This window comes from Natrialbaceae archaeon AArc-T1-2, from assembly GCF_030273315.1.
In the GTDB taxonomy this organism is placed as follows: domain Archaea; phylum Halobacteriota; class Halobacteria; order Halobacteriales; family Natrialbaceae; genus Tc-Br11-E2g1.
In genome coordinates, this window is the sequence record NZ_CP127174.1 from 620,862 (window position 1) to 676,635 (window position 55,774).

55 protein-coding genes, 2 tRNA genes and 2 pseudogenes (2 of these 59 only partly in view) are annotated in these 55,774 nt (G+C 61.9%); 36 read left to right on the forward strand and 23 right to left on the reverse strand.

The annotated features are described in order from the left end of the window. Positions 1-289, reverse strand: partial view of a cation:proton antiporter gene (locus tag QQ977_RS03130; RefSeq protein WP_285927478.1) — the 5' portion only. It extends 1,754 nt beyond the left edge of the window; only the first 289 of its 2,043 coding nucleotides appear in the window; its start codon is at positions 287-289; its stop codon lies off the left edge, out of view. Positions 290-515: 226 nt separating this feature from the next. Between QQ977_RS03130 and QQ977_RS03135 the strand changes: the two genes are divergently transcribed. Next, positions 516-2,585 carry a cation:proton antiporter gene (locus QQ977_RS03135; RefSeq protein ID WP_285927479.1) on the forward strand — a complete coding sequence of 690 codons (2,070 nt, stop codon included), beginning with the start codon at positions 516-518 and terminating at the stop codon, positions 2,583-2,585. A gap of 126 nt (positions 2,586-2,711) precedes the next feature. On the opposite strand, the gene QQ977_RS03140 is transcribed toward QQ977_RS03135, so the two are convergent. Both QQ977_RS03140 and QQ977_RS03145 read right to left on the reverse strand, forming a co-directional pair. Beyond that, on the reverse strand, positions 2,712-3,158 hold the full coding sequence (locus QQ977_RS03140) for a universal stress protein (protein WP_285927480.1): 447 nt from the start codon (positions 3,156-3,158) through the stop codon (positions 2,712-2,714). A 51-nt stretch (positions 3,159-3,209) separates the two neighbouring features. Next, the gene (locus tag QQ977_RS03145) at positions 3,210-3,647 is read right to left on the reverse strand and encodes a universal stress protein (RefSeq protein ID WP_285927481.1); all 438 of its coding nucleotides are present in this window, start codon (positions 3,645-3,647) and stop codon (positions 3,210-3,212) included. Between the two features lie 93 nt (positions 3,648-3,740). Here QQ977_RS03145 and aroC point away from each other — a divergent pair, with 93 nt between their 5' ends. The 3 genes from aroC (at position 3,741) to QQ977_RS03160 (ending at position 7,972) form a co-directional block, all read left to right on the forward strand. After that, positions 3,741-4,892 carry a chorismate synthase gene (gene aroC, locus QQ977_RS03150; RefSeq protein WP_285927482.1) on the forward strand — a complete coding sequence of 384 codons (1,152 nt, stop codon included), beginning with the start codon at positions 3,741-3,743 and terminating at the stop codon, positions 4,890-4,892. 228 nt (positions 4,893-5,120) lie between these two features. Continuing rightward, positions 5,121-7,028 (forward strand): 2-oxoacid:acceptor oxidoreductase subunit alpha, encoded by a 1,908-nt coding sequence (locus QQ977_RS03155; protein ID WP_285927483.1) that lies wholly within the window; start codon positions 5,121-5,123, stop codon positions 7,026-7,028. 2 nt (positions 7,029-7,030) lie between these two features. Next, complete coding sequence (locus tag QQ977_RS03160; RefSeq protein ID WP_285927484.1) at positions 7,031-7,972, forward strand: thiamine pyrophosphate-dependent enzyme; 942 nt, start codon at positions 7,031-7,033, stop codon at positions 7,970-7,972. 18 nt (positions 7,973-7,990) lie between these two features. Here QQ977_RS03160 and QQ977_RS03165 read toward each other — a convergent pair whose 3' ends face one another. After that, positions 7,991-8,302, reverse strand: coding sequence for a hypothetical protein (locus QQ977_RS03165; protein ID WP_285927485.1), 312 nt, complete (start codon positions 8,300-8,302; stop codon positions 7,991-7,993). A gap of 174 nt (positions 8,303-8,476) precedes the next feature. Here QQ977_RS03165 and lrpA1 point away from each other — a divergent pair, with 174 nt between their 5' ends. Beyond that, entirely contained in the window at positions 8,477-8,905 is a 429-nt protein-coding gene (gene lrpA1, locus QQ977_RS03170) for an HTH-type transcriptional regulator LrpA1 (protein WP_285927486.1), read from the forward strand. 76 nt (positions 8,906-8,981) lie between these two features. Further along, the gene (locus QQ977_RS03175; protein ID WP_285927487.1) at positions 8,982-9,464 is read left to right on the forward strand and encodes an SRPBCC family protein; all 483 of its coding nucleotides are present in this window, start codon (positions 8,982-8,984) and stop codon (positions 9,462-9,464) included. An 18-nt stretch (positions 9,465-9,482) separates the two neighbouring features. Here the strand turns inward: QQ977_RS03175 and QQ977_RS03180 are convergent, their stop codons facing one another. Then, on the reverse strand, positions 9,483-10,109 hold the full coding sequence (locus QQ977_RS03180) for a nitrous oxide reductase accessory protein NosL (protein ID WP_285927488.1): 627 nt from the start codon (positions 10,107-10,109) through the stop codon (positions 9,483-9,485). Between the two features lie 151 nt (positions 10,110-10,260). Between QQ977_RS03180 and QQ977_RS03185 the strand changes: the two genes are divergently transcribed. The 3 genes from QQ977_RS03185 to QQ977_RS03195 all read left to right on the forward strand — a co-directional run bounded on the left by QQ977_RS03185 (position 10,261) and on the right by QQ977_RS03195 (position 12,530). Continuing rightward, positions 10,261-10,908, forward strand: coding sequence for a nitrous oxide reductase accessory protein NosL (locus tag QQ977_RS03185; protein WP_285927489.1), 648 nt, complete (start codon positions 10,261-10,263; stop codon positions 10,906-10,908). Between the two features lie 213 nt (positions 10,909-11,121). Continuing rightward, on the forward strand, positions 11,122-11,661 hold the full coding sequence (locus QQ977_RS03190) for a DUF1684 domain-containing protein (RefSeq protein ID WP_285927490.1): 540 nt from the start codon (positions 11,122-11,124) through the stop codon (positions 11,659-11,661). A 71-nt stretch (positions 11,662-11,732) separates the two neighbouring features. Next, entirely contained in the window at positions 11,733-12,530 is a 798-nt protein-coding gene (locus QQ977_RS03195) for a ZIP family metal transporter (protein ID WP_285927491.1), read from the forward strand. A 174-nt stretch (positions 12,531-12,704) separates the two neighbouring features. Here the strand turns inward: QQ977_RS03195 and queC are convergent, their stop codons facing one another. Genes queC through QQ977_RS03210 form a run of 3 tightly spaced genes read right to left on the reverse strand, consistent with a single transcriptional unit; the run spans position 12,705 to position 14,705 of the window. Then, a complete protein-coding gene (gene queC / locus QQ977_RS03200) occupies positions 12,705-13,442 on the reverse strand; it encodes a 7-cyano-7-deazaguanine synthase QueC (RefSeq protein ID WP_285927492.1) in 738 nt (245 codons plus the stop codon). Between the two features lie 8 nt (positions 13,443-13,450). Next, the gene (locus tag QQ977_RS03205; RefSeq protein ID WP_285927493.1) at positions 13,451-14,233 is read right to left on the reverse strand and encodes a 7-carboxy-7-deazaguanine synthase QueE; all 783 of its coding nucleotides are present in this window, start codon (positions 14,231-14,233) and stop codon (positions 13,451-13,453) included. A 1-nt stretch (position 14,234) separates the two neighbouring features. Next, the gene (locus tag QQ977_RS03210; protein WP_285927494.1) at positions 14,235-14,705 is read right to left on the reverse strand and encodes a 6-pyruvoyl trahydropterin synthase family protein; all 471 of its coding nucleotides are present in this window, start codon (positions 14,703-14,705) and stop codon (positions 14,235-14,237) included. Positions 14,706-14,874: 169 nt separating this feature from the next. Here QQ977_RS03210 and QQ977_RS03215 point away from each other — a divergent pair, with 169 nt between their 5' ends. Together QQ977_RS03215 and QQ977_RS03220 are read left to right on the forward strand one after the other, a co-directional pair. Next, positions 14,875-15,036, forward strand: coding sequence for a DUF2080 family transposase-associated protein (locus QQ977_RS03215; RefSeq protein ID WP_285927495.1), 162 nt, complete (start codon positions 14,875-14,877; stop codon positions 15,034-15,036). A 4-nt stretch (positions 15,037-15,040) separates the two neighbouring features. After that, positions 15,041-15,391: a helix-turn-helix domain-containing protein gene (locus QQ977_RS03220; protein WP_285927496.1), complete on the forward strand. Its 351-nt coding sequence runs from the start codon at positions 15,041-15,043 to the stop codon at positions 15,389-15,391. Between the two features lie 14 nt (positions 15,392-15,405). Here the strand turns inward: QQ977_RS03220 and QQ977_RS03225 are convergent, their stop codons facing one another. After that, the gene (locus tag QQ977_RS03225; protein WP_285926176.1) at positions 15,406-16,230 is read right to left on the reverse strand and encodes an IS5 family transposase; all 825 of its coding nucleotides are present in this window, start codon (positions 16,228-16,230) and stop codon (positions 15,406-15,408) included. Positions 16,231-16,303: 73 nt separating this feature from the next. On the opposite strand from QQ977_RS03225, the pseudogene QQ977_RS03230 reads away from it, so the two are divergent. Then, positions 16,304-17,236: pseudogene (locus tag QQ977_RS03230) on the forward strand (RNA-guided endonuclease InsQ/TnpB family protein); the annotation flags it as partial. An 86-nt stretch (positions 17,237-17,322) separates the two neighbouring features. Here the strand turns inward: QQ977_RS03230 and QQ977_RS03235 are convergent. Together QQ977_RS03235 and QQ977_RS03240 are read right to left on the reverse strand one after the other, a co-directional pair. After that, positions 17,323-17,685, reverse strand: coding sequence for a winged helix-turn-helix domain-containing protein (locus QQ977_RS03235; RefSeq protein ID WP_285927498.1), 363 nt, complete (start codon positions 17,683-17,685; stop codon positions 17,323-17,325). A 252-nt stretch (positions 17,686-17,937) separates the two neighbouring features. Further along, positions 17,938-20,193 carry an NADP-dependent malic enzyme gene (locus QQ977_RS03240; protein WP_285927499.1) on the reverse strand — a complete coding sequence of 752 codons (2,256 nt, stop codon included), beginning with the start codon at positions 20,191-20,193 and terminating at the stop codon, positions 17,938-17,940. 256 nt (positions 20,194-20,449) lie between these two features. Here QQ977_RS03240 and QQ977_RS03245 point away from each other — a divergent pair, with 256 nt between their 5' ends. After that, the gene (locus QQ977_RS03245; RefSeq protein WP_285927500.1) at positions 20,450-21,358 is read left to right on the forward strand and encodes an AEC family transporter; all 909 of its coding nucleotides are present in this window, start codon (positions 20,450-20,452) and stop codon (positions 21,356-21,358) included. A 51-nt stretch (positions 21,359-21,409) separates the two neighbouring features. Then, positions 21,410-22,096, forward strand: a complete 687-nt coding sequence (locus tag QQ977_RS03250) for a competence/damage-inducible protein A (RefSeq protein WP_285927501.1) — start codon at positions 21,410-21,412, stop codon at positions 22,094-22,096. 33 nt (positions 22,097-22,129) lie between these two features. Here the strand turns inward: QQ977_RS03250 and QQ977_RS03255 are convergent. Continuing rightward, positions 22,130-23,130, reverse strand: a protein-coding gene (locus QQ977_RS03255; RefSeq protein ID WP_285926427.1) for an IS630 family transposase whose coding sequence is annotated in 2 segments (ribosomal slippage) — positions 22,130-22,638 and positions 22,638-23,130 — 1,002 coding nt in all. Because the reading frame shifts where the segments join, the coding sequence is not laid out codon by codon here. A gap of 50 nt (positions 23,131-23,180) precedes the next feature. Further along, positions 23,181-23,306 carry a hypothetical protein gene (locus tag QQ977_RS03260; RefSeq protein WP_285927502.1) on the reverse strand — a complete coding sequence of 42 codons (126 nt, stop codon included), beginning with the start codon at positions 23,304-23,306 and terminating at the stop codon, positions 23,181-23,183. Between the two features lie 124 nt (positions 23,307-23,430). Between QQ977_RS03260 and yqeC the strand changes: the two genes are divergently transcribed. The 6 genes from yqeC to QQ977_RS03290 all read left to right on the forward strand — a co-directional run bounded on the left by yqeC (position 23,431) and on the right by QQ977_RS03290 (position 28,908). Next, positions 23,431-24,156: a selenium cofactor biosynthesis protein YqeC gene (yqeC, locus tag QQ977_RS03265; protein WP_285927503.1), complete on the forward strand. Its 726-nt coding sequence runs from the start codon at positions 23,431-23,433 to the stop codon at positions 24,154-24,156. Positions 24,157-24,189: 33 nt separating this feature from the next. Next, a complete protein-coding gene (locus tag QQ977_RS03270; protein ID WP_285927504.1) occupies positions 24,190-25,278 on the forward strand; it encodes a succinylglutamate desuccinylase/aspartoacylase family protein in 1,089 nt (362 codons plus the stop codon). 112 nt (positions 25,279-25,390) lie between these two features. Continuing rightward, positions 25,391-25,822 carry a succinate dehydrogenase, cytochrome b556 subunit gene (gene sdhC, locus QQ977_RS03275; RefSeq protein WP_285927505.1) on the forward strand — a complete coding sequence of 144 codons (432 nt, stop codon included), beginning with the start codon at positions 25,391-25,393 and terminating at the stop codon, positions 25,820-25,822. Continuing rightward, a complete protein-coding gene (locus QQ977_RS03280; RefSeq protein ID WP_285927506.1) occupies positions 25,822-26,187 on the forward strand; it encodes a succinate dehydrogenase in 366 nt (121 codons plus the stop codon). The genes sdhC and QQ977_RS03280 overlap by 1 nt, the downstream gene beginning before the upstream one ends. Before the next feature lies 1 nt (position 26,188). Further along, positions 26,189-27,061 (forward strand): succinate dehydrogenase/fumarate reductase iron-sulfur subunit, encoded by an 873-nt coding sequence (locus tag QQ977_RS03285; RefSeq protein ID WP_285927507.1) that lies wholly within the window; start codon positions 26,189-26,191, stop codon positions 27,059-27,061. A 5-nt stretch (positions 27,062-27,066) separates the two neighbouring features. Beyond that, positions 27,067-28,908, forward strand: a complete 1,842-nt coding sequence (locus QQ977_RS03290; RefSeq protein ID WP_285927509.1) for an FAD-binding protein — start codon at positions 27,067-27,069, stop codon at positions 28,906-28,908. A gap of 16 nt (positions 28,909-28,924) precedes the next feature. Here QQ977_RS03290 and QQ977_RS03295 read toward each other — a convergent pair whose 3' ends face one another. Next, positions 28,925-29,119: a XapX domain-containing protein gene (locus tag QQ977_RS03295; protein ID WP_285927510.1), complete on the reverse strand. Its 195-nt coding sequence runs from the start codon at positions 29,117-29,119 to the stop codon at positions 28,925-28,927. Positions 29,120-29,353: 234 nt separating this feature from the next. Between QQ977_RS03295 and QQ977_RS03300 the strand changes: the two genes are divergently transcribed. After that, positions 29,354-29,587 (forward strand): helix-turn-helix domain-containing protein, encoded by a 234-nt coding sequence (locus tag QQ977_RS03300; RefSeq protein ID WP_285927511.1) that lies wholly within the window; start codon positions 29,354-29,356, stop codon positions 29,585-29,587. On the opposite strand, the gene QQ977_RS03305 is transcribed toward QQ977_RS03300, so the two are convergent. Beyond that, positions 29,582-30,394 (reverse strand): HD domain-containing protein, encoded by an 813-nt coding sequence (locus QQ977_RS03305; protein ID WP_285927512.1) that lies wholly within the window; start codon positions 30,392-30,394, stop codon positions 29,582-29,584. The two genes, QQ977_RS03300 and QQ977_RS03305, sit on opposite strands and share 6 nt — an antisense overlap. 99 nt (positions 30,395-30,493) lie before the next feature. Next, a complete protein-coding gene (locus QQ977_RS03310; RefSeq protein ID WP_285927514.1) occupies positions 30,494-30,973 on the reverse strand; it encodes a redoxin domain-containing protein in 480 nt (159 codons plus the stop codon). A gap of 826 nt (positions 30,974-31,799) precedes the next feature. Here QQ977_RS03310 and tatA point away from each other — a divergent pair. From tatA to QQ977_RS03355, 9 genes are all read left to right on the forward strand, one after another. Then, on the forward strand, positions 31,800-32,111 hold the full coding sequence (gene tatA, locus QQ977_RS03315; protein ID WP_285927515.1) for a twin-arginine translocase TatA/TatE family subunit: 312 nt from the start codon (positions 31,800-31,802) through the stop codon (positions 32,109-32,111). Positions 32,112-32,120: 9 nt separating this feature from the next. Then, positions 32,121-32,193: transfer RNA gene (locus QQ977_RS03320), tRNA-Arg, on the forward strand. 287 nt (positions 32,194-32,480) lie between these two features. After that, positions 32,481-36,089 carry an ATPase, T2SS/T4P/T4SS family gene (locus tag QQ977_RS03325; protein WP_285927516.1) on the forward strand — a complete coding sequence of 1,203 codons (3,609 nt, stop codon included), beginning with the start codon at positions 32,481-32,483 and terminating at the stop codon, positions 36,087-36,089. A 6-nt stretch (positions 36,090-36,095) separates the two neighbouring features. Further along, positions 36,096-38,135, forward strand: coding sequence for a type II secretion system F family protein (locus QQ977_RS03330; RefSeq protein ID WP_285927517.1), 2,040 nt, complete (start codon positions 36,096-36,098; stop codon positions 38,133-38,135). Between the two features lies 1 nt (position 38,136). Beyond that, positions 38,137-38,676: a DUF7287 family protein gene (locus QQ977_RS03335; protein ID WP_285927518.1), complete on the forward strand. Its 540-nt coding sequence runs from the start codon at positions 38,137-38,139 to the stop codon at positions 38,674-38,676. A 2-nt stretch (positions 38,677-38,678) separates the two neighbouring features. Beyond that, positions 38,679-39,347 carry a DUF7288 family protein gene (locus tag QQ977_RS03340; protein ID WP_285927519.1) on the forward strand — a complete coding sequence of 223 codons (669 nt, stop codon included), beginning with the start codon at positions 38,679-38,681 and terminating at the stop codon, positions 39,345-39,347. Then, a complete protein-coding gene (locus tag QQ977_RS03345; protein ID WP_285927521.1) occupies positions 39,341-40,195 on the forward strand; it encodes a hypothetical protein in 855 nt (284 codons plus the stop codon). Before QQ977_RS03340 ends, QQ977_RS03345 begins: the two co-directional genes overlap by 7 nt. Further along, complete coding sequence (locus tag QQ977_RS03350; protein WP_285927522.1) at positions 40,192-40,665, forward strand: DUF7266 family protein; 474 nt, start codon at positions 40,192-40,194, stop codon at positions 40,663-40,665. Before QQ977_RS03345 ends, QQ977_RS03350 begins: the two co-directional genes overlap by 4 nt. Continuing rightward, positions 40,662-41,399, forward strand: a complete 738-nt coding sequence (locus QQ977_RS03355) for a DUF7289 family protein (RefSeq protein ID WP_285927523.1) — start codon at positions 40,662-40,664, stop codon at positions 41,397-41,399. Before QQ977_RS03350 ends, QQ977_RS03355 begins: the two co-directional genes overlap by 4 nt. 6 nt (positions 41,400-41,405) lie before the next feature. Here QQ977_RS03355 and QQ977_RS03360 read toward each other — a convergent pair whose 3' ends face one another. Continuing rightward, the gene (locus QQ977_RS03360) at positions 41,406-42,527 is read right to left on the reverse strand and encodes a hypothetical protein (protein ID WP_285927524.1); all 1,122 of its coding nucleotides are present in this window, start codon (positions 42,525-42,527) and stop codon (positions 41,406-41,408) included. Positions 42,528-42,762: 235 nt separating this feature from the next. Here QQ977_RS03360 and QQ977_RS03365 point away from each other — a divergent pair, with 235 nt between their 5' ends. Further along, positions 42,763-45,429: a methyl-accepting chemotaxis protein gene (locus QQ977_RS03365; protein WP_285927525.1), complete on the forward strand. Its 2,667-nt coding sequence runs from the start codon at positions 42,763-42,765 to the stop codon at positions 45,427-45,429. A gap of 84 nt (positions 45,430-45,513) precedes the next feature. Here QQ977_RS03365 and QQ977_RS03370 read toward each other — a convergent pair whose 3' ends face one another. After that, positions 45,514-45,672 carry a hypothetical protein gene (locus tag QQ977_RS03370; RefSeq protein ID WP_285927526.1) on the reverse strand — a complete coding sequence of 53 codons (159 nt, stop codon included), beginning with the start codon at positions 45,670-45,672 and terminating at the stop codon, positions 45,514-45,516. Positions 45,673-45,758: 86 nt separating this feature from the next. Beyond that, entirely contained in the window at positions 45,759-46,712 is a 954-nt protein-coding gene (locus QQ977_RS03375) for an oxidoreductase (protein ID WP_285927527.1), read from the reverse strand. A 246-nt stretch (positions 46,713-46,958) separates the two neighbouring features. On the opposite strand from QQ977_RS03375, the gene QQ977_RS03380 reads away from it, so the two are divergent. Next, positions 46,959-47,714: a CPBP family intramembrane glutamic endopeptidase gene (locus tag QQ977_RS03380; RefSeq protein ID WP_285927528.1), complete on the forward strand. Its 756-nt coding sequence runs from the start codon at positions 46,959-46,961 to the stop codon at positions 47,712-47,714. A 102-nt stretch (positions 47,715-47,816) separates the two neighbouring features. Further along, a complete protein-coding gene (locus QQ977_RS03385) occupies positions 47,817-49,145 on the forward strand; it encodes an MFS transporter (RefSeq protein ID WP_285927529.1) in 1,329 nt (442 codons plus the stop codon). Positions 49,146-49,220: 75 nt separating this feature from the next. On the opposite strand, the pseudogene QQ977_RS03390 reads toward QQ977_RS03385, so the two are convergent. Beyond that, positions 49,221-49,390 (reverse strand): annotated as a pseudogene (locus QQ977_RS03390) (IS6 family transposase); the annotation flags it as partial. A 332-nt stretch (positions 49,391-49,722) separates the two neighbouring features. Between QQ977_RS03390 and QQ977_RS03395 the strand changes: the two are divergent. After that, on the forward strand, positions 49,723-52,635 hold the full coding sequence (locus tag QQ977_RS03395) for an N-6 DNA methylase (protein ID WP_285927531.1): 2,913 nt from the start codon (positions 49,723-49,725) through the stop codon (positions 52,633-52,635). Between the two features lie 331 nt (positions 52,636-52,966). Here QQ977_RS03395 and QQ977_RS03400 read toward each other — a convergent pair. Next, positions 52,967-53,039: transfer RNA gene (locus tag QQ977_RS03400), tRNA-Gln, on the reverse strand. Between the two features lie 137 nt (positions 53,040-53,176). Then, the gene (locus QQ977_RS03405; protein ID WP_285927532.1) at positions 53,177-53,590 is read right to left on the reverse strand and encodes an Lrp/AsnC family transcriptional regulator; all 414 of its coding nucleotides are present in this window, start codon (positions 53,588-53,590) and stop codon (positions 53,177-53,179) included. Between the two features lie 102 nt (positions 53,591-53,692). On the opposite strand from QQ977_RS03405, the gene carA reads away from it, so the two are divergent. Further along, entirely contained in the window at positions 53,693-54,763 is a 1,071-nt protein-coding gene (gene carA, locus QQ977_RS03410) for a glutamine-hydrolyzing carbamoyl-phosphate synthase small subunit (protein ID WP_285927534.1), read from the forward strand. Positions 54,764-54,947: 184 nt separating this feature from the next. On the opposite strand, the gene QQ977_RS03415 is transcribed toward carA, so the two are convergent. Continuing rightward, complete coding sequence (locus QQ977_RS03415; RefSeq protein WP_285927535.1) at positions 54,948-55,415, reverse strand: MGMT family protein; 468 nt, start codon at positions 55,413-55,415, stop codon at positions 54,948-54,950. A 94-nt stretch (positions 55,416-55,509) separates the two neighbouring features. Here QQ977_RS03415 and trpC point away from each other — a divergent pair, with 94 nt between their 5' ends. Beyond that, a protein-coding gene (trpC, locus tag QQ977_RS03420) for an indole-3-glycerol phosphate synthase (protein ID WP_285927536.1) crosses the window boundary here: on the forward strand, positions 55,510-55,774 show its 5' end (the start). The gene runs 506 nt beyond the window's last position; only the first 265 of its 771 coding nucleotides appear in the window; the start codon lies at positions 55,510-55,512; its stop codon lies beyond the right edge, outside the window.

Consider the following 55,774-nt stretch of genomic DNA (forward strand, 5'->3'; position numbering starts at 1 on the left):
ACACGACGCTCCGGTCGGCGGACTCGAGAAAGCGATCGAAGTCGATCTCGAGTCCCGCGACGAAAAGCAGGTAGATCAGCCCGACCTCGCCGAGTAACACGATGGTGTCGTCGCGTGCCAGCAGGCCGAGCCCGTTCGGGCCGACGACGGCCCCGGCGACGATGATTCCGACGATACCCGGCAGCCGATATCGCTGCAACACGAGCGGCGCGGTCAGAAAGACCACCATCGCGAGTCCGAAGACGAGCACCGGGTCCTCGACCGGAAGCGAAACGCTCGGGGGAACCATTCGTACTGATCGACGGCTGCGTGATCCGTACCACGCCACGATACATCAGTTTCGCCCCGGATCGAAACTGGCGCACGACGGTCGGATGCCGCGGCCGTTTTGAATGGGTTTATGTTTCCGTGTGAATTCACCATCGAATACGACTCGTAACTCCGAGCATGGTTGAATATATCACGAACAGGTGTGGGGCTCCGTAGCGAATGTACACGACGAAACCGAACGCGTCATGAGAGCCGAACCCGCTGTGCTCGTCCTCGGGGGACCGCTGTCGCTCCCGCTCGAGGAACCGGTGCTCGTCTTTGCGCTCGCACTCGCGGTGTTTCTCGTCGCGCCGCTTCTGATCAAGCGACTCGGACAGCCCGGTATTGTCGGGATCGTCCTGTTCGGGGTGGCGATCGGCCCCGGCGCACTCGGGCTGTTAGACGAGAGCGAGGCGATCGTCCTCTTAGGCGAGGTCGGACTCGTCTACCTGCTGTTTACCGTCGGCCTCGAGATCGATCTGCGGGGCTTTCTCAAGGCACCAGAAAACGCCGCGTTGTTCGGACTGACGAGTTTCTTCGTGCCGCTCGTCGTCGGGGTCGGAGCCGGCTACTACGTGCTCGGGCTCTCGGAGTGGGCAGCGCTTTTGCTTGCGGCCGTCTTCGCTTCCCACACGCTGCTCGCGTATCCGATCGCCAACCGGCTCGACATCACCGACAACCGTGCCGTGACCGCCGTCTTCGGTGGTATTCTCTTTACCGATACGCTCGCACTCGTCGTGCTCGCGATCGTGATTGGAGCGATCGACGGCGGCCTCACGCTGGCATTGTTCGTCGACATCGCCGTCTCGCTCGCGATTCTCTTCGCCAGTGTGTTGCTCGTCGTTCCGCCGATTGCTCGGTGGTTCTTCCAGAACCTCTCCGACGAGAGTTACTACGAGTTTCTGTTCGTCGTCGTGGCGCTGTTTGCCGCCGCCAGCCTCGCCGAGGTGCTCGACATCTCGGGTATCCTCGGTGCGTTCGTCGCCGGACTGGCGCTCAACCGCCAGATTCCTCGCGGCGGGACGCTGATGAACCGCGTCGAGTTCGTCGGCAACGCCTTCTTCATCCCGTTTTTCCTGCTATACGTCGGCATCCTCGTCAACCCCGCCGTCATCTTCGACGGACTGCGCACGCTCGAGGTCGCTGGCGTCGTCGTCGTCGTCATGCTCGCCACCAAGGCCGTGGCTGCCTGGATCGTGGCGACGATCCAGGGCTACGACCGAAACGAACTGGGCGTCATCTTCGGGCTCTCGACGGGTCAGGCCGCCGCGGCGCTTGCGATCACGTTGATCGGCTACGAGGCCGGTCTGTTCGGCGATCACGTGCTCAACGCCGTCGTGCTCATGTTGCTCGTGACCGCCGTCGTCAGTCCCTGGCTCACCGAACGGTTCGGCACGCGTCTCGCTCTCGATGCCGACGTCGACCCCGGCGGCGAGGACGCTCTCGATCCGCGCATCCTGCTGCCGCTGTCGACCGACGCCGATCGTCGCCGTCGGCTGCTCGAGCTCGCGTTCGTCCTCAAAGACCGGTACGGGACCGAACCGGTCCACCTGCTCACCGTGGTCCCGCCCCGCTCGGGCAAGACCGAAACCCGGGTCGCCGAGGTCGAACGCGACCTCGAGAACGCCGCCGAGTTCGGCGGAGCCGCCGAGATTCCCGTCGAGGTCGAAACGCGGGTCAACCACAACGTCGCCTCGGGGATCGTCCGCGGGAGCGTCGAGACGCGCGCCGACACGATCGTCATTGGATGGGATGCCAGTCGGACGTTCGGCCGCCGGATCTTCGGTTCGACCATCGACCAGGTGCTGCGCCGGACGACGGTTCCGGTCGTCGTCTCGCGACTCGGCCACCCGATCAACACGACCCAGAAGCTGTACGTCGTCGTTCCGCCCGGACTCGATCACCACGAGGGGTTCTACGAAGCCGTCCACACGGTCAAGCGGCTGGCGATCCAGCTCGGGACGCCGATGACCGTCCTGGTCGTCGAGGGAAGTCCCCGCCAGTACGAGCGACTGTTCGGACTCGTCGAGCAGGAACTCACTGCCGAGTTCGACGAGGTCGACTCCTGGGGGTCGCTGCTACCGGAGTTGTCCACCCGGACCGGCTCGGACGACCTGATCATCGTCATGTCGCCCCGGGAGGGAAGCGTCGGCTGGCACAGCGAACTCGGAGAACTTCCGGGACGGCTCGTGGAACTGCCGCCGGAGTCGTTCATCACGATCTACCCGCGGGAGGACGAACCCGAGTACGACGCGACGTTTCTCAAGATCGAGTGATCGTCACGACGCGATCGGAACTCACGCACGTGTCTTCACGGCGTCATACGGTCTGCTGGACCGACCCCCCGGCACAACCGAAGGACGGGTCGCGGTTGTGGCGGGGCTGACGCACAGCGGTCCGTATCAGTCCGCGTGACGAACGACGTAGACGTCGTACTGCTGGTCGCTCGCGACCGGACCACCGACGCTCGACAGCGGCGTCGTCACCGAGCCCGCGTTCTCGCTGCCGACGAACACCACGTCGGCGTCGACGTCGGCGGCGACGTCGCGGATCGTCCGGACCACGTTCGTCGTCGACGTCGCCGTCGGTTCGTCGGAGTCGACGATCTCGTGGCGAAACGTCGCCTCGGGGGCGACGCTGTCGACGATGTTTCGCATCTTCCTGACGACGACGTCCGGATCGAACTGCTCGTGGTCCTGGATCCAGCCCCGTTCCCGTGCGTAGTCACCGTCGTCCGGCACGATCGTCACCGCGACCACGTCTTCGTCCGTGAGTTCGGCGTGTTCGGACGCTTTCTCGAGTGCCGCGGTCGACAGCGTCGACCCGTCAAACGGAACGAGTAGTGTCATAACCCACTGTGAAACGACGGACGAGGTAAAGGTTCGGTCGGGACCGTCGCGTCACCGATCCCCGTCCGCCCCGACGACCAGGACCGGAATCGGCGAGAGGCGAACGACCGCGTCGACGGTGCTGCCGAGCAGGGTGCGCCTGAACGACGACCGTCCGCGTGCGCCGACGACGAGCACGCCGACGTCGTGATCCTCGCCGTACGCGATGATCTCCTCGTGGGGAATCCCTGTCCTGATCGCCGTCTCGAGCGGAACGTCCGCCGCCTCGGCCCGCGTCTCGATCTCCTCGAGTGTGGATGCCGCGCGCTCGCGCAGCCGCTTCTCGACGGTTTCGGGGTCGACAATCGCGTTGTCGTACTCCCGGCGCGTCTCTACGACGGCGACGCCGTACAGTGGAACCTCGAGTCGGTCGGCGAGCGCGACCGCGTGCTCGACCGCGACCGACGCGTCGTCGCTGCCGTCGGTGGCGACGAGGATCGAATCGTACATACCCGACGTACGGACTCGTGGCTCAAAGTCGTACGGTCTATCGCCGGTACGGATCCTTCATCGCTAAGTGGCCCCGTCACAGAGAGGCGGGTAATGAACGGCAACCGTTTCGGTCGCCTCTTCCAGGTGACCACGTTCGGCGAGAGTCACGGCGAGGCGATGGGCTGTACCGTCTCGGGCTGTCCCGCCGGCCTCGAACTCTCAGAAGAGGACATTCAAGAAGACCTCGACCGACGCAAACCCGGCCAGTCGATGATCACGACGAGTCGCGGCGAACCCGACGACGTCTCGATCAAGTCGGGGCTGCAAGACGGCTACACCACGGGCACCCCGATCGGGATGGTCATCCAGAACAAAGACGCCCGTTCGGGCAAGTACGAACCCTTTATCACCGCACCCCGACCCTCCCACGGCGACTTTACCTATTCGGCCAAGTTCGGCACCCGAAACTGGGGTGGCGGAGGGCGATCGTCGGCACGCGAGACAGTCAACTGGGTCGCCGCGGGCGCAATCGCAAAGAAACTCCTCGCACGGGAAGGGATCGAACTCAAGGCTCACGTCAATCAGATCGGCGAGGTCGAAGCGCCCGAGGTGAGCTTCGAGGAGATACTCGAACACAGCGAGGAAAACGACGTCCGCTGTGCCCACCCCGAGACCGCCGCGCGAATGCAGGAGCTGATCGAGGAGTACCAGGAGGAAGGCGACTCCATCGGCGGGAGCGTCTACTTCGAGACCCGCGGCATCCCCGTCGGGCTCGGTGCGCCCCGCTTCGACTCGCTGTCGGCGCGGCTCGGCCAGGCGATGATGGCGATCCCGGCCGTAACGGCCGTCGAGTTCGGCCTCGGACGGGAAGCCCGCGAGTGGACGGGCAAAGAACGAAACGACGACTGGGAGTTCGATTCGGAGGGGAATCCGACGCCCGTCGAGAACGACCACGGCGGCATCCAGGGCGGGATCTCGAGTGGCGAACCGATCTACGGCGAGGTCACCCTGCACGCACCCACCTCGATCCCGAAGACCCAACAGACCGCAGACTGGGAGACTGGCGAACTCAAAGAGGAGAAAGTCATCGGCCGTCACGACCCCGTGCTCCCGCCGCGGGGGGTGCCGGTCGTCGAGGCGATGCTCGCGCTCACCCTCGTGGATTTCATGTTACTCTCGGGGCGGATCAATCCCGACCGCGTCGACGACCAACCCGGCGAGTACGACACTGATTACCACCCGAACAGCCCCCGAAACGAGTAACGATCGCCGGACTATCGGCTCGCCGTTCGAGGTGTCGGCGGCGACGTTACGTTTGTTATCGAGAACGAACATGTTAGGGGACGTTCTCGGAATCCATCATTATCAAAAACGACGGACGGCGTCGAGATCGCAATCCTTCACGATTGATGCATGGTAATGTATAGCAAAGTCTTTAGGTCCGGTAGAGCAAACGACTAGGTACCGCTGGCTTATAGCCACGACCTCACCATGAGCGACAACGAACTCATCTGGCGAATCGCGGGCGGTTCCGGAGACGGGATCGACTCGACGAGCCAGAACTTTGCGACGGCGCTGATGCGCGCGGGTCTCGACGTCTTTACACATCGTCACTATCCGTCACGGATTCGTGGCGGTCACACGTACGTCGAGATCCGTGCCGCGGATCGGGAGGTACAGTCACGGGGGGACGGCTACAACTTCCTGCTCGCGCTTGGCGACTCGTTCGCCCGGAACCCGCAGGAAGATTCCGTCTACGACAACGAGGAGATCAAACCACTCTCGGAGAACGTAGACGAACTCCGCGAGGGCGGCGTCATCGTCTACGACGAGGGACTGCTTAGCGAGGAAGACGTCGAGGAACTGGACCTCGAGGCGCGTGCCGAGGAGAACGACTGGCACGTCTACCCGCTCGATCTGCGGGGACTCGCGAGGGAGTACGGCCGCGAAGTCATGCGAAACACCGCCGGCGTCGGCGCGACGGCCGCGTTGCTCGAGATGGACCTCGAGCACATCGAGGACCTGATGGAAGATGCCATGGGCGGCGAGGTCCTCGAGACGAACATTGAGATCCTCCACGAGGCCTACGAATCGGTCCGAGACGAGTACGAGTTTACCCACGACCTGCGCGTTCCGGAGGGCGACCACGACGAACAGCAGGCGCTTCTGTCGGGTTCGAACGCGATCGCCTACGGCGCGATCGACGCCGGCTGTCGGTTCATCGCCGGCTACCCGATGACGCCGTGGACGGACGTCTTCACGATCCTGACCCAGAACTTCCCCGATATGGGTGGGATCGCCGAACAGGTCGAAGACGAGATCGCCGCCGCGGCGCTTGCCCTCGGTGCGAGTCACGCCGGCGTGAAAGCGATGTCCGGCTCCTCCGGCGGCGGCTTCGCCCTGATGAGCGAACCGCTCGGCCTCGCGGAGATGACCGAAACTCCGATCGTCCTGATCGAGGCGATGCGGGCCGGTCCCTCCACCGGTATGCCGACCAAGCCCGAGCAAGGAGACTTAGAGCACGTCCTCTATACGAGCCAGGGCGATTCCTCGAGAGTCGTCTTTGCACCCGGCGACATCGAGGAGGCCTACGAGCAGACGCGACTGGCGTTTCACCTCGCCTACGAGTATCAGCTCCCGGCGATCGTCATCTACGACCAGAAGCTCAGTGGCGAGAACAAAAACGTCCCGGTCAGCTTCTTCGATCGCGAGCCCGAGCCGGCGCTCGGCTCGACGCTCACCGAGGAGGAACTGGCCGAAGCTGCCCACGACGCCTCCGGGAAGTTCCGACGGTTCCAGCACGACCCCGACAACGACGCGGGCGTCAGTCCACGGTCGCTGCCGGGACAGGAGGGCGGACGATACCTCGCGACGGGCAACGAGCACACGCCCGAGGGACACATCGAGGAAGACCCCGATAACCGCGTCGCCCAGATGGAACGTCGGATCGGGAAACTCGAGGCGATCCGCGAAGAACTCGACGAGGAACACCCCTCGAACCAGACCTACTACGGCGATGAGACGGCAGACTTCGGTATCATCACGTGGGGGTCGTCCCACGGTGCTGTCGCCGAGGCGGTCGACCGCCTGAACGCGCACGGTCACTCCGTAAAAGGCGTCACCGTCTCCGATATGATGCCCTTCCCCGAGACGGAGATGACCGAGTTCATAGAGAGCGTCGACGAGGCGATGGTCGTCGAGATGAACGCTACCGCCCAGTTCCGCGGGCTGCTCCAGAAGGAGCTGGGTCGGTTCGGCGAGAAACTGACGAGCCTGCTCAAGTACAACGGTAACCCGTTCGAACCCGCAGAGGTCGTCGAAGGCTACGAGGTCAACGTCGCCGACACCGACGAGGAACCGACCGCACAGGTACGAATCGAACCTGCAGCAGGTGACTGACAATGAGCGCATTCAACGCAATCGGAACGGGAACGGATCGAGAGGTAGACCGCGAGGAGTTCACGCCCGGTCTCGAGCCCCAACCGACCTGGTGTCCGGGCTGTGGTGACTTCGGCGTCCTCAAAGCGCTAAAACAGGCGCTACCGGAGGTCGGAAAGAGCCCCGACGAGGTGTTGACGGTCACCGGAATCGGCTGTTCGGGCAAGCTGAACAGCTACCTCGACACGTACGGCTTCCACACGATCCACGGCCGGTCGCTGCCCGTCGCACGCGCGGCGAAACTCGCCAACCCCGACCTCGAGGTGATCGCCGCGGGCGGGGACGGCGACGGCTACGGCATCGGGGGGAACCACTTCATCCACACGGCCCGGGAGAACCACGACATGACCTACATCGTGTTCAACAACGAGGTCTTCGGCCTGACGAAAGGCCAGACTTCGCCCACGAGCCCGAAAGGTCATAAGTCCAAAACGCAGCCATCCGGCAGCGCGAAGACGCCGCTGCGGCCGCTGTCGATGGCGCTGACCGCCGGGGCGACCTACATCGCTCGCACGGCCGCGGTCAACCCGAACCAGGCGAAAGAGATCCTCGTGGAGGCGATCGAACACGACGGCTTCGCCCACGTCGATTTCCTCACCCAGTGTCCGACCTGGAACAAGGACGCCCGCCAGTACGTCCCCTACGTCGACGTTCAGGACTCGGAGGACTACGAGTTCGACGTCACGGACCGCCGTGAGGCCGCCGAGATGATGATCGAGACCGAGGACGTCCTCCACGAGGGGACCGTCCTCACCGGTCGGTACTACATCGACGAGGACAGCCCCTCCTACGGGACGGAGAAACGAGCGCTCGGCGACGTGCCCGAAGAGCCACTCGCCGAACGCTACTTCGACGACGACTACGAGTGGGAACGCAGCTACGACCTGCTCGATCGACACACGTAAGCGAGAACGTCTCCGACGTCAATCAGCGCCCCAACCCTGCGCGAATCGTTTCGTGAGCGAACTCAATACGAGCAACGAGACGAGAAGCGCGCCGAATACGACGGTCGAGTAGCCGTATGCGAGCTGGTAGAGGCCGTAGGCGACGACGAGCAACCCCATAAGCAGGGCTGTGGTACCGGCCCACCGCGAGACGTACGCCGGGTCGACACTCTCGTCGTAGTTGACGTGGAAGTCGGCGCGGCCGCGAAATGCGATGAAGTACGCCGGGATCAGGATGATCACGCCGAAGACGATCCAGACGATACCCAAGACGAGCTCGAAGTCGACCATCGACGAAACTGGGCGTGGCGGACGAATAAGTTCGACGATCGATCGGGCAACGGCGTGGCGGTTCGGGTCGTTACCAGCGGTGAGAAACCCACGAATCGAGCCGGCTTTTATTCTGCAACGCTGTCGTTTTCGGATACAGAAGATCTTTTTTGCGTCCGGGTAAAATAGATCGACATGAGCAGCCGATCGACGGAAGATCGTATCCTCGAAGTTCTCGAGGAAGACGCCCAGGCCTCCTACGCCGAGATCGCGGACCGGGCGGACGTCTCGAAACCCACCGTTCGAAAGTACATCGACCAACTCGAGTCAGACGGCGTCATCGTCGGCTACTCGGCCGACGTCGACCCGAAGAAGCTCTCGAGTCAGACGATCGCGCTGGTCGGGGTCGACGTCGCAAGCGAACGCTACGTCGAAGCGACCAACGCGCTCAAATCGCTCGAAGAGATCGAGTCGCTGTACAGTTCAAGCGGCGATCACATGCTGATGGCGGAGGTGCGAGCCGAAGACGGCGACGAGCTCGGCGACATCATCGCCGAGGAGATCCTCGAGATCGAAGGCGTCACGGCCGCACATCCGTCGTTCTTGCAGGAACGACTCAAGTGACGGCTTCGGGTCGAACGTTCCGCCCGGCAGCGTACGTGGGCCCCGGCATTTTGTCGTTCGGACGCGTACTCCGCCCATGGCAACGTACGAACGCGAGACCCGCGTCGACGCGTCGCTCGAGGACGTCTGGACGTTTCACTCGCGAGTCGAGGGTCTCGAGGCGCTGACGCCCGACTGGATGGGACTTCGCGTCGAACGCGTGGTCGGCCCCGACGACGTCTCGTCTCCGACGGTGCTCGAGGCGGGAACGGAACTCTCGCTGTCGATGCGGCCGTTCGACGTGGGTCCGCGAACGTACTGGACGTCGCGTATCACCTCCCGCGAGCGAACCGAGGGGGCGGCCGTCTTTCGCGACGAGATGATCGACGGTCCCTTCGATCGGTGGCTCCATACGCACGCGTTCTACGCCGACGGGACGTCGACGATCGTCCGCGACCGGATCGAGTACGCGCTGCCGATGGGTGGGGTGGGCGCCGCTCTCGAGCCGTTCTCGCGGATCGGGTTCGAGCCCATGTTTCGATACCGCCACCGGCGGACGAAGGCGTTGCTCGAGGGGTAGCGACCGTTCCGACGACCGTCACTCCGCCCGCGCCCGTTCGACGTACGTCTCTCTGAACGCCATCGCGACGTCCGAGTCGAGTTCGTCCCCGGCGATGACGTCGTCTTCCTCGAGGTCGTCGTACTCGCCTGCGTACTCGAGGGCACCTTCCCGGTCGGCGAAGGGATACGGGTTCACCATCGGTCCGTGAGCCCGGTCCGGATTCGAATCGAGGACGTAGTACGTCTCGTGGCCGTCGACGGCCTCGCCCGTCGCGACGTCGGTGACCCACCAGTTGGCCAGCGATGCCTCGGGTGCATCGAAGACATCGGGATAGACCGTGTACGCGATCGCACAGCCGGGCGAACAGAAGAACGCCCGCGTCCCGTCCTCGTGTGCAGCCTGGGCGTTCCAGTCGGGGTACTCGGCCGGCGGCATCGGGCAGACGACACAGACCGCCTCGGCTGGCACCTCGGCGAGTTCGTCGACCGGCACCTCGTCGGACGGCCAGAACTCGCCCTCGTCGTCGTCCGCCGGATCGGCGTCGTCCGCTGGATCGTCGTCCGAGTCGTCGCCCAGACAGCCCGCAAGCGCCGCGGCCGCTCCGATCCCCACGGCCGCCAGCAGCTGCCGTCTACTGGGCGGAGACGATGCGAACTCACACATGACCGATCGGTAGTGCTCGAGCGACAAAACCGGCCCGCTCTCGGCTCCCGAACGAGTGGACAACTGGTACAAAGCGTCTGTGGCACGATTCTCGAAACCATTCGACGGATGGACCAGACGGACTTTGAGAGGTGCGCGGGTACGAACGAATATGCGCGAACCAGACAAACTCGCGGTCGACAGGCGACGAGTGCTCGGTGCGATCGGTATCGGGACGGCGGTCGGTCTCGCAGGCTGTCTCGGCGACGACGACGAGCCCGAAGAGACCGACGACGAAGAGGTCGACGACGAGGCAGGTGACGAAGAGGTCGACGACGAAGTGACAGACGACGAGGAAACCGACGACGAAGACGCAGAACCCGCGCTCGACGAGCCAGCCGAGTTCGACGGCACCGAGTGTGCGGTCTGTGGGATGGCACCTGCGGAACATCCCGACTGGAACGCCCAGCTCGTCCACGAGACCGGAACGCGGGCGTACTTCTGTTCGTCCGGCTGCATGGCGGCGTACTACCCCGACCCGCTCGAGTTCGGCGACTGCGAAGCGCCGATCGAGAACGTGTGGGTCACCTGCTTCGGCGGCGAACTCGTCGACGGCGCGGAGGCGTACTACGTCCGCGTGACCGATCCGGACCACGTCGACGACATCATGATGATCAATCCGACGCCGTTCGCAGAGCGTGAAGACGCCGAGGGCTTCGTCGACGACTTCGAGGAGTACGACGACGAGGACATCATCACCCTCGAGGACTTCGACGAAGACCTCGCGATGACCTACCGGGAGGATCACTTCGAAGACTGAGTGGCGTTCAAAGCCTGAACTGATGGGTGAAACCGAGTGCGGTTGACCGGTTTCACTCATCAGTCGACGCTTGGAACGGTACTGAAACGGATTGTTGTTCCTGATTCCCGGGACAACGCAAGACGAGTCACGGTTGCCCCCGGAACGACACAGCAGTCAGTGAGAGTCGTCGATCCCGGATGCCATTATCTGTCGATACGTCTTACACCCCATATGGGAGACGCGTGGCAACAGGCGATCGAGACGCGACGTGCGGAGAAAGACGAGTACTTCGCGACGCATCCACGCTCGCCGATCCCGCCGGACGAACGGGGGTCGTTCGAGGGGCTCGCGTACTATCCGATCGACGAGGACTACCGGTTCGAGCTCTCCTTACACGAGTACGACGAGCCCGAACGGGTCACCGTCGGGACGAGCACAGAGGGCGAACGGGAGTACCTGCGCTGGGGCGAGTTCCGCGTTACCGTCGACGGCGAGAACGTGACGCTGCAGGCGTACAAGTCCGAGCCAGACGACGACCGACTCTGGGTTCCGTTCCGGGACGCGACAAGCGGCGAGGAGACCTACGGCGCTGGCCGGTATCTCGACCTCGAGGAAGACGCTCATCGAACGGACGAGGGGAGCTGGATTCTCGATTTCAACGAGGCGTACAACCCGACGTGTGCGTACTCGGAGCAGTACGAGTGTCCGCTCCCGCCGATGGAGAACTGGCTCGAGGTGCGGATCGAGGCCGGCGAGAAGAACTATCGGTGACCGACTCTCTCGAGGACGGGAGTCCGGCTTCGCTGGCGATTTATACGACCCGTCCGAGAGTCGATTCGTAGATGGATCTGCTCGGAAACCTCACGCTGGTGTTCGTCGCGGGGTTTATCACGGCGCTTGCGACCGGCATCGGCGTGTTACCGTTTTTCTTCTTCGATGAGATCAGCGATCGTCGAAACGTCGTGCTCTGGGGACTGTCCTCGGGGATCATGGTCTCGGCGTCGGTGTTCGGGCTCATCGAGGAGGGACTCGCGGAAGGGACCGCGACAGAGATTGCCGCGGGGATGGCTGTCGGCGTCTTGCTCGTCGTCGTCGCACGCGACGTACTCATGGACGCCGACATCGATCCGCGGGAGTACGAGGAAGCGGACTTCAAGAAACTCGTGCTCATTCTCGGCATCCTGACCGTCCACAGCTTCCCCGAAGGGGTCGCCGTCGGCGTCTCGTTCGCCGACCTCGGTCTCGAAGACGGTGTCCAGCTGCTGGGCATTTCCGTCCCGCTGTTGGCGATTTTCATGACGATCGCGATCTCGATTCACAACATTCCGGAGGGGACCGCGATCTCGATCCCGCTGAAGTCGATGGGCGTCTCCGAGTGGAAGATGGTCTGGTGGGCCGTCTTCTCGAGTCTGCCACAGCCGATCGGGGCCGTCATCGCGTTCGCGTTCGTGCGGTTCGCCCGGGAGTTTCTTCCCTTCGGCTTCGGGTTCGCCGCCGGTGCGATGATCTATCTCGTACTCACCGAGTTCATCCCCGAAGCCCTAGAGATCGGCGAGAGGCTCCCGAACGGCGGGAAGCCGGAACTCGCGGGCGGGATCGTCGTCGGCGTGCTGGTGATGATTCCGCTCGCGTTCATCTGATCGCTCGAGATACGGACAACGGTCCGTACGAGTGCCGACGCACGAATTGCTGGTGATCCTGCGCCGGGCGCTTACAGGCTAGTACCGTTCCAAGCGTCGACTGATGAGTGAAACCGGTCAACCGCACTCGGTTTCACCCATCAGTTCAGGCTTTGAACGCCACTAGGGCGACGGTCACGTCGTCGCGTACCGGGGTCGCTCGAGGTAGTCGATGGGATCGCAGACGCCGAGACGCTGGAACGCTTGCAGCCGGTAGGCACAGGCGTCACAGGTGCCACAGGCGGGTTCGCTCTCGCGGTAACAGCTCCAGGTGTGCTCGAATGGGACCTCGAGGTCGAGGCCTCGCCGTGCGATGTCCGTTTTCGAGGCCTCGACGAACGGCGCTTCGACCGCGATCTCGGTTTCGGGGTGGGTTCCGACGTCGACGACCCGTTCGAACGCTTCGAAGAACGCCGGCCGGCAGTCGGGATAGCCGGAGAAGTCCTCGCTGTGGGCACCGACGAACACTGCCTCACAGCCGTTCGCCTCGGCATAGGAGACCGCCATCGCGAGCAGGTTCGCGTTTCGGAACGGGACGTAGGTGTCCGGAATCTCCTCGCGCTCTAACTCCGCGTCCTCGACGTCGAGTGCGTCGTCGGTCAGGCTCGAGGCGCCGATCGTGACGAGATGTTCTGTCTCGACGTGCAGGAACTCGCGGACGTCGAGTTCGTCGGCTACCCTGCGAGCACACGCGCGTTCTCGGTCTTCGGTACGCTGGCCGTAGGAGGTGTGCAGGGCGTCGAGGTCGTAGCCGCGGTCGCGGGCCTCGTAGGCGACGGTGGCGCTGTCCATGCCGCCGGAGAGCAAGACGACGGCACGTTTTTCTGTCGATTCATCGGGATCGGTCGAGTGAGGGTCGGACGTCTCTGTCATGGTCGAACTCAGGTCTCGGGGGCGTCGTTCCACAGGTCGACGTGCAGGCGGGGCGTGTACCGGAAGCCGTACTCCATCGCGAACTCGGCCACGCGAGATCGGGTCTCGGCGAGGCGACCACGGGTGGCTCCTTCGGGCATCAGGAGGACGTCGTCGTCCCGTACTGGAACCGACGCCATCTCGCGGATCGTCTCGACGAGTTCGCGTACCTCGCCTGCATCGTCCTCGTCCGTGACGACGAACTTCAGCTGGAACTCGTAGGCGTCGACCAGCCGGGCGAGCGTCTCGTGGTCGATCCGGTCTCGTTCGTGGCGGTCCGCCCAGGTGCCGTCGTCCGGGGCGTCTGCTGGTCGACGATCCGGTGTCGGCGTCGAACTCGACAGTTTCGGGCTGATCGAGACGAGGTCGATCGGTGCCTCGCGGTAGATCGTCCCGTTCGTCTCGACGGTGACGTGATACTCCCGGGCCGAGAGCTCCTCGAGCAGCTCGACGACGCCATCGTGCAACAGGGGTTCGCCGCCCGTGACGACGACGTGGTCGACGCTGTGGGCGTCGACCTCCGCGAGAACTGACTCCAGCTCGAGCCAGTCGTGGGTCGGCTCCCAGGAGGTGTGATAGGAGTCACAGAACCAACACCGGAGGTTACAGCCGCTCGTGCGAACGAACACCGAGGGAACACCCGCGAGCCGTCCCTCGCCCTGCAGCGAGTAAAACAACTCGTTGACCGGCAGTGCGTCCTCGCACCCGGCGTCGTCGGTGTCGCCTCGAGACGGCGCGTCGGAGACCGGCATCTCAGAACCGGCCCCCGCCACAGAGCTCGCTCGTCTCCCGAACTTCGACGGCGACGTCCGTGACGGTCTCGGGCAGCCGTCGCTCGAGCTTCGCCTCCAGGACGACGCTCATCACCTCCGCCGTTGGCGGCTGCTCGAGTACGACGACGGCGTCGCCGTCGCCTGCGGTCTCGAACGCCTCGATCAGCGGATCGCCCGCCTCGAGGAGGAACGTGTGATCCCACTCGGATACGACGTCGGTAATATCGCCCTTGTCGACGATCCACCCTTCTTCGGTGAGCTCGCCGGCGACGGTGACCGAGATCTCGTAGTTGTGTCCGTGAGGGCGAGCACACTTCCCGTCGTGGTGTCTTAGTCGGTGGCCGGCGCTGATCCGGAGCGGGCTGTCGCGGCCGACGTGGATGACGCGGCGAGTTCCAACGATGTCGCCGTCGGCATCGCAGCCATCATCCTCGAGTATTCTCTCGACCATATCTCAGTATTCTACTTCGGTTACTTAACTCCTACAGGCTAAGTCCCCGTCCTCAAGGAGCAACGTAGCGACCATCGGGAGCGAGTAGCGCAGTAGGGCGGGGATCAGCCGCAAGCCAGTGTCACTCTCAACCGAAACGCATGAATATATACTGAATATATAGTCGTGTATGGGCACGTTCGAACTGGAAGGCGAAGAAATCATCGACCGCGAAGCGAAGGAGTTCGGCGGGAGTGCCCACGCCACCGTACCCAAAGACTGGCGCGGCGCAGACGTGAAAGTCATCCGCGTTAGCGACCCCGACGAAACCGACGACGAAAACGAAGAGTAACACGATGAACTACAACTACAGGTATCGCATCGAACCTGACGAAGCCGTCGAAACCGCGTTAGAACGGCATATCGATACCTGTAGGCAACTGTACAACCACTACCTGTACGAACTCCGCAACACCGACGAGTACCTGTCGTACACCGCGATGCAGAACATGCTTCCCGACCTGAAAGACTGGTGGGGCGAATTGAATGACGTGTACTCGAAAGTGTTGCAGACGGTCGCTCGCCGCGTTAGCGACAACCTCGACCGCCTCAAAGAGAAGAAAGACAACGGACACAAGGTCGGGATGCTCAAGTGGAAGCCACCGCGAGAGTATCGAAGTCTCACATACAACTGCTTTGTTGAATAGCTGCTGAACGATGGTTAGAGTGGCTCACAGAGCTTTTCTATGTTGATGATGGCGAACATGAGGACAATTTCACGGAACTGTCGATACCAGCCCAGCGCTCGCACGGCATCGCCGAGCGAGCGCTTCGTTGTCGAGTACGACGTTTCGGCCATCCAGCGCTGAGCGTAGCCTTTTGTCCGGATAAGCGTGTTGTTCCCTGTCGTGAGTGGTTTCGATCCACGCTGTAAGATCAGTGGTTCGACACCGAGGGCGTAGAACTCGTATTTGGTGTGCCAGTTGTGGAAGGCTTTGTCAGCAGCGACGGAAAGCAGGTCGTCCGCGTTCCGGCGGACGACCTGCGGCCCTGTCTTCGTATCGTGTTTCCACCGGGCTGAGATATGAACGTCAAGAACTGCAAGAGACTCTACATCGGTTAATGTGGTCACTTTCAGCGTCTGCACGCTATTCCCGGATCGCTGACGGTAATACGATGATGCAGCGTGTCGGTCGAAGAACGTACTGTCGAGAGCGACGTGTCCAGACTGCGGGTGTTGCTGCGCTGAAACGCGCAGCAACGCCCGCCACACCCACATTTTCAGCCGATCGAACGACTTGTAGATCGTGCTGTAATCCGGCAACTCGTCCTGATCGAGGCCAAGTACGTCACGAACCTCAGACATGTACTTCAGCCGGTTCGGCGTTTCACGGTAGCTATGGCCCTCTTCGAGCCGAAAACAGTGCAAAACGACATGTACCCAGCGGGCGAACCCGCCGCTGGCGGGCTCGCCCGCGTGCTTCCCCAACGCTTGTTTGGCTAGGTCTCGACACTGCTCAACGAAGTCGAGGATATCGATTTCCATACCAACCTCGATTTCCTCGACTTCATCCTTCTAACCCGTGATATCAGCTGATTAGATCGCTCTTCAACAGAGCACATACAACCAGTCTGGTTTCGAACTCAAGAACACGAGTGACCAGACGCTCCTCTCATTGTCCAAGATTGGTGAGGTACCGATACATACCCACCGCGACATTCCCGACGACGCCCGCGTCAAACAGGTCACGGTCAAACAAGAGAAAACAGGCGAGTGGTACGCCATCTTCGGCATCGAAACCGAAGCTACTGCGCCCGAAAAGCCCGCTCTGGATAAGGTTGACCGCGAGGATATGGTTGGCATCGACGTGGGCATCATCAAGTACGCCCACGACACCGACAGCACGATGGTCGGCAGCCTCGACCTCGACGCCGAGTGCGAGAGACTCGAACGCGAGCAACGGGCGTTGAGTCGCAAACAGGAAGGCTCGCAGAACTGGCACGAGCAACGCCGACGTGTGGCCCGCATCCACGTCCGCATCGTACGGAAGCGACGTGACTTCCTACACAAGCTCTCGAACTACTACGCTCAGAAGTACGACCTTGTGGCCGTGGAAGACCTCGACGTTCACGGGATGATGCAACTGCCGTCGAACAGTCGAAACCGAGCGTCGGCGTCGTGGCGAACATTCATCGACTTCCTCGAATACAAGTGCGACCGCGAGGGAACGCACTTCGTGAAAGTCAAACCTGAGGGCACGACGCAAGAATGTGCCGAGTGTGGTGTCGAGGTCGAGAAGGAATTGTGGGTGCGCGAGCATTCCTGTCCGACCTGTGGGTTTGAGACTGACCGTGACGAGAACGCCGCTTACAACGTGCTACAACGCGGTCTTTCGGAGTTAGGTTTGGGGCACGCCGAAGTTACGCCTGCGGAGACTGCACTCCCTACGTCCACGACTGGTGGGTCTGCTACCGTCGTGGATGCAAAGTGCGTCGTTGAAACAGGAAGCCCCACCCTCAAGGAGCGAACCGCGCAAGCGGTGAGCGAGTAGGGTGGGGTAGTTCACCGGTAGCCGACTGGCTGTGCGGCGAGGTCACAAAAAACGACCGGTCGGTTTCGATCGAGACGTCCGAACGGTTACTGGGTCCCGCGTTGTTCTTCCAGCCGGTTTTTGGCTTCGGTACGAGGCTTTCGAGAGAACTGGGGCCGTTCACCGTTGAAGTCGATCTCGAGCTCGTCGAGGGTTCGCCGGTAGATGTTCGTCCGACGTCCCTCCTCGGAGAGTCGCCGCCCCTCACACTCGAGGAGTCCGGCGTCGACGAGTTCTTCGATGCGACGGTAACAGGTCGCGATCGGGATTTCGATGTCCTCGCTTAGCGTCTGTGCCGATTTGGGGGTACCTGCAGCACAGAGGATCTCGGCGCTGTATTTGTTTCCAAGCGCAGCGAGAAGCGCGTTCGATTCCGATTCCTGATCGTTCGCCCAACCACCACGTGACATTCCACTCTCCGTTTGCCGATTATCAGGATTGAATCTTCCGGTTATCCTGAATATCCGCCGCTTCAGTCACGAGCGGCGAACAACGTTATACCGCCGGACAGAACGGCCGATACATTCACCGGAGGACGTTCCCGGTGATAGTGTATCAAAGCATCTGTCCGACGGTATACAAGAGCGCAAACGGGTTCGCGACGTTCGGTCTTCGACCGGGCGGTACCGAGGCGTGAACGCTCGTCCGAGAGTCAACCAGTCCTAGTTCGTCGGTTGAGCTTCGACGGCCGCGACGGCTGCGAGGTTCACGATGTCTCTGACCTCGTCGTCTCGTTGCAGGACGTGGACCGGTTCGGCCATCCCGGCGAGCATCGGTCCCACTGTGTCTGCACCGCCGAGTCGTTGCAGGAGTTTATACGCGATGTTTCCAGCCTCGAGGTTGGGGAAGACGAGTACGTTTGCCGGCTCGTCGAGATCCGAAAACTCGTAGGTCTCCTGGACGATCTCCTCGACGACGGCCGTATCGGCTTGCATCTCGCCGTCGACCGGGAAGTCGACTGCGGGATCCGCCCGGAGCCGAGCGGCTGCCCGACGCGGTTTACGGGTCCCCTCGTTGTCGACGCTGCCGAAGTTCGAGTACGACAGCAACGCGGCACGCGGCTCGACGTCGAACCGACGAGCGATCTCCGCCGCGTGGCGGGTCACCTCCTCGAGGGTCTCCGCGTCGGGATCCTGATTGACCGTCGCGTCCGCCAGGAAGACGACGCGGTTTTTGAACGTGAGCATGTAGACGCCCGCAGCGTGGGTCACGTCCGCCGCGGTGCCGACGACCTGCAGGAGTGGTCGAAGCGCCGAGGGGTAGTGATACGTCAACCCAGTCAACATGGCGTCGGCGTCATCTTGTTCGACCATTACCGCGCCGAAGTAGTTGCTGTCTCGGGTCAGTTCGGCCGCTTCTTTTCGGGTGATTCCCTTGCGACGCCGACGTTCGTAGAGCGCGTCGACGTACGTCTCGTACTCCCCGGCCGCCGGATCGACGACGTCGGGATCGAACTCGAGGCCCACGTCGTCGACGATTCGGCGTATCTTGGCTTCGTTGCCGAGGAGGATCGGCCGGGCGATGTTCCGATCGGCGAGCTGGTACGCCGCGCGAACGATCTTTTCGTCGTCCCCCTCCGCGAGCGCGACGCGCTGGGGATCGCTTTTGGCTTTGTTACGGACGACGCGCATCATCTCGCGGGATTTACCCAGGCGGGCTTCGAGTCGCTCGAGATAGCGATCGGGATCGACCGTGGTGCGGGCAGCGCCGCTCTCGATCGCCGCTTGTGCAACCGCAGGTGCTACCTCGAACAGGATGCGGGGATCCACCGGCTTCGGAATGATGTACTCGGGGCCGAACTGGAGCGGCTGGTCTCCGTAGGCTTTTCGGACGGCGTCTGGGACGTCCGCCTTCGCAAGGTCGGCGATCGCTTCGGCCGCGGCGACTTTCATCGTTTCGTTGATCTCGGTCGCCCGGACGTCGAGCGCGCCGCGGAAGATGAAGGGGAACCCGAGGACGTTGTTCACCTGGTTCGGGTAATCGGAGCGCCCGGTCGCCATGATGACGGTGTCCTCCCGAGCCGTCTTGGCTTCCTCGTAGCCGATCTCCGGATCCGGGTTCGCCATCGCGAAGACGATCGGGTTCTCGGCCATCGAACGGACCATCTCTCGATCGACGATGCCGCCGGCCGAGAGGCCGACGAAGACGTCCGCATCCGCCATCGCATCGGACAGACCCCCGTCGGGAACGTCGCGGGCGAACTCGCGGTTGTGCGGGTTGAGATCGCCGGCTTCCGCCCGCTCGGTCGTGAGAATGCCGTCGATGTCGACCATGGTGATGTTCTCCGTTTGCACGCCGAGTGACACGTAAAAGCGAGCCGTCGCGACCGCCGCTGCACCGGCGCCGGCGAACGTCACCTCGAGGTCCTCGAGCGCCTTTCCGGAAATTTCTGTCGCGTTCAGGAGCGCTGCTCCCGAGATGATCGCCGTTCCGTGCTGGTCGTCGTGGAAGACGGGAATCGATAGCCGCTCGCGGAGCCGGGCCTCGATCTCGAAGCACTCGGGGGCTTTGATGTCCTCGAGGTTGATCCCGCCGAACGTCGGCTCCATTCCCGCAACGGACTCGACGAACGCGGTCGGATCGTCGTGATCGAGTTCGATGTCGAACACGTCGATGTCGGCGAACCGCTTGAAGAGCACGCCTTTGCCTTCCATAACCGGTTTCGACGCCTGCGGGCCGATGTCGCCGAGTCCGAGGACGGCGCTCCCGTTAGAGACCACGCCGACCAGATTCTCCTTGATCGTATACTGGTACGCCGCGTCGGAATCGTCCGCGATCTCGCGACACGGTCCGGCGACGCCCGGCGAGTACGCGAGGCTTAACTCGCGCTGGGTGGTCGTCGATTTCGTCGTCGTGACCTCGAGCTTTCCCGCCGGCTCTCGTCGGTGGTACTCGAGTGAGTCTTCTTCCAGTGACATACCCCACCTCCCAACCAAACGGGCAAAAATATTCGGATATAGGAGATAGGTACGGCACTAAATCGGAAGTAAATTATAAATTGTCCTTGACGGTTTTTCGTTACCGTCCGCTCGCAGTCCTGCTCGACATCGACCGCACTCGAGTCCGACAGTGCAGACGACGAGTCACGAGAGCTGATTCGGAGTCGATGCCTGCCGTCGGCGTGCCGTCATAGCCAGCCCTACAGCAGAAACGTCCGAGTCGTCTCGCGTCGGTATGGACGTCCTCGTCCGGTTGCTGGCGTTGCTCGTCGTCCTTCTGGTCGGGACGGGGCTCCGAGTGGTGGGTGTTCTCGATGCGAAACGGACCGATCGGCTGAACGCGGTCGCCTACTACGTCGCGCTTCCGGCGCTCATCTTCATCGCCACCTACGATCAGGCGATCGGCGAGTTGCTGTCGCCGGCACTGGTCGTGGGGCTTTTGGTCGTCCTGTTTACGACGGCAGGGATCGCGTGGGTCGTCCACCGAAACCAACACGGGAACGGTCGCCGGAGTGTCGCGATCGTCCAGTCCTATCACTCGAACCTCGGGTATCTCGGTCTCCCGCTGGTCGCGGCGACGTTCGGTGCCCCGGTGACTGCGATCGCGAGCGTCGTACTCGGTATCGTAACGCTCGTTCAGGTCCCGCTGACTATTTTCGTCCTCTCTACGTTCAACGGCGCTGATGCGGACCTCGCTGCCGAACTACGGGGTCTCGCGGTCAATCCAGTGTTGCTCTCGCTCGTCGTTGGCCTCACCATCGGATCGGTCGGTCTCACCATCCCCGGTGCCGTCGAACTCGGTCTCGATGGACTCGGCTCGCTCGCGCTCCCGCTTGCGTTACTCTGTGTCGGCGCGTCGCTCGAGGTCGACCGTCCGTCGATCGATTTCGGTGCGACTGGGACCGTCGTCGCGCTGAAGATCGTTTGTATGCCGGCACTCGCCTGGCTCGTCTTTTCATTCCTGGCAGTCGACACGTCGACGTTCGTCGCGTCGGTCGTGATGCTCGGGACCCCCACCGCCGTCTCGACGTACGTTTTCGCCGCCAAACTCGAGGGCGACGAGGAGTTCGCGTCGCTGAACGTGTTCACGACGACGCTCGGTTCGATTCTGACGCTGTTCGTGCTGATCACGCTCATGGCGTAGCACCTCCAGTCGGTCGAGACGCCTTTTACCCATCGCCTGCTACGACCGCTCATGGAAGTTGCGATCGTGACGGTCGGTGACGAACTGCTCGCCGGTCGAACGACGAACACGAACGCCACGTGGCTCTGTGAACGGCTGACCGAAAACGGCGTCCACGTCGAACGCGTCACGTCTCTTCCCGACCGAGTCGGGGACATCGCCCGCGTCGTCAACGAGTATCGAGCGGCGTACGACGCCGTCATCGTCACCGGCGGGCTCGGTCCCACCCACGACGACGTCACGATGGACGCCGTCGCCGCGGCGCTCGACCGTCCGCTCGAGGAACACGAGGAAGCACTCGCGTGGCTCACGGACGAGGGCGGGTACACGCGTCAGGACCTCGCTGACGGGACGGCACACCTCCCGGAGGGTGCGCGCGCGCTCCACAACGAGGCCGGCGTCGCGCCCGGTGCCGCCGTCGAGAACGTCTACGTCCTTCCCGGCGTGCCCACGGAGATGAAGGCGATGTTCGAGACGATCGCATCCGAGTTCAACGGCACGAGGCGATACCGTGAGGTCATCAGAGCCGACGAGCCGGAGAGTGCGCTGTTGGATCGGATCGAGAAACTCCGCGAGACGTTCGACGTCACCGTCGGCAGCTACCCTGGCGACGTGGTTCGGGTCTCGATCGAGAGCACGGACGAGTCGACCGTCGAGGCGGCCGCGGCGTGGCTTCGCGAGCGCGTCGAGAGGCCGTAGTTTCGAGACGGGGCCGAAACGCTATAGTAGGCGTTAGAAGTAATTGCTCACTTCTGGAAGCGAGAGTTGATCAATAGCGGTATCAATCGCTGTTGTGAGCTCGTTGAGTGAGTCAAAGAAGCGATTGCTGAGTGCTGCTTGGAGTTGTCTCCAGCACTCTTCGACCGGATTTAGCTCAGGTGAATACGCTGGCAACGTCACGAAGGCGAGGTCGTCACGGGCCGCCAGGTCCGTGACGGCCGACGCCCGAAAATATGGCGCTCCATCCAACACAATAATCAAGTCATCTTCGAACTCTTGGCATAACGCAAGAATGAAATGTTTTGCGTGATCGGCGGTAACGTACTCTTCAAATCGAGAGAAAAAGCGATCACCGTCCTCGGTGATCGCGCCTAAGAGACACGTCCAGTCGCGTTGTCCGGACAATTCAACAGACGGTCGCGTGCCGCGAGGAAACCACGCGGCACGCGGCTCAACTTGGACGGATTTCTTGGTTTGATCGATACAGACTACTGTGGCGTCCATTTCCCGCCGCTTTTTTTGAGTTCCTCGCGGAACGTTTCTTGGTCCTCAGCATCTGATTCGGCGGCTGTACGGCGTGGTTTTTGGAAGCTCAATCCCGCTTCTTTGAGCAACCGCCGGCAGCTTGGGATTGAGTACTCGACATCGTAGGTCTCGGCGAGATGCTGCTGGACAAGCGCCGGCGTCCACGCCGGCGCGTCAAAGCCAACTTCTTCAGGAGACCTGTGGACTGTTTCTTCGAACTCTTGTTGCTCTTTTTCTGAGAGTTTTCGCTTTCTTCCAGACCGATGAGCATCAGTAACGGCCTGCTCAAGCGACTCGTCAGTGTCGAGTCGCTTGAGCCAACTATAGATTGTTCGCCGGCCGGTGTTATGCCACTCGGCTAGTTCGGTCTGCGTAACGCCGTTTTTGTACGCAATTGCCGCTAACAGCCGTTGTGTCGGCTTCCTTCCCTCGACGTTGTCGAGTGCGTCGTGAAGTTCTTCGACGGAGATATCGTCGAGATGATCCATTAGAAGTAGCAACAATCTATGGGCAGAAAATTCTAACGGTTACTATAGAACTACCGGTACAGGTACGCGAGCCAGGCGAACGTAACGATCAGCGCGAGAAGTAGCGTTCCCCAGCCGGCGAGCTCCATCGGAAGTTCGGTTTCCGTCTCGAGAGCCACGTAGAGTAGTTCGTTCATGGTCGGCGGTGAGTGCCCGCCCCTCTTAACGTTTCAGAAACGCCGTCGCCGTGAGCTCGACGGTCGGTCCGACGTCGGCGTCGTTGTCCCTCAGTTTTAGGCCTTGCGGTGCGTATCGCCACCAATGAACGTCGTCGACGCGTTAGACGCCTCGGCCGGAACGCTCTGTGTCGTCGGCGCGGGCGGGAAGAAGACGACTCTCTACGCGCTCGCAGGTCGCCTCGAGCGGGCCGTGCTCACGGCGACGGTCCGGATCCCGATATTCGATCCCCACGTCTCGTCCGTCCGGGTGACGACGGAGCCGGCGACGACGCTCGAGAACCTCGAGGCGGGATCGTTCCCGCTCGGACTCGTTCCAGAACGAGAGGGCGAGGACCGCTATCGCGGCTACGACACCGGGACGATAGACGACATCACGGCCGCACACGACGGCCCCGTGCTCGTGAAAGCCGACGGCGCGCGAACGCGGGAGTTCAAGGCACCGAACGATCGCGAGCCACAGTTGCCGACGACGACGGACGTCGTCATCCCCATCGCGAGCGCTCACGCCGTCGGCCAGCCGCTGTCGGCGGCCGTCGTCCACCGCCCCGAACGTGTCGCCGCGATCACCGACCTCGAGGTCGGCGATCCGATTACGCCGACGGCGGTCGGGACGGTACTGGCGAGCGAGCGGGGCGGATTGAAACGCGTGCCGGCGGACGCGACGGCGATTCCGCTGATCAACAAGGTCGACGACGGCGACGACGAGGCCGTCGCACGCGAGATTGCAGCCGCGGTCCACGACCGGACCGACGTGCCACGGGTCGTGGTGGCCCGGATGGCAGACGCCGAGGTCGTCGGCGTGGTGTAACACGTTTATACCCTTCCCACCGGATACGGACGTATGAGCGACCCCTCCAGTTCCAGCACGGAGCCACCCGACGAGAGCGACGTCTTCACGTACAACGGCGGGCGAGTCGATCCGGGCGAGTCGGCGAACATCCGCTACGGCATCAGCGAGACGTACCTCGGCGATCCGGTTCGGATCCCGGTGACCGTCGTCAACGGCGAGCGTCCGGGACCGACGGTCTTTCTCTCCGCGGCGGCCCACGGCGACGAGCTAAACGGCATCGAGGTCGTCCGCGAGGTCGCTCACGACTGGGACCACTCGATCCTGCACGGAACCCTCGTCTGTCTTCCCGTCATGAACGTCCCCGGCTTTCTGGCCCAGGAGCGATACCTGCCGATATACGACCGGGACCTCAACCGCTCGTTTCCCGGCCGGGAGGGATCGACGAGCGCGCGTCGGATGGCCCACCGGATCTTCACGAACTTCATCGAACCCTGTGACTTCGGGCTCGACTTTCATACCTCCACACGTGGTCGAACGAACATGCTTCACGTCCGGGCGAACATGGACGACTCAGCGGTTGCTCGCGTCGCCAACGCGTTCAGTTCGAACGTCATCATCGGCGGCGAGGGCCCGTCGGGAACGCTCCGGCGCGAAGCGACCGACGCCGGAATTCCGACGATCACGATCGAGATGGGAAAGGCCCACCGCTTCCAGCGCGCGCTCATCGACCGCGCGCTCACCGGCGTCGCGAGCGTCCTCGCCGAGTTTGGCCTCCACCGCGATTCCGCGGTGTACTGGCCCGGCTGGCGGACCGTCATCGACGACGCGGACGAGAAGACGTGGCTGCGCGCGGACGCGGGGGGTATCGTCGACATGAAACGCGGCCGCGGCGAACTCGTCCGCGAGGGCGAGGTCATCTGTGCCATCACGAACCCGTTCAAGGAAGACGACGACATCGTCACCGTCGAGGCGCCGTTTACGGGGCTGATCGTCGGCGTCCTCGAGAACCCCGTCGTCTACCCCGGCAATCCGCTCTGTCACCTCGTCGGCCTCGAGGACGACACCTTACACGCACTCGAGCGCGAACTTCGGGACGACGAACCGGGCTCGAGATCGTTGAGCCGCCGAACTGGAGCGTAAATATACTCCTCATGCGCTCTCGAGACGGCTACGGCGACAATAGCGTCGATAGGCGCAGCGAGCGCCAAAAGTAACTTCTATACCCTCGCGGTCCAACCCTCGGGCTGAGAACATGAGCCAGTCTTACAATCGCGGTCTCATCGAGGACTTCGGCCGCTGGAAGGAGTTCTCGGCCGGGATGTGGGCGTGGATTTTCCACAAGTTTACCGGGTGGATGCTCATCGGCTACCTGTTCACCCACATCGCCGTGCTGAGCACTGCCATTCCGGCGGCTGCAGGCGAGACGATGATGCTCGCTGGAGAAGAGGTCAACGTCTACACCGGAACGATTCAGGGTCTCGAGAGCCTCTTTATCATCCGGGTGCTCGAGGTCGGACTGCTCGCGGTCGCAGTCTTTCATATCCTGAACGGGGTTCGCCTGCTGATGGTCGACCTCGGCATCGGTCTCGACTCACAGGACAGAAGCTTCTATGCGTCGTTGATCCTCACGGCCATCATTACGGTCGCGAGCGTGCCGACGTTCATGCACGGGGTGGGCCTGTAATGGCTGAACGCTACTCCTCGTTCGTGCCCGGCGGTACCGGCTGGTTGCTCCAGCGCGTCACAGCGGCGTTTCTCGTCGTCGTGCTCGCGTTTCACTTCTTCCAGCTACACTTCGTCAACCACGCGGCGGAGGTCACGTTCGCCGGCACGCAGGCCCGCATGGATAACCTCGGCTACTTCCTGACGATGGTGTTGTTCCTGATCGCTGGCGCGTTCCACGGGATAAACGGCGTCTACAACGCCCTCGTCAACCAGGGCCTGTCTGGAACCCCAAAGAAAGTCGTACTCGCAGTCCTTACTCTCGCAGGCATCGCGCTCGTCGTTCAAGGAACCTGGGTTGCACTCGTCATGGCGGGGATGATCTAACATGAGTACACAACAACAAGAGCCCGAAACGCAAGAGGCACCGACAGACCAGGAGATGAAAGGAGAGCGCTCTCCCCAGCAAGAACGGCTCAAGCGAAAGCAAGAAGACAAGGCCGAACGAGAGAAGACGGCCGACGCGGACGAACTCGAGGGCGACACCGTCCACCTGAAGGTCTTCCGGTACGACCCCGAGGTCGCAGAGAAACAGGAACCGCGTTTCGACGACTTTCACGTTCCGTTCGAGAAGGGGATGACGGTGCTCGACGCCGTCATGTACGCGCGGGACACCTACGATTCCTCGCTCACCTTCCGACACTCCTGTCGGCAGGCCGTCTGTGGCTCTGACGCCTTCTTCATCAACGGCAAGCAGCGACTGGCGTGTAAGACCCAGATCAGCGACTTAGCACAGCCGGTCCGGGTCGAGCCGCTGCCCCACCAAGAGGTCGTCAAAGACCTCGTCGTGGACATGGACCACTTCTACGACCAGATGCACGCCGTCGAGCCGTACTTCCAGTCCGAGGACTTCCCGGCAGACGAAGAACAACGCCAGAGTCGGGAGAACCGCGAGAAGATCAAGATGTCCTCGCGGTGTATCTGGTGTGGTGCGTGTATGTCCTCGTGTAACATCGCCGCGGGCGACAACCAGTATCTGGGTCCGGCGGCGATCAACAAGGCCTACAAGTTCGCGATGGACGATCGCGAAGAGGAGGAACTCAAAGAGCACCGACTCCGCATCTTAGAGCAGGAACACGGCGTCTGGCGCTGTCAGACTCAGTTCTCCTGTACCGAGGTGTGCCCGAAAGACATCCCGCTCACCGAGCACATCCAGGAGCTCAAGCGTGAAGCGGTCAAGAAGAACCTGAAATTCTGGTAACAACAATGTACGAACACGACGTCATCGTGGTCGGCGCAGGCGGCGCCGGCCTCCGGGCTGCTGTCGCAGCGCACGAAGCGGGAGCGGACGTAGGGATGGTCACGAAACTCCACCCGGTCCGCAGTCACACCGGGGCCGCCGAGGGTGGTATCAACGCCGCACTCCGGGAGGGCGACGAGTGGGAGCTACACGCCTACGACACCATGAAGGGGTCGGACTACCTCGGCGACGCGCCCGCGATCGAGACCCTCGCCCAGGACGCTCCCGAGGAAGTGATGAACCTCGAACACTGGGGAATGCCCTTCTCGCGCGAGGAGGACGGGAGAGTCTCCCAGCGGCCATTCGGCGGCCTCTCGTTCCCGCGGACTACCTACGCGGGTGCCGAGACCGGTCACCACCTGCTGCACACGATGTACGAGCAGGTCGTCAAACGCGGCATCGAGGTCTACGACGAGTGGTTCGTGACCCAACTCGCCGTCACCGACGAACCCGACCCGAACGACCGGGACTGTCACGGCGTCGTCGCCTACGACGTCCAGACCGGCCAGATCGAGGGCTTCAAGGCTCGCAACGGCGTCATCCTGGCGACCGGCCCTCTCGGACAGGCGTTCGATCACACCACAAACGCCGTCTCCTGTACCGGCGACGGGCAGGCGATGGCCTACCGGGCAGGCGTTCCGCTCGAGGACATGGAGTTCATCCAGTTCCACCCGACCTCGCTGCCCTCCACCGGTGTGCTGATCTCCGAGGGCGTCCGTGGCGAAGGTGGCATCCTCTACAACAACGACGGCGAGCGGTTCATGTTCGAGTACGGCTACGCGAACAACGAGGGTGAACTCGCCTCTCGTGACGTCGTCGCCCGTGCCGAACTCACCGAGGTCAACGAGGGACGCGGCGTCGACGACGAGTACGTCAACCTCGACATGCGCCACTTAGGCGAAGAACGTATCCTCGATCGGTTGGAGAACATCCTCCACCTCGCGGAGGACTTCGAGGGCGTCGACGGGCTCGTCGAGCCGATGCCGGTCAAGCCCGGCCAACACTACGCGATGGGCGGCATCGAGGTCGACGAGAACGGTCAGACCTGTATCGACGGCCTCTACGCCGCCGGTGAGTGCGCCTGCGTCTCCGTCCACGGCGCGAACCGGCTGGGCGGCAACGCGTTGCCCGAACTGATCGTCTTCGGCAAGCGCGCCGGCTACCACGCCGCCGGCGAGGACTTAGGCGAGCCCGAGATCGAGACGGGCTACACCGAGGGCGTCGACGAAGACGACACCGACCTCCCCGTCACACCCGGTGAAGCCGGCATCGACCCCGCAGCCGGCGACGTCGCCGCCGACGGCTCCGGACAGATCGCCGACGCCGACGCCGCCATCGAACGCGCCGTCGAAGCCGAACGCGACCGCGTCGAGTCCCTGCTCGCGAAAGACGACGGCGTCAAACACTCCGAAGTCCGAGCGAAGCTGCAGCAGGCGATGACCGACTACGTGAACGTCTTCCGGACGGGCGAGGGCATCGAGAAGGCCCTCGAAGCCATCCGTGAGTGTCGCGAGATGTACCAGGACGTCTACGTCAACGATCCGTCCCGGACGTTCAACACCGACCTCCAGCAGACGATCGAGACGCGCAACCTGATCGACGTCGCCGAGACAATCGCACTCGGCGCGCTGGTTCGCAACGAGTTCCGGGGCGCACACTGGCGACAGGAAAACCAGATCCGCGACGACGAGAACTGGCTCAAACACACCCTGATCTCCTGGAACGGCGGCAAGCCGTCGATCTGGTACCGCCCCGTCATCCTCGAGGGCGAAGAGAAGGCCTACGAGCCCAAAGTGCGCAGCTACTGATCGCGCGACCCCTTTTCTAGAGACCGAGCGCCTCGAGCAGGTCGACGCCCACGTCGAGGTAGTCGACGACTTTGTACCCCAGGTAGATGCCGACGATCCCCATGACTCCCGGCAGCTCCGGCGGCGCCGGGATCGGGATCTGGAGGAACCTGAACAGGGCACCGGTGAGCAGTCCGGTGAGGAGCGCGAGAACGGTAAGCTGTGTGGACATTGGTAGTGAGTGTCCGGTGTGAGTACAAAAACGATGTGACGCGGACCCTCACTATCGTTGCGCCTATTCGACGATCGACGCCACGGCTGTCGACGAAGCGTGAGAGCGCGTGCGGCGTCGACGCCGCCGAGACGCGGCCGTCGTCTCGGTAGCTAACCGCCGTCGCGTCGGTCGAATTTCGACGTTCGTTGAAAGATGATTTTATTATCGTCGAAACACTCTCGTCGAACGACTATGGCAACACGACAGGATACGACAGTATCGGTGCCGGATGCGATCGCGTCACCGCAGGCAAAGCTCGTGTACCTGTATCTCGCCGTTCGTGGCGAAGCGACCGCCGACGAGATCTGTGCCGACCTCGGGCTCAAGAAGGGGACAATGCTCTCGATTGCCAGGTCACTCCGAAGTCGTGGCTACGTCGAACGGCGGGACGGGTACACCGTCGTCGATGGGGCGTCGTCGTTATAACTCGATCCGTTCGACGAGCTGATCGCGGTTCTCGTTCGTGTTGACCGCGACGATCCGGATCAGATCCTCGAGCCCCGACCCCTTGAGCTTGGCCTTCAGCAGGTTGTCAACCTGGTAGACGCCCGCGGCGTTCGTCATCTCGATTTCGACCATGACGGGTCGGCTCTCGCCTTCGTGCAGCGAGACGCGAGAGATCGCCTGACTCGAGAGTGTATTAATGCCGCGACCACCCTGTTCGTAGGGGATCCGCGACCGACCGCGTTCCATGTCCAAGGCGTCGGCGACGCGGATGACGCCTGCCTCGGTCGTCAAGGGCGTCTCGGCGGTGTGATGACAGAGGATCGCGTGAAGCACCTCGCCTTTCACGCGAACCCTGTCGGCGACGTCGTAGAACTCGGGGAGGATGCGACCGAGGATATCCGCAGCGAGCGGGATCGAGTAGTAGGCGTGTTGGTCGCGGTGGACGACGTGGCCGACGTCGTGTAACACTGCAGCGAGTGCGACGATCACCGCCTCGTCTTCCTCGGCGAGGCCCTGCTGGCGAGCGCCGTTGAAATCGACATTGCCGGCTTTGAGCAGGTCGTAGAGACAGAGCGCTCGGTTGCGGACGATCTCGATGTGTTTCGGCCCGTGGTCGTTGTACCCCTTGCGATCGACCGCGTTGACGTTCTGGGCTTCGAGGTAGGCTGCGATCTCCTCGTCGGCGTCGAGGTACTCGAGGACCTCGTGGAGCTTCTCGTCGGGGAAATGGTGGTCGTCGTCGGGAGAGTAGACACGGCGCGCACCGCTCGTCTCGGAATCGCCCATACTCGATTCCTCGAGAGCAGGACCAAAAAGCGCTCCGCCGAACTCGTCCGAGGTCGCTGTCGTCCGTCGATCGTCGACAGTCGACGTCCGTATCCCGTATCAGGCGACGTCAGCGACGGCCTCCTCGACCTCGTCGTAGTCGGGTTCGACGCCGGGGTCGTCACTGACCCACGAGTAGGTGATCGTTCCGTCGTCGTCGACGACGAAGACGGATCGTTTCGCGACGCCGTAGACGCCGAGGCCGTCGAAGTCCATCCGGACGCCGTAGTCGTCGATGATCTCCTTTTCGAAGTCACTGACGAGGCCGAACTCGAGGTCGTTCTGATCACGGAACTCGTTGAGCGAGAACGGCGAGTCGACGCTGACGCCGTAGACGGTCGCCTCGAGGTTCCGGAACGAAGCGAGCCGATCTTGGAAGGTACACATCTCGTCCGTACAGACGCTCGTGAACGCGCCGGGGAAAAACGCGAGTACGATCGGACCCTCTTCTGCGAGTCGGTTCGACAGTGTCAGCTGTTCTACGTCGCCGTTTGCAAGCGGTGCGGTGAAGTCAGGCGCGGTGTCTCCGGTTGTGGGCATCGGGCGTCTCTTTCCGACACGGCAAAAAGACAGTTTCGCTCGCAAGGTGTTTGACCGAATACCGTTTCGCGATCAATGAACGAAGCGGTCCGTCGACAAATAGTCCTCGAGAGAGAACGTACGACATCTTTGTGGCGGAGTTTGAATATGCTTGGTCCGGTTTCTAATCTGGAGGTGGTTCACTTGGGAGACGAAAGCCGCGCGATGGCCGTCTGTGAGAACTGTAGCTCGGCGTACGCCGCGAAGATCGTAGGAGAGAATCGAATCCGCCCGATCGGGCGAGATACTTGCTCGTGCGGCTCTAGCGATTTTCGGGCCCTCGAGTGATCGGTGTCGTCCGCACGGTACCGACCCTTATGTATTGGGTCCAACATTCACGCTAGATATGATTTCATTCGTTCGTGCGTTTATTCGATGTACATATCAGAAATATATTTGTGTTTTCCCGAGCGTCTCCTCGTATGGCTCTACTGATCCGTAACGCAATCCCGTTTTTCATCGCCATCGCCATCGTGGCCGCGGGGGTTGTCGTATATCTCGAGCTAGTTGATCTCATCCTTGAGCTGTACCCGTAGTCTCCCGACACCTCGCTCGTCGACGCCAGCCACCGAGTAGGGTCGACGCCCGATCACGTTGATGCTCCCTGCTGGCACCCGAAACTGATGCGGATGGGTTCGAATCTTGGGACGGACGTCAATTCTCGGTGACACACTCCGCGCCGTTCACGGTGCGGTTCTCTCACTGTTGGGATAGACATTCGCGTGAACTTGAGTGGTTGAGCGGTCCAAAAAGGTTATAATTGCCAGCGGGTAAGCCACGCATAGAGATGGTAGCCGAAATCGCACCGCTGTTCATCCCCGGTGCACCCGGGGGTCCGGAACTCCTGATCATCCTCTTCATCGCCATTTTGCTCTTCGGGGCGAACAAGATCCCGAAGCTGGCTCGCTCGACCGGCGAGGCCATGGGCGAATTCCAGAAGGGGCGTGAGAAGGTCGAAACGGAACTCGAAGAAATGCGCGAGACGGGCGAGTACGACGAGGTCGACGACGAAGACGAAAGCGACTTCGTCGACACCGAACCCGTAACGAGTGACGACGAGGTCGAGACCGAGACCGACACCGAGACGGAATCGAACTGAATTTTTCCCGGGCGTGTGGCCTAGCGGAGAGGGCAGGAGGTTCCTAACCTTCTGATCGCGGGTTCGAATCCCGTCACGCCCGTTCACCCGCGAACGACAGTGAGCGGTGTGAACGGCACTGCGGGATTCGAACCAGGGAGTGGAGCAACGCGGAACGACCGTGGTTCGAATCCCGTCACGCCCTCGAGCACGTTGCCGGTCTCGTTCGAGACCACCGCCGACAAATGTAATTCAAATAATATATGATGTCGGTCTCACATCGTCACTCCTGGAATTGACGCGATAGCGGGACTCGAGCCGGGCACGAGATTATCAGATGTGGTAATAGCTGGATGAAGTTTTTGAGGTGTGGTCGACTGGTGGCACGCAATGGCTATTGATGAGGCCGACCAGACTGATGCCGGGCGGTTCTCCGACACCGTGGTGTCAGGTGCTGAGTCGGATGGACGGACCCACGAGCCGATACGCGGCTCCGACGTGCGCGTCGGCGACTACACGTGGGCAGATTTTATGGCGGAGCATGGGTACGACGACGACGTATCCGAACTCTATCCTCACGCTGACGACGATCCGGACGGTTCCGAGACCGGAAGCGACGACCCGACGGCGGACCCATCCAGTCCCGACTGGGACGGCGTCGAGTTCGATCCGACGGCGTATCTCGGCGTCCACCCCGACGAGCTCTCGGAGCTGCTCTCGAGCGTCGTCCGTGACGCGACCGATCTCCGGAACCGCGTCCGTGAGGTTGCCGGTCCCGAAGCGGTACCGGTTCGAAAGGGCGTCTACACCTGGGAAGACTACGAACGGGAGTACGTCGACGACGGGGCACTCGAGGAGTTAGACCGGGAAGCGGCGCTCGGTTTCGATCCGGACGCGATCGAAGACTACCTCGAACACGGCGACACCGCCGCGACGAAACTCGAGGCGATCGTCGAGGAACGGACCGTCGACGTCCGCGAGGAACTCGGCGAAGACGACTTCTTCTCGACCGTAGACGGCCACACGACGGTGACGAATCGGTACGACCTCGAGAAGGCTGTGCCGATGAAAAAGAAGCGCCACTTCCGCGAGGAGGAGCGATACTGGGTGAACAAACCCTACTCGTTCGTCATCATCTTCCACTCGGAGAAAGAAAACGAGAAGAAGTACTACCTGATCGAACCGACGTTGACCGAGATCGAAAGCGAGTTACAGGAGTTTCTGTCGGGCAAACTCCGGACGACGATCAAGTACTCGGACGAAGGGGTCAAAGAGAGTACCGACCAGGAGAGCAAACGGACGGTCATCGAGAACGAGACGCGCCGCCTGTTGAAACGGTACAGTCTGTTCGAGCAGCCGTCCGGACGTGACAGCGGGTTGTTCTCGAGCAACGACGACGGTGGGCTGTTCTCGAGAGGCGGGTCGGATGCCGCCGGTAGTGATGACGAGGGCGGACTGCTCTCGAGAAACAACTCGAGTACCGACGGTGGACTGCTCTCGCGCAGTGACGAGGGCGGACTGCTCGAGTCGCTGAAGACGTTGCTCGACGATGACGACGACACCGGGGACGACGACGGAGACGAGCCGGACGACACGAGCGAGACGGACCGCGAGCTCGATGGAATCGAGGCCCGTCCCGAGCCGGCCGTCCTCGAGGAGGACGCCGACACCCTGACCGAGTACCAGGTCGAGAAGCTGTTGTACTACCTCAAGCGGAATTTCATCGGCTACGAGCGGATCGACGGGATCAAACACGACATCAACGTCGAGGACATCTCGTGTGACGGGTACAACTCGCCGGTGTTCGTCTATCACTCGGAGTACGAACAGATCATCACCAACGTCTTCCACGGAAAAGAAGAACTCGACGACTTCGTCGTCAAACTCGCCCAGCGATCGGGCAAGGGAATCAGCAAACGGCTCCCGCAGGTTGACGCGACCCTTCCCGACGGTTCGCGTGCACAGCTTACGCTCGGTCCGGAGGTCTCGGACCACGGGACGAACTACACGATCCGTCAGTTCAAAGACGTCCCGTTCACGCCGGTCGATCTCATCAACTGGAACACGTTCAGCTTAGAGGAGATGGCGTTTCTCTGGCTCTGTATCGAGAACCACAAGAGCCTGATTTTCGCCGGCGGGACGGCCTCGGGAAAGACGACCAGCCTGAACGCCGTCTCGCTGTTCATCCCGAGCAACACGAAGATCGTCTCGATCGAGGACACCCGCGAGGTCGAGTTGCCACAGCGAAACTGGATCGCAAGCGTCACCCGGCCTTCCTTCTCCGACGACGATCAGGGCGACGTCGACGAGTTCGACTTACTCGAGGCCGCACTGCGCCAGCGTCCCGACTACATCGTCATGGGTGAGATCCGTGGCGAGGAGGGGCGAACGGCGTTTCAGGTCATGTCGACGGGGCACACCACGTACACGACGTTCCACGCCGACTCCGTCGACGAAGTCCTCAAACGATTCACGACTGACCCGATCAACGTCTCGAAGACGATGTTCACTGCCCTGGATCTGGTTTCGATCCAGACCCAGACGCGGGTCCAGGGTAACAAGGTCCGTCGGAACAAGTCGCTGACAGAGATCAACCACTACGAGGCAGAAAACGACGAGATCAACGTCCAGGACGTCTACCAGTGGCAGGCCGAAACCGACGAGTTCCTCAAGATGGGTGACTCGAATACGCTGGATACGATCCAGTTCGACCGCGGCTGGAGCCGCGAGCGCCTCGAAAACGAGATTTTCAAGCGCAAGGCCATCCTCGCATATCTCATCAAGAACGGACTCAACACGTACGCAGAAGTCGCCGCGACTGTCCAGGCGTTTATCAACGACCCCGAAACGATCCTCACGCTCATCGCCAACGATCAACTCGAGGAGAGTCTCGCGGATCTCCGGGAGATGGAAAGCGTTCTGATCGACGTCGACCAGGAGAAAGAAGCGCTCGTTCCACGACCCGATCCCACCGACGAGACGTACAACCTCTCCGTCGACATTCTCGAGCGAGCCGAGACGGAACTGCTCGAGGAGTACCGCGGGAAGGTTCCAAGCGGGCTAAGCAGCGCACTCGGTGACGTCGACGAAGCGGGAACGATCGAAGTCGATCGAGCCGATCCCGACGACGTCAGCTTCGGCGGCGACGTGGACGATGCCGCCGACGACCTCGAGTGGGACCGAGACGACGATGCAGCCAGCTTCTCGAGCGAAGGGGACGACAGCGAGGCGATGCCGTCGTGGCTCGACGAATCAGATTCGGGTAGCGACGACGGTGTGATGGCGAGTACGTCGACCGACGTGGAACCGGAATCGGAACCACCGGCACTCGAGGGAAGACGAGACGAGAGAACTGCAACGACACAACCGTCCGACGAAACGGGTGAGGCGTCGAATCCGGCAGCCGAGTTCGAGCCGGCGACGGCCGAAGCCGACGCGTCGACCGGTTCAGACGACGGGCCGGAGCCAACTGACGCTCGAGTCGCAGATGATCCCGATGACGGTACGACGCTCGATTTCGAGGCGGAGGCCGCTTCGTCGGAATCCGGGCGGGACGGCACGACGGACGCAGACGACGAGTTCGACGGGCTGTTCCAGGATATGGGGCGTGCGCTCGAGGAGATCGAGCGCGCCGACGCCGAGGCGACAGGCGAACAGCGAGAGAGCGATCCGTCATCCGCCGAGGCGGAACTGGAGACGATTTTCGACGACGAATCGGTCGACTCGATGGAGGTCGAGACGAGCGATTCGATTTTCGCAACCGAAGGCACGGACGACGCTCGAAGGTCCGAAGTGGACGGCGACCCGTCGGAGACGGACCCGACCGATACGCCGTCCGACGACGAGACGACTGACGACCGATCCGGAGCAGACGGGGACGATCCGGAGCCGGTCTTCGAGACCGCGTCGGGAATCTTTGGTGACGAGGAAGAAGGAAGCGACGACACCGACGACGGGGCCGAATCGACCGGCGCTGGGTCTGACGATCGGGGTGAGTAAGACGATATGAGTCTGAAAGTGCGAGACGAGACCGAAAGCAACGTAGGGGCCGGATCCGATCCGCTCGGCGAGAGTTTTTATCCGCTCTATACCCTGCTGTTCGACGAAAACAGCGGATTCGTCACCGACGTCAAGCGGAAACTCGCCCAGTCCCGAATGACTGACACGGTCGAGATCTACCTCTCGCGGGCGCTCGGTATCGGCGTCATCTCCGGGCTCTTGCTCTGGATTCTCGGGGTGTTGCTCGGGTACGGCATCTTCGTCGCGTTGGACCTCGTCAGCGTCGAGACGCTGGTCGGGATGCCGGTTCAAAACGAGGCGCTCATCGCCTTCTTCGATCTGGTCCGGATCCCGGCGCTGGTCTTCGGAGTGGGACTGGTGTTGGGAACGATCGGATTTTTACTCGGGTTCGGGGTGTTGGTCGCTGTCCCGTACTCGCGGGCGTCGGCTCGCAAACGCGAGATCAACATGCTGCTTACCGACTCGGTGTCGTTCATGTACGCACTTGCGGTCGGCGGTCTCAACCAGCTCGAGATCCTCGAGGCGATGGCCGACGCCGAAGACACCTACGGCGAGGTCTCGAAGGAGTTTCAAAACATCGTCCAGGAGACGGAGTACTTCGATATCGACTACCGGACGGCGATCCGCAAACAGGCCCTCGAGACCCCAAGCGACGAGCTCGCCCAGTTCCTGACCGACATGCTCTCGATCATCAACAGCGGCGGCGACATGGAGAGCTTCCTCGAGGACAAGAAAGAAAAGCACATGCGGACGGCAAAGCAGGAACAGGAGACGACACTCGACACGCTCGAGCTGTTCGGCGAGATGTACATGACGCTGTCGCTGTTTCCACTCTTGCTCATCATCCTCATGGTCATCATGCAGATCATGCCCGACGTCGACGTCTCGTCGATGATGCTGTATCTGGTCGTCTACGCGCTGATCCCGCTGACGGGGATCGGCTTTATCGTCATGGTTTCGACCGTCAAACACGACGAGCCGGGCGACGGGTTCCTCTCACGAAACGGCGACGATCGGTACGCCCAACGTGCTGCCGATCGCGGGCTTCTCGATCTCGGTCTCGTCGAGGCGTTTACCGGCGAGTACACCGTCTTCGACCGGATCAAAAAGAAGGAAGGGACCCACGAGACGATCGCCGTCCTCCGTCGACCACACGTCTTCTTCCGTGACAACCCGACGTACACCCTCGGGCTGACGGTTCCGACGGCACTCGTCGTCGTCGTCGTGGCGATGGCAGACGGCTCGGCACCGACGTCGTGGAGCGGATTCATCGAGCGGCCGGTCTGGTCGACGGTGATCTACTTCTACGTCCCGCTGTATCTCATCACGGTCCCACTCGCCGTCTTCCGGGAGTGGAACGTTCGCTCGCGAACGTCGATCACCAACACGCTGTCGGAAGACCTCCGGAAGCTCTCGAGTGCGAACGACACCGGACAGACGTTACTCGAGTCGCTGAAATCGACCGCGGACACCTCGAGTGGCAAACTCGCCACCGAGTTCGAGGAGATGCACACGAAGGTCAACTACGGGATGAGCCTCGGCGAGGCGATGGTCGAGTTCAACAACAAGTACCACATCCCACGGCTGGCCCGGACGGTCAAGCTCATCACCAAGGCACAGGAGGCCTCGAACGAGATTTCGGACGTCCTCCGGACGGCCGCGGCCGCAAGCGAGAACCACGACGACATCGTCCGGGATCGGAAGACGCGGACGATGATGCAAGTCGTCATCATCGTCATGTCATTTCTGACGATGCTCGCGGTGATCGCGATTCTCCAGACGCAGTTCATCGACACGATGGCCGGGATGCAACCGGAAAACGGTGGCGGCGGTGACGAGGCCGGTCTCGAACTCGAGATCGACACCAACGAGCTGTCGTTACTGTTTTTCCACGCCGTGACGCTTCAGGCGGTGCTGGCGGGCTTTATCAGCGGCTACATCCGGGATGCGGATCTGCTGAGTGGGCTGAAGTACGCGATCGTGCTGGCGACGATCGCACTCGTCACCTGGAGTATGGTGGGCTAACATGTGTCGGGACCGACCTCAGACACCGATCTCGATCGGCGACCGCGGCCAGACGACCCAGGACTTCGCCGTCGGGATCGGCATCTTCCTGCTCGCACTCGCCTTCGCCTTTTCGTTCATCCCGACGTTCATGACGCCGTTCGAGACGCCGGTCGGCGGCGGTGAGACCGAACAGGCGGATCGGATCGCGGCGACGATCGTCGACGACCTCTCGGTGGCCGATTCCGAGCGTCCGAATCACGTGGCCGGTGACGACCTCGAGGAGTACGAGGACAAAAACAGCAGCGAACTGGCGGACGATACCGTCCTCGGATCGGAGTTGCGAACGACCGAGGACAACGGCGACACCGTCGCGATCGATCGCGTGAACGTCACGCTGACGTCACTCGACGGAGAGGAAGTGGTGAATTCGACTGACGACAACTATCACGAGGACCTCCCGAGTTCGAGTGCCTCACGGATCGTCACCGTCGAGGACGAGGACGGAGACATCGTGGACGGCTGTGAACCGGCCTGTCGGCTCACCGTGAGGATCTGGTAACTATGCGAGGCAACAATTCCGATCGAGGGCAGGCGTACACGCTCGAGGGACTCATCGGCGGGATGGTCGTCCTGATGGCGGTGTTGCTGTCCCTGCAGGCGGTGGTGATCACGCCGACGACCGGCGGGACGATCGACCGGACGATCCAGGCCCAGCAACAACAGGAGGTACAGGATTCCCTGCTCGTCGCCAGCCACGCCGACGAGGCGGAGAACCTGACGCTTTCGGAGACGATCCGGTACTGGGAGAACGCGTCGGACGATTCGGCAATCGCCTTCGAAAACGAGAGTGACCTCCCGCAGGGCGTCTACGATCCGGAGGGCTTCGAGAACGAGTCGGTACTCGGTGAGGTGCTCGGCGAACGATTCGCCGAAGGCGACGGGCGCAACTACAACGTCGAACTGGTCTACCAGAACGAGAGCGAGCGCGTCCCCGCCGACGAGCGCATCCACCTCGTCTACCAGGGCCAACCGGACACGAACGCCTTCACCGCGAGCACGGTCGTGACGCTGTACGAAGACCAGCATCTGACGGGCAACAACGAGACTGCCATGACACTCGCAGACGTCGACGAGAAATACGAGAACGGCGACTACGAGGAGATACCGGTCCCCAACGACGGCGACGGTGACGTCTACAACGTCGTGGAGGTGCGGGTGGTCGTATGGTAAGCGACCTCTCCAACCGAGATCGCGACCGCGGCCAGTTGATCCTCATCGGCGGGATCACCCTCGCGTTCGTCATTCTCGGCATCGTCGTCGTCTTCAACGGCGTGTTGTTCACCCAGACGATGGCCTCGAGTTCGACGACGGAGACGACGGACGTCGAGGTCGCCGAGTACGAGATCAGACAGAGCGTGCAAGGGACGGTCCAGCGGACGAACCTGGACGACGGGAGCGATCTGACTGATGCTGAAGAGCGATTAGTACCGCCGTATCGGAACGCAACGGTCGGTGATCGGCCATCGATAGTGGACGTTACGGAAGTCGAAATCGATGAAGACGCGCAGTGGTATCGGTCGACGCTCGAAGAGGGTGAGGTCTTCAACGCCACGGATGATCACGAGGATCGAACCGAACAGCATGTCGGTCGCTTCGCGCTACTGATCGACACGGACGACGACGGCGATCTAACCTTCAGCGTAGACGGCGAAGATGTCGATGTCGAACACGATAACGAGCAAATAGATATCGTGACCGGTTGTGAACTCGAGTACGAGGATCAGGACGTCGTCGAGATCGACTTCGTCGCCGGAACGACGAACGCGTCGGAGTTAGATGGTGACTGTGATGACCTCGATCTGATCGATCCATCCGACGAAATTGAGACGATCGAATTCGATGACGATACTGACGATATCGGCATGTACGAAATCGTCGCGAAGGGTAATGGCGACCTCACACCGGACATCGGTGGCGACGACGCAGTGTGGCAAGCCGACGTCACCTACCAGTACGACTCGAGCGACGTCACTGCCGAACGAGAAATCACGGTCGACATCTACGGTGATCGACGATGAGACGACGAGACGACCGGGCGGTGTCGATTGCAATCACGCACGTCCTGACGATCGCGGTGACGACGATCGTGCTGGCCGGACTGTTGATGGGTGCCAGCACGGTGCTCGACAGGGAACAGACACGGAGCGGCGAGCAGTCCCTCGAGACGATCGGCGAGCGGCTGGCGACCGAACTCGAGGACGTGGATCGGCTGGCAGACGACTCCGATGACAACACCGTCACCGTCTACGCCGAGCACCCGGAGACGGTGTCGGGATCGTCGTACACGGTCGAGGTGGCCGAAGACGACGACTGTGGTGAGTTGATCGACGGGGAGTGTCTGCGACTGACCGCACACGGCGGCGGGGCGGTCGCCACCGTGCCGGTGGACACCGAGGCGGAGCTCGACCCCGACAGCAGTGCAAGCGGTGGGACGATGAACGTGAGTTACACCGGCGACGAGATCACGATACGGAGTGAGTCGCGATGAGAGAGCAGTCGTTCGGAGACGACGAGCGTGCCGTCAGCGAGGTGATCTCGTTCGTGATGGTGTTCGGTATCATTATCGGCTCGGTCGCCGTCCTCTCGCTCGTCGGCTTCCAGCTGGTCGAAGACTACCAGGAGAACGAACAGCTCCAGAACGCCGAACGCGGGATGACCTCCCTGGCGGCGAACGTCGACGACGTGGTCCGGTACGACACGATCGACGAACGCTCGAGCGAGCTCGCGCTCCGGGAGGGACGGGTCGTCACCGGCGACGACGGAACGAGGCTGAACGTGACCGTCGGCGACGAGGAGGTGTTCAACGACACGCTTGGCACCTTCAGGTACGAACTCGACGGGCGGGCGATCGCGTACGACGGCGGTGGCGTGTTCCGGGCCGAAGAGAGCGGGAACGTCTCGATTTCCCAGCCCCCGATTCGGTGTGACGAGGACGTGGCCGTCGTCTCGCTGGTCGTCCTCGAAGCCGACGACCGGACCCTCCAGAGCGACGAGGTGCAGGAGTTCACGGTCAGAGAGAACGAAACCGAGGTGCACAGGACGCTCGAGGACGACGTGACCGTGAACGTCACCGTCGAGGACACCGCATACGAGACGGGCTGGGAGACAGTCCTCGGCCACGAGAACGACGACGTGGGCTGGGAGTGGGACGACGACGACACCGGCTCCTGTGACGTCGACCGCGCGACGATACGAATCGTCGCAGCCGAACTCGAGTACTGACGCCCGCTATCTCGTCTGTCCCGACCACGCACCGGTCAGCATCGCTCGCAGACCGGCTCGCTCGACCAGCGCGAGAATTCGGTCGGCCCGATCCGTGCTGTCCCCGCCGGCGTCGAGATAGAGTCCGTTCGATAGCTCTCGTGGCGACTCCATCGGTGAGCCGTCGGCACACACCGGCTCGTCGTTGAGAACGGTTCCCTCATCGTCGTCGGATCGGAAGGGAACGTCGAGCCCGGAGAGACCGCGGTCGAACAGAAATTCGACGGCGTGGACCAGCGCGGCGTCTGACTGTGCGTGGCCGATCGCTCCGATCGATCCTCGCTCGTTGAAAAATCGGACGACGTACTCTTCGCCTTCGTCGGCGTCTCCGGCCGACCGATCGGCGGCCGGATCGGACGCGGCGTCTCCTTCCCGGTCGACCGTCGACGGATCGGCGAACTCGAGGACCGTCTCCTGGCCGTCTGCAGCGGGCGACCCGTCTGCCGAAGTTGAACCGTCGATCGCGGGCGGACTGTCGACGAGCGACACGACGAGGTGATCGAGAAACCGCTCGGTCGACACACGACAGACGTCGTCGTACCGATCACCGGCGATCGCGGTGAGGTCGTCGACGATCGACGCCTCGAGGTCGGATCGACGGACAGCGATTCGGCGGGCCGCGAGTTCTCCCGTCTCCCCCTCGAGGCGGCGGCTCGTGGCCGTCCGGCTGACGGGTGCGAGGTCGTCTTCGCGGTCGGCGATCGACGTGAGCGGACACGTGAGGTGGTCGGCGTCGTCGGCACCGTCGACGAGTACCAGCTGGCGGCCGTTGGTGTACAGCGTCCGGTCGACACCGGTTCGTGCCATCGCCTTCTGAAGTCGTCTCGCCCGTTCGACGTCGAGGTCGTCGGGGTAGGCCTCGACGGCGACGAAAAGCGCCGGTGTCGAATCGACGCCGAGAACGTACTCGAGTCGCGCATCAGCGATAGTCGTATCGGTGAAACAGCTATCTGCGTGTACGTCCCATCCCAGCGCTTCGAGTAGCGGATCGACGAGCCACGATCGGGTCTCCAGGAACGACGTCGGCGGAGACGCATCGACCAGCACGCGAATGCGGTCGACGAACGAACGGAGGTCGAGACGGTCCATACAGCCAATATGTCTCGACTGCGTTAAGTAGATCTCGAAAGGTATTAGATGTAAGACATGTATATTCTCAATACTGATAACTGTAGGTGAGGATTTATTGCTGGAGAGAACCGCCATCGGGCGTATGTTAGGCCCGTTCCGCAGAATCATACCGAAACTCATACGACGTAGATATGCGTTAAAATTTATTATAGCGATACTGATAATTGGGGTCGCAGTCGGGGCGATCGGCTACGTGGGAACAGCACAGCTCGCGACAGAGGTCGAAGAACAGACGCACGATTACCAGACCGAGCTCGCCGGAACGGAGGCCGAAAACGTCCAGAACCACCACGAGCGGAACCTCCTGGTTACCGACATCATCGCGATGTCCGATCCGCTCGAGCCGAGCGACGACCACGACGAGTACGTCGAGGAAGCTCGGAGTTTCCTCGAAACCGAACAGAGCCGACACGCCGATACGACTCATATCCATCTCATCGATACGTCAGAGGAGCACGTTCTGGCAAGTACTGCCGATGAGATAGACGATGAGCAGTTCGGGACGCTCGATGCGACGTGGACGGAGCCAGACCAGCTCCCACAGCGAAGCGATTCGTACTTTATCGACGTCTACGAGAATCACGACGGAGACGCCGTCGCAGCGTACGCTCGACCAGTGCCGGACGAAGACGGCGTCCAGCTGATGAGTGATCGACTCGTCGTCTACACGGTCGATTTCGACGCGTACGCCGAACACCTAACCGATGAGGACGGGGAGATCGCGTACCTGGTCGACACTGCCGACGAGCGCGTTCTCATGGATCCGACCGGTACCTCGACGTTCGAGAGCTACGAACACAGCGAGGTGGTCAGAGACGGTGCCGGCGTCGATACCGTCGAGATCGGCACCCCAGATGGCTCACTCGCCGACTCGATCAGGTGGGCGAACGAGGGCGACAGATACGAAGACGGCGAGTATCTCGCGTCCCACGCCATCGTTCCCGGTGTCGATAACTGGTATGTGGTCGTCCATACGCCTCAGGACGAGGCATACGGCCTGATTTACACCGTTCGGGAGTGGGGCATGTACGGTTCCGTCGCGGGCCTACTTCTCGTCGTTCTCGTCGGCGGCATCATCGGACGGAACACGTCTAAATCGATCAATCGGCTCCGGAGCAGGGCGGAACGCATGGCCGACGGCGACCTCAACGTCGAGTTGGAGACGAACCGAATCGACAGCATCGGTCAGCTCTACGACGACTTTGCGACGATGCGTGACTCCTTGCGAGAACAGATCCACGAGGCACAACAGGCTCGCCAGGAGGCAGAACAGGCACGCGAGGAGACCGAGCGAGTCAACCGCCAGCTCGAGGCGAAAGCCGACGAGTACAGCGAGGTGATGCAGACCTGTGCCGACGGCGATTTCACCGCCCGGATGAGCCCCGACGCGGACAACGAGGCCATGGCGGACATCGCCGAAGAGTTCAACGAGATGGTCGCCGAGATCGAAGAGACGACCGAGCGGATCAAAGCGTTCGCACGCGAGGTCGCGACCGCCTCCGAGCAGGTCACGGCGAGTTCCGAGGAGGTCAGATCGGCCTCCGAGCAGGTCACCGAGTCCGTCCAGGAGATCTCCGCCGGAGCCGACGAGCAGAACGAGCACCTCCAGTCGGTCACCCACGAGATGAACGGGCTCTCGACGACGATCCAGCAGATCGCCGCCTCCTCGAACGAGGTCGCAGAGATCGCCGCAAAGACCGCCGACGCCGGCGACCAGGGTCGAGAGGCGGCCCAGGACGCCATCGAGGGGATGCGCGAGATCGAAACCGAATCCGACGCCGCCGTCGAGGAGTTCGAACGCCTCGAAGCGGAGATCGAACAGATCGACGACCTCCTCGAGTTCATCACCGAGGTCGCCGAGCAGACCAACATGCTGGCGCTGAACGCGAACATCGAGGCGGCTCGCTCCGGCGGCTCCGACGAGGGGTTCTCGGTGGTCGCCGGCGAGGTCAAAGAACTCGCCGAGGAGACCAAAGCCGCCGCCGAGGACATCGACGACCGCCTGGCGCGCATCCAGCGCCAGAGCGAGCGGACGGCATCGGAGATCCGGGCCACGAGCGAGCACGTCTCCGAGCACGCGACGTCGGTCGAACGCGCCGTCGACGCACTCGAGGACATCGCCAAGTACGCAGCCGAAACCAACACCGGCGTCCAGGAGATCTCGGCGGCGAGCGAACAGCAAGCGGCCTCGACCCAGCAGGTCGTCGCGATGGTCGACGAGGCCGCGACGATCGCCGAAGAGACGACCGCCGAAAGCGAAACCGTCGCCGCCGCCGCCGAAGAACAGACCACGGCGCTGACGGACGTCTCACAGAGCGCAGACGAACTCGCCGACCGGGCCGTGCGACTCTCGGAGGCGCTCGACCGATTCGAAACCGATGTCGACGTCGATCGGACCGCCGACGAGTTGGATATCGACGCCACGACCGACGGGTTGGATCTCACAGCGCAGCCATTCGCGGCCAACGGTCCGGACGAGCGTGTGACTGTATCTGAGGACGAAGACGAGGACGCCCAAACGGCCGTCGACAGGACGACGCCCGGCGACGACGAGGAGCCGGCTTCCGCACTCGACAGACTCGAGCAGATACAGACAGACGAACAGGTCCTCGACGTCGAGACGGACGCGGAGCCGATGCCCGATACCGGTATCGGTGAGCGAGACTCGCCGGACGACGCCGGCGTCGAACTGGACGGCGAGTCGATGGGCAACGACGAGGGTGAGTCGCCTGCCGAGGTTGACTCGAGCGATGACAGAACGGGCCCGACCGAACTCGACGCTGGCACCGAGACGGAGGACGAGCCGACACCCGAAGAGAACGACGACGAGGACGACGTCTTCGCGTTCGAGGACACCTGAGAACGCCGCGCGGTCGCTGTTTTTCGTCGTATCGGGAAGTCGGCGTACGATCGAGTCTCGATCTGGCCCGGCTACGGCCGAGTATCACTGGAAAGCGGAGACATCGTACTCCGCAATCTCGACAGACCCACAGGACGGACACTCCCAGTCGGTCGGCTCGAGCATCGTTCCACAGTCCCGACACTCGTAGACGACGTCGTCGCCATCGACCAACCACCGCCGAACCGCGGTGGTGTATGACATACGTTCGTGCTTTCGAAGGCATCATGAAGGCTGTTCGGCCTTCACCTGCGCGTTGGCCAGTGCACGTGCATGTGACGACGATCACGTTACACTCGAGGTCCATCGACGGTGGGATCCGGTAGCTCGTACGTGACGTCGGTCAGTTCGCTCGAAATATTCCACAGCCGACGGGCCGTCTCCTCGTCGTAGGACCGGTCCGAAGAGGCCTGACGTTTGGGCGTGCCGCGCATGTTCATGAGTCCGCCGGGACCGTAGTACGCTCCCCCCTCGGCCTCCGGTGCCGTTGCAGCGTACAGCGTCGGTAACGCGCCCATCGAAGCAGACTGTGCGAGTACCGTATTCATCACCCACCTCGCCGCCTTCCGAAACCGACGTCCGCGCCGCTCGAGACCGCGAAACTGGAGTTGCGTATTCGCGTAGCCGGGGTGGACGGCGATGCTCGTTACATTCGCTCCGGCGGTGAGAAACCGGCGCTCGAGGTCGTACGCGAAGAGCACGTTCGCGAGCTTCGACTGGGCGTAGGCGTCCCACGCGTCGTACGCTCGCTCGCCGTGGAGGTCGTCGAAGTCGATTACCCCCCGCTCGTGCATGGCACTCGAGACGGTGACCACCCGCGAGTCGCGCTCGTCGTCGGGACGGAGATTCTCGAGCAACCGGCCCGTCAGCGCGAAGTGGCCGAGGTGGTTGACGCCGAACTGCGTCTCGAAGCCGTCTTCGGTCTCCGACCGGGGGATCGCCATCGTTCCGGCGTTGTTGATCAGTACGTCGATCGTTTCGTCGCCGAGACGATCTGCGAGCGATCGGATCGACTCGAGGTCTCCCAGATCGCACCGCTCGACGCGGAGGTCGGCGTCGGGGACCCCCTCACGAATATCCGTGACCGCTGCGTTGGCACGATCGACGCTCCGACAGGCCATGATCACCGTCGCACCGTTTCGCGCGAGCTCACGAGTGGTCTCGAGGCCGATTCCGCTGTTCGCTCCCGTCACGAGGTGTTTGCGTCCGCGTTGGTCGGGGACGTCGTCGGCTGTCCAGCCCATATCCGTCCTATGAGCACTATCTCCTAAACGCGTGTGCCGTAATACCGAGCTGGGCTACACGTAAATCCGTGCTCGATCGAAGCGGTGCGGAGACGCGAACCGGGCGCTATATCTTCGCTGGAGGTCTTTTTGACTCAACCAATGGTATCCGACTGGGTTCGAGCCAATCGTATCGTTGCCTTCTTTCTTCTGACCTTCGCGGTGTCTTGGAGTTTCAACGGGATCGTGATCGTGCTCGGAATGGAGATGTCGTGGACACGGTGGATTCTGAGCGGATTTCTCAGTGCATCCGGACCGGCTATCGCCGCCGTCGTCGTCGTTTATGTAAGCGGCGATGATCTCCGCGCATGGGCCCGGGGAATCGTCGCGTGGCGCGTTCACCCGAAGTGGTACGCAGCGGCGATCGGAATCCCGGCCACCATCGCGCTCGGCTCCGGGATTGCCGGACACCTTGCGGGTGGGCCAGTTGATTTCGGTACGTTTTCACCGGCGCTGCTAACACTTGCGTTCGGAATCGTCCTGGCGACGTTCATCGGCGGTGGTCAAGAGGAAATCGGATGGCGTGGCTTCGCACAACCGGAACTCCAGCGACGGTACGGTGCAACACTCGCCGCACTCGGAGTCGGGATTATCTGGGGTGTATGGCACCTGCCGTTATTCTTCGATCCGCTTGCGCCACACTCCCAGTGGCCGCTCGTCTCCCAGGCAGCATACTTTTTCGGAATAACCGGCTTTTCGGTGCTTCTCGCGTGGGTCTACAACGGATCCGGCGGTAGCATCCTGCTCGCGATGATCATGCACGGAAGCAAAAACGCCACCGGTGGGGCGCTCGTTCCGCTCGATACCGACGTCGTTATCGTCGATGGCGCGCCCGATTACGGGGCACTCGTCTCGGTCAACGTTTCTACCGCAGCGATCACGGTCGCGCTTGCGCTCCTCGTCGTCGCCGTCGTCGGGACGGACCTTCTCGCTCGCCGAAACAACTCGTCGACGGCTGTTTGACACCGGTGTCGGACCTGTCCGTGGCGTATCCGGCCGTTCGCTCGAGGAATCGGCAACCGTGAGTCTCAAGACAGTCGTGACCCAATCACTGCCGAAACAGCGATGCGAGCTATACTGCAGGAGTACGCTGAAATAAAGAACCTGCGGAACTCGGGTCTGATCGGGTTCTCCCACGGGATAAACGAGTTTTACGGTCTCGCACTTCCGCCGGTTATCCCGTTGTTAGTTGCGGATCTCGACATCACGTACGCACAGGCCGGATTGCTTCTGACGGTCTTCTATGCGATGTACTCGATTTTCCAGCTGCCGGCGGGGCTGGTAGCCGATTACGTCGGGAAAAAACGCCTCCTGGTGTGGGGACTCCTGGGAATGGCGGCCGGTCTCGTTCTCGCGAGTACCGCACAGAGCTATGAACTCTTGTTGGTCTCACAGGCCGTAATGGGGGTCTGTGGAAGCACGTATCATCCGACCGGGATGGCGATGATCAGCGATACCGAAACCAAAGATACCGAAGGGAAGGCGATGGGGCTGTTCGGGTTGGGCGGGATGCTCGGTATCGCGAGTGCGCCGTTGGTGATCGGCGGGATCGCAGCGGTCGTCGACTGGCGAACGGCGCTGTTGGCCGCGGCCGTACTGGGTGTCTTCGTGACAGGTCTGTTTCAACTGCTGTATCGAACGCCGACGTCCGAGCCTCCGAAGCCGAACGGCGGCTCTCTCGCCGAACCGTCGGACCGACGGGAAACGGAACGGCCGGACGGCGGCGAACCCGACGTTCGAACGGACAAAAACGTACGCCCCGGCGTGACAACGCGGGTACGGAGGGGATTGCAGCGAGCCGTGCGGTTCGAAATCACGCCCGGTCTCGTGCTGATATCGCTCATTACGCTTCTCGTTTCGCTCCAGATACGATCGATACAGACGTTTACGACGGGGTTTCTAACCGACGGAACCGGACAAACGGCGTCCGTGGCTAACGGTATTTTCTTCGTCATGCTCTCTGCCAGTGCCATCTCGTCGATATGGGTCGGCAGTCTGGCCGATCGATTCGACCGCGGTCGACTCGGCGCGGTCGCGGCAATAACGACGTCGCTGCTGCTTCTTTCTACCGTTCTGGTCGTCGCGCTCGACGCCGCTGCGATCGACTGGCTCGCGACCGGCGGGCTCGTCGTGGTATTCGGACTGCTCGGCTTGGCGGTGTACGGCTGTACGCCGATAAAGAACGCGCTCATTTCGGAGTACGCGACGACCGACTCAAGCGGCAGTATTTTCGGCGTCACGCAAACGGGGTCGTCGATAGGAAGCGCGGCTGGGCCTGCAATCTTCGGATACGTTGCGACCGAATTCAGCATCGCCGTCGCGTTTCCGCTCATCGCGGTCGTCGGCGGGATCATCGCCGCCGGGTTTTACGCGCTCTCCAGTAAGAACGAGTGATAACGAGTGATTTCTTCTCACCCTGCTCGCTCACGGGATTGTTCGGCACAAACGTAGTCCTGAACGGGTTCGTAATGAAACACGTTTCGATGTGGTTTCGCTCGCTGTAGTCGAGCTGACCGCTCAGCTTCCGACGAGCAAGGGCAGTCAGAGCCACCAACATCGACGAGAAACGCTGTGTCGTCGAGATCGTGTTTCTCCTCAAGCCGCGAGAAGAAGGCCGCCGCGGGGTCGGTGCCGTGGCGTTGACGAGACACACAGCGTCTCGTTCGCACACCAAAACGCGAAGCGTTCTGGGGACAGCCGAAGACGTCGATCTCTAGCAGGAGATAATGGGGTCGTCGCTTGAGAGTTACGGTACTGATACGGAAAAGTATTAGACGGGCCTGGGACATAGTACTTATAGTTACGACACTATCAAGAAATGCGACTGGTGGGCTTCAGAGGAGAAGGCTCATGAGTGGTCGTCATTCGATGACGCTTATATCAAGCTATCCGAAGCTGTCGACCGATTAAATTCATTCGAAACTGCTAGCTTAGAGGAAGATTCAACTACGTTGGTTTACATCGACGTAGTATGCCGGCAGAGTTCGAATTTCAAGCACGTCTTTTTGCTGCTCTTGAGGACTACATCGAGGCACACGATACGGATTTTGAAGAGCCCCGGGGCGAGGAGCCGACAGATTCGGGTGCGGTGGATATTTACCTGCCATCGACTGTCCGCGAAGGCGTCGCCATCGAGGTAAAGAAGGCGGACGTTGACCCTCACTCCATCGACGTGATTAAACAGGGCCACAGGTACGCAAGAGACAAAGGCATCTCCTTGTTCGTCACCGCAAATCCGAACGACGTTTTCCTGTTCCGACGCACGGAGACGGCGACGAGTATCACCGAACTCGAGCGCCGGCACTACGACCTGCGAAAGTTGTCGTTGCCCGATTTCATCGACGAACTTCTTGCGGACGTGGTGGACATACAGCAAGGCGAGGGAGAGGTATTCGACTTCGATGATCTCATCATCAGCCGCCTGCGCAGCTTCCACACCAGTATCTACCCCATCTACGAGAACCTCATCAGCGAGACGTTCGACGAGGACGATGAGTTCCAGTCGCTTCTCGTCGAGTGGGCGAGGGAGAACGACTACCCACACGACTACCCCGGAGTGGAGGACACCTTCCGCATCGCCGCCCAACAATACGCCTACATCTTGATGAACCGGATCGTGTTCTACGAACTTGTCCGAGGACAAGACGTGAAAACAGAGAGTGGCCTCCCGCTCGACCCGATTTATGACGGTGTGACGGTTGAGAAGTTAGACGAACACTTGGAGAACTGCTTTGAGTCGATAATGGAGGAGATCGACTACGAAGCGATTTTCAAGGACGACAGCGGGTTCTTCAAGGCTGTTCCAGAGGACGAACACACAAAACGACGACTGCACACCTTCACGAAGAGTATTGAGCAGGAGCCGCTTCGAGACATCAATTCCGACGTTGTCGGGCAAATCTATCAGGAACTCATTCCGACAGAGGAACGGAAGGAACTCGGCCAGTTCTATACGCCGAGAGAAATCGGCCAGATCCTCTCTCGGTGGGCCATCGACTCGACAGATGACCGGTTCCTTGACCCCTGCAGCGGTTCCGGCTCTATCACGGTTGAGGCTTACAAACAGTTCGATGAACTGAATGGATTGTCCCATCAGGAAATCATCCGCCGCATCACGGCGGTCGACATCAACAAGTTCCCGCTTCACCTGACCGCGCTGAACCTCGCCACCCGAAACATCCATCAGCCCACCAACGAATTGTTCGCGTACTACGACGACTTCTTCCACCTCGACCCGGACACGAAGCGGCACAACAGCCACCGACTCGGGGTTGGAGGCACCAGCACCGATGCGGCGGATGAGGGCGAGGCCATCGGGACGTTCGACGCCACCGCGGCCAACCCGCCGTACGTCCGGCAAGAACACTTGTATCCGAACCGTGAGATGTACCGAAAGCACCTGAAACGATTCGGACCAAGTTCGAAAACGCCATACTACGACGGTGACAAGGAGATCGACGGTAGGAGCGACCTCTACTGTTACTTCCTAACCCACGTCACGCAGTTCCTCGAAGAGAGGGGGAAACTCGCGTGGATTGTGCCGACGAAGTGGATGGTAGCGGACTACGGCCCGTCGCTCCAGCAGTTCCTCTACGACCATTACAAGGTCGAAGCTGTTGTCGGCTTCCGCAAGCGCGTCTTCGAGGACGCGCTCGTGGACACGGTGCTGTTGATGATAGAGCGGTGTGATGACGTCACCGAGCGGAAAAACACGGAGACGAATTTCGTTCGGATAAACGAGAAGATGGATCCGGACGACGTAATCCGTGTCATCGACCGTAGATACAATATCTCCAAGTCTTCCTATATGAAGATTCACAGCCGGCCCAACTACCGCACCATCTCCGTCCGGCAGTCTCACCTGATGGGGAACGTCGGTGACAAGCTACACCACTACATCAACGCGCCCGCGCTCTACACCGCCGTCCTTGAGGACACACGTACGGTGGAACTCTCCAGCGTGGCTGACATCACCCGGGGCAAGAAGACAGGGGCCAATCCCATCTTTATCCTCGACGAGGACGACATCAAGTCACGGAATATCGAGCAACGGTTCACCGTTCCAGCCATCAAGAGCGTCAAAGAGGTTGACGGCTACGAACACACCCCCGCGGACGCCGAAAAGTGGATGCTAGATATGCACGACTACGTCGAGGGTGTGGTTTCGATGTCTGGTATTGGTGGCACCAGCGACACCGCTGACCGGGTCACGTCCTCGCTCCGCGCTGACGGGTACGATGGTGTCCTTTCCTACCTCAAATGGGCCGAGGAGCAACCATCGAGCAGTAACTCCTCTCTCGACACCTACGACCCGTGGTTCAATATGGGCGACCTCAATCCAAAGATGGCACCCATCGTCTGTCCACAGGCGATGGATACTCACAGGTTCTTTTTCAGAACCAACAGCGATGTCGTGGCGAGCAATCGGTTCCTGCTCGTGCAGCCGAACGCCGCCGACTCTGACCTGCTGCTCGGGCTCCTGAACTCGAGTCTCACGAAAATCGTCATCGAGAGTCACGGCCGAATCACCGGCGGCGGCGCAGTAAACCTGTCCGGGAGCGACCTGCGTACGCTTCGTGTCGTCGATCCCGACCAGCTTTCGGATGAACAGGCAGACCGGGTGACAGATGCCTTCAATCGACTGGCCGCTGGCGATGCGGATGCACGGGACGATCTCGACGAGGTGACCATCGATGTTCTCGACCTCGATGTGACCGTCGACGAACTCCAAGAGGTTGCCGAGACGTTGAAGCGTACCAGACGCGAGAAGGGGAAACAGGTCGAGACTCTTATCAAGGAGCTGGACGAGTTGGAAGGTCACATCGATATGTCGTTCGAGGACGACTCCGGCCGACAAGAGGGCCTGTCCAGTTTCAGTGACTGATGTACCGGTTCGGCGAGGACGACCGGATCCGGGTGGCCATCCCAGATGAATCCAACCCTGGTCACGCCCTACACGGGAGCCACGGCACGGTAATCACCGTCATTGAGGACGACGCTGGGCTGGAGACAGGGAGGCCGCAGGACTCTATTTTCTGCCCGGTTGCCCGAAGTAGAGCGTGTTGACCGAGTGGAGATAACGGGAGGAGAAGACAGGGATTCGTGACAAAATGTGGATAGTCCCGGGCGGATTCGAACCGCGGTCGGAGCAAAGCTCCTCCCAGGCTCGAATCCGCGAGGACATTCGCCGCTCGCGGATTTGCTCGCGGCAGAAGTAGTCCCGGGCGGATTCGAACCGCCGTCAACGGCTCCAAAGGCCGTTATGATTGGCCACTACACCACGGGACTCCAGTACGAAGGTACACGCCCGGTCCGTCAAGAACCCTTCGGGTTTCCTCGAGGAACCCCTCCCGCGGCCACCGTTTCGAGATTCGAAACCCGGACGATCGACCGCCGGTACGCCCAGAATGCGAACGCTCGAGCACTCAGCCGAGTTGTTCGTCGAGGATCAGCCGCGTTTTGGTCCCGATGACCTCGTCCTGTTCACGTGCCTGCGTGATGAGGTCGTTGACGCCGCGGGTGTCCGTCGCGTCCACGACGAGGACGACGTCTTGTTCGCCCGAGACCTGCCAGACGAAGTCGACTTCCTCCCACTCGGCCATTCGTTTCGAGACCTTTTGGGTGTCGACGTCGACCGCGACGGCGATCTCGATCATCGCCTGGACGTTACCCGTCCGCGTCGAGACGGTAAAGCGTTCGATGACACCGTCTTCAGTCATGCGCTCGACGCGGTTGCGGACTGTCCCTTCGCTCGTGCCGACCTCGTCGGCGATCTCCGTGTACGGCGTACGGGCGTCTCGTCGGAGGATGTTGAGGATTTGCCTGTCCAGCTCGTCCATAGAGATACGATCCTTCGCGGGACGGACACTTGACAATTACGAATTTCGTAACTCAGCTTCGAAGACAACACTTATGACGGTGGGAAGGGTACGTTTCTCGTAATGACAACGGCGTACGTAGCGCTGGAGGGAGGCCACGTACTCGAGGGGCGTGGTCGTGCTCCGGGCACCGCTCGTGGCGAACTGGTTTTCACGACAGCGTATACGGGTTACGAAGAGAGCCTGACCGATCCGTCCTACGAGGAACAGGTCCTGACGTTCTCGTACCCGCTGATCGGTAACTACGGCGTCCGCGAGGAACGGTTCGAGTCCGACCGGGTCCATCCGCGAGCCGTTCTCGCGCGCGAACTGACCACAGACGTCGCCAACTGGCTCGAGAGCGAGGGCGTTCCCGCCGTCGACCACCTCGACACCCGTGACGTCGTCACCGACATCCGTGACGGCGGCGCGATGCAGTGTGGCATCGCCGTCGGCGAGGACGTTACCGAGGAGGACGCCCTTGAACAACTCGAGGCCTGCAAGGCGATGAGCGAGCACACCGACATCGGCGCACAGGTGAGCGTCGACGAACTCGAGACCTACGGCGAAGACAACGACGGCCCGACGGTCGCGCTGGTCGACTGTGGCGTCAAGGGCTCGATCGTCGACTCGCTGTGTGAGCGTGACGCCGTCGTCCACGTACTTCCCTACGACGCGACGCCGGCCGACGTCGAGGACGCCGATCCCGATGTCTTGTTCGTCTCGAACGGACCCGGCGATCCGGCGAACTACGAGGCGGCCATCGAGCTCGTCGAGGAGTACGTCGACGACCTTCCCGTCGCCGGCATCTGTCTCGGCCAGCAGATCGTCGCCCGCGCGCTCGGTGGTACCACCGAGAAGATGGCCTTCGGTCACCGTGGCGTCAACCAGCCGGTCATGGACGTCGAGACGAACCAGGTCGTCATGACCACCCAGAACCACGGTTACACGGTCGCAGACCCCGGCCCGCGTCTGGAGGTCACCCAGTTCAACGTCAACGACGACACCCCCGAAGGGCTCGACGGCACCGACTGTGACGTGCTCACCCGTCAGTACCATCCCGAAGCCAACCCCGGTCCCTACGACACCCTCGGCTTCTTCGACGACGTCCTCGAGATGGCGTCTCGATCGCGAACCGTTCCCGCCGACGACTGATCGTTCTCGCGTCGGTAAGCTCTCTCGCGTACCGTATCAGCCGTCACCGCGACCGATCGCCTGCTCGTACCCGTCGCCAATCCCGAGACGCCCAATCGACTGCGTGACACCGCCGTGGGGCCATCGTGGCGAAGCGGCAGACGGGCGTATCGAATGCGCTGGGCCGACGCCTGCGAAACCGACTCTAGAGTCCCTCGAGCGAGCGCAGTTTCTGTTCGACCGGCGGTGGAGCCGCACTGGGACCGTCGCGAACGCGGTGATCGGGGATCAAGATTGGCGTCGGGTTCTCGTCGAGAGCCGTTCGCACCAACACGACGTCGTCTTCGTCGTCGGGATCGAGGTCGGGCGTCATCCGTGCGAGTGCGTCGACGCCCACCTGATCGCCGTAGGGAATCTCACGGACCGTCTCCAGGACGGCCCGCTGGTCGGTCGGGACGGTGAGTGCGATCTGAACGTCCTCGAACGTGATCTCCTCGACGCCCTCGAGATACTCGAAGATCCGCTCGAGGATCGGGTGGTCGTCTTCGGCGTCCTCGGCGGGTGTCTCCGGGAACGAGACACGCAGCACGCGTCCGCTTGCGATCCCCATCTGAACGTACCGACCGAGGTACGACGACTCGCGTGCGTAGATACCGGCGACCGCTTCGTCCATGTCCCCCGAGAGGGGCGGCGTGGACTTGAATATTCGCCGGTCGCAGTTCGATGGCGCAAGGTTTTTGTACATATGAGTACGTCGATGTACAACAATGGAGGAGCAATCTGCAGTCGATCCCGCGGTCGCGTCGATCCTCGAGGCGGCCCGGGACCGATCCGGCGGCGACCGGATCGACGTCGACGCACGGTCGTTTCCGGACGCGATCGCCGAAGCGGCCGCGGACGGACGTGTGCCAGTGATCGGGGAGGTAAAGCCGACGAGCCCGACGGCCGAGGGGACGCGAACCGACGATCCCGTCGAGCTGGCGACGGCGATGGTCGACGGCGGCGCGGCCGCGATCTCGGTGCTGACCGAGC

Excerpts from the sequence above, each read along its gene's own strand:
- QQ977_RS03135 (WP_285927479.1), top strand. The coding sequence starts at position 516 with ATGAGAGCCGAACCCGCTGTGCTCGTCCTCGGGGGACCGCTGTCGCTC.
- QQ977_RS03140 (WP_285927480.1), bottom strand. The coding sequence starts at position 3,158 with ATGACACTACTCGTTCCGTTTGACGGGTCGACGCTGTCGACCGCGGCA.
- QQ977_RS03145 (WP_285927481.1), bottom strand. The coding sequence starts at position 3,647 with ATGTACGATTCGATCCTCGTCGCCACCGACGGCAGCGACGACGCGTCG.
- aroC (WP_285927482.1), top strand. The coding sequence starts at position 3,741 with ATGAACGGCAACCGTTTCGGTCGCCTCTTCCAGGTGACCACGTTCGGC.
- QQ977_RS03155 (WP_285927483.1), top strand. The coding sequence starts at position 5,121 with ATGAGCGACAACGAACTCATCTGGCGAATCGCGGGCGGTTCCGGAGAC.
- QQ977_RS03160 (WP_285927484.1), top strand. The coding sequence starts at position 7,031 with ATGAGCGCATTCAACGCAATCGGAACGGGAACGGATCGAGAGGTAGAC.
- QQ977_RS03165 (WP_285927485.1), bottom strand. The coding sequence starts at position 8,302 with ATGGTCGACTTCGAGCTCGTCTTGGGTATCGTCTGGATCGTCTTCGGC.
- lrpA1 (WP_285927486.1), top strand. The coding sequence starts at position 8,477 with ATGAGCAGCCGATCGACGGAAGATCGTATCCTCGAAGTTCTCGAGGAA.
- QQ977_RS03175 (WP_285927487.1), top strand. The coding sequence starts at position 8,982 with ATGGCAACGTACGAACGCGAGACCCGCGTCGACGCGTCGCTCGAGGAC.
- QQ977_RS03180 (WP_285927488.1), bottom strand. The coding sequence starts at position 10,109 with ATGTGTGAGTTCGCATCGTCTCCGCCCAGTAGACGGCAGCTGCTGGCG.
- QQ977_RS03185 (WP_285927489.1), top strand. The coding sequence starts at position 10,261 with ATGCGCGAACCAGACAAACTCGCGGTCGACAGGCGACGAGTGCTCGGT.
- QQ977_RS03190 (WP_285927490.1), top strand. The coding sequence starts at position 11,122 with ATGGGAGACGCGTGGCAACAGGCGATCGAGACGCGACGTGCGGAGAAA.
- QQ977_RS03195 (WP_285927491.1), top strand. The coding sequence starts at position 11,733 with ATGGATCTGCTCGGAAACCTCACGCTGGTGTTCGTCGCGGGGTTTATC.
- queC (WP_285927492.1), bottom strand. The coding sequence starts at position 13,442 with ATGACAGAGACGTCCGACCCTCACTCGACCGATCCCGATGAATCGACA.
- QQ977_RS03205 (WP_285927493.1), bottom strand. The coding sequence starts at position 14,233 with ATGCCGGTCTCCGACGCGCCGTCTCGAGGCGACACCGACGACGCCGGG.
- QQ977_RS03210 (WP_285927494.1), bottom strand. The coding sequence starts at position 14,705 with ATGGTCGAGAGAATACTCGAGGATGATGGCTGCGATGCCGACGGCGAC.
- QQ977_RS03215 (WP_285927495.1), top strand. The coding sequence starts at position 14,875 with ATGGGCACGTTCGAACTGGAAGGCGAAGAAATCATCGACCGCGAAGCG.
- QQ977_RS03220 (WP_285927496.1), top strand. The coding sequence starts at position 15,041 with ATGAACTACAACTACAGGTATCGCATCGAACCTGACGAAGCCGTCGAA.
- QQ977_RS03225 (WP_285926176.1), bottom strand. The coding sequence starts at position 16,230 with ATGGAAATCGATATCCTCGACTTCGTTGAGCAGTGTCGAGACCTAGCC.
- QQ977_RS03235 (WP_285927498.1), bottom strand. The coding sequence starts at position 17,685 with ATGTCACGTGGTGGTTGGGCGAACGATCAGGAATCGGAATCGAACGCG.
- QQ977_RS03240 (WP_285927499.1), bottom strand. The coding sequence starts at position 20,193 with ATGTCACTGGAAGAAGACTCACTCGAGTACCACCGACGAGAGCCGGCG.
- QQ977_RS03245 (WP_285927500.1), top strand. The coding sequence starts at position 20,450 with ATGGACGTCCTCGTCCGGTTGCTGGCGTTGCTCGTCGTCCTTCTGGTC.
- QQ977_RS03250 (WP_285927501.1), top strand. The coding sequence starts at position 21,410 with ATGGAAGTTGCGATCGTGACGGTCGGTGACGAACTGCTCGCCGGTCGA.
- QQ977_RS03260 (WP_285927502.1), bottom strand. The coding sequence starts at position 23,306 with ATGAACGAACTACTCTACGTGGCTCTCGAGACGGAAACCGAACTTCCG.
- yqeC (WP_285927503.1), top strand. The coding sequence starts at position 23,431 with ATGAACGTCGTCGACGCGTTAGACGCCTCGGCCGGAACGCTCTGTGTC.
- QQ977_RS03270 (WP_285927504.1), top strand. The coding sequence starts at position 24,190 with ATGAGCGACCCCTCCAGTTCCAGCACGGAGCCACCCGACGAGAGCGAC.
- sdhC (WP_285927505.1), top strand. The coding sequence starts at position 25,391 with ATGAGCCAGTCTTACAATCGCGGTCTCATCGAGGACTTCGGCCGCTGG.
- QQ977_RS03280 (WP_285927506.1), top strand. The coding sequence starts at position 25,822 with ATGGCTGAACGCTACTCCTCGTTCGTGCCCGGCGGTACCGGCTGGTTG.
- QQ977_RS03285 (WP_285927507.1), top strand. The coding sequence starts at position 26,189 with ATGAGTACACAACAACAAGAGCCCGAAACGCAAGAGGCACCGACAGAC.
- QQ977_RS03290 (WP_285927509.1), top strand. The coding sequence starts at position 27,067 with ATGTACGAACACGACGTCATCGTGGTCGGCGCAGGCGGCGCCGGCCTC.
- QQ977_RS03295 (WP_285927510.1), bottom strand. The coding sequence starts at position 29,119 with ATGTCCACACAGCTTACCGTTCTCGCGCTCCTCACCGGACTGCTCACC.
- QQ977_RS03300 (WP_285927511.1), top strand. The coding sequence starts at position 29,354 with ATGGCAACACGACAGGATACGACAGTATCGGTGCCGGATGCGATCGCG.
- QQ977_RS03305 (WP_285927512.1), bottom strand. The coding sequence starts at position 30,394 with ATGGGCGATTCCGAGACGAGCGGTGCGCGCCGTGTCTACTCTCCCGAC.
- QQ977_RS03310 (WP_285927514.1), bottom strand. The coding sequence starts at position 30,973 with ATGCCCACAACCGGAGACACCGCGCCTGACTTCACCGCACCGCTTGCA.
- tatA (WP_285927515.1), top strand. The coding sequence starts at position 31,800 with ATGGTAGCCGAAATCGCACCGCTGTTCATCCCCGGTGCACCCGGGGGT.
- QQ977_RS03325 (WP_285927516.1), top strand. The coding sequence starts at position 32,481 with ATGGCTATTGATGAGGCCGACCAGACTGATGCCGGGCGGTTCTCCGAC.
- QQ977_RS03330 (WP_285927517.1), top strand. The coding sequence starts at position 36,096 with ATGAGTCTGAAAGTGCGAGACGAGACCGAAAGCAACGTAGGGGCCGGA.
- QQ977_RS03335 (WP_285927518.1), top strand. The coding sequence starts at position 38,137 with ATGTGTCGGGACCGACCTCAGACACCGATCTCGATCGGCGACCGCGGC.
- QQ977_RS03340 (WP_285927519.1), top strand. The coding sequence starts at position 38,679 with ATGCGAGGCAACAATTCCGATCGAGGGCAGGCGTACACGCTCGAGGGA.
- QQ977_RS03345 (WP_285927521.1), top strand. The coding sequence starts at position 39,341 with ATGGTAAGCGACCTCTCCAACCGAGATCGCGACCGCGGCCAGTTGATC.
- QQ977_RS03350 (WP_285927522.1), top strand. The coding sequence starts at position 40,192 with ATGAGACGACGAGACGACCGGGCGGTGTCGATTGCAATCACGCACGTC.
- QQ977_RS03355 (WP_285927523.1), top strand. The coding sequence starts at position 40,662 with ATGAGAGAGCAGTCGTTCGGAGACGACGAGCGTGCCGTCAGCGAGGTG.
- QQ977_RS03360 (WP_285927524.1), bottom strand. The coding sequence starts at position 42,527 with ATGGACCGTCTCGACCTCCGTTCGTTCGTCGACCGCATTCGCGTGCTG.
- QQ977_RS03370 (WP_285927526.1), bottom strand. The coding sequence starts at position 45,672 with ATGTCATACACCACCGCGGTTCGGCGGTGGTTGGTCGATGGCGACGAC.
- QQ977_RS03375 (WP_285927527.1), bottom strand. The coding sequence starts at position 46,712 with ATGGGCTGGACAGCCGACGACGTCCCCGACCAACGCGGACGCAAACAC.
- QQ977_RS03380 (WP_285927528.1), top strand. The coding sequence starts at position 46,959 with ATGTCGTGGACACGGTGGATTCTGAGCGGATTTCTCAGTGCATCCGGA.
- QQ977_RS03385 (WP_285927529.1), top strand. The coding sequence starts at position 47,817 with ATGCGAGCTATACTGCAGGAGTACGCTGAAATAAAGAACCTGCGGAAC.
- QQ977_RS03395 (WP_285927531.1), top strand. The coding sequence starts at position 49,723 with ATGCCGGCAGAGTTCGAATTTCAAGCACGTCTTTTTGCTGCTCTTGAG.
- QQ977_RS03405 (WP_285927532.1), bottom strand. The coding sequence starts at position 53,590 with ATGGACGAGCTGGACAGGCAAATCCTCAACATCCTCCGACGAGACGCC.
- carA (WP_285927534.1), top strand. The coding sequence starts at position 53,693 with ATGACAACGGCGTACGTAGCGCTGGAGGGAGGCCACGTACTCGAGGGG.
- QQ977_RS03415 (WP_285927535.1), bottom strand. The coding sequence starts at position 55,415 with ATGGACGAAGCGGTCGCCGGTATCTACGCACGCGAGTCGTCGTACCTC.